Annotated in this window: 56 protein-coding genes and 1 pseudogene (2 of these 57 only partly in view); 21 read left to right on the top strand and 36 right to left on the bottom strand. The window is 72.8% G+C overall.

The window, feature by feature from the left end; all coding sequences use genetic code 11:
- A protein-coding gene (locus tag ACQEVM_RS06455; protein ID WP_433079841.1) for an ATP-dependent helicase crosses the window boundary here: on the bottom strand, window positions 1–1726 show its 5' portion. 1625 nt of this gene lie to the left of the window's left edge; the window shows 1726 of its 3351 coding nt (coding positions 1–1726); its start codon is at window positions 1724–1726; its stop codon lies off the left edge, out of view.
- 354 nt (window positions 1727–2080) lie between these two features.
- A complete protein-coding gene (locus tag ACQEVM_RS06450) occupies window positions 2081–2428 on the bottom strand; it encodes an MGMT family protein (RefSeq protein WP_053680505.1) in 348 nt (115 codons plus the stop codon).
- Between the two features lie 239 nt (window positions 2429–2667).
- On the opposite strand from ACQEVM_RS06450, the gene ACQEVM_RS06445 reads away from it, so the two are divergent.
- Window positions 2668–5472 (top strand): lysylphosphatidylglycerol synthase transmembrane domain-containing protein, encoded by a 2805-nt coding sequence (locus tag ACQEVM_RS06445; RefSeq protein ID WP_433079839.1) that lies wholly within the window; start codon window positions 2668–2670, stop codon window positions 5470–5472.
- Between the two features lie 268 nt (window positions 5473–5740).
- On the top strand, window positions 5741–7339 hold the full coding sequence (locus ACQEVM_RS06440; RefSeq protein WP_433075950.1) for an alpha/beta hydrolase: 1599 nt from the start codon (window positions 5741–5743) through the stop codon (window positions 7337–7339).
- 95 nt (window positions 7340–7434) lie between these two features.
- Here ACQEVM_RS06440 and moeZ read toward each other — a convergent pair whose 3' ends face one another.
- The 9 genes from moeZ to ACQEVM_RS06395 all read right to left on the bottom strand — a co-directional run bounded on the left by moeZ (window position 7435) and on the right by ACQEVM_RS06395 (window position 16223).
- Window positions 7435–8613, bottom strand: coding sequence for an adenylyltransferase/sulfurtransferase MoeZ (moeZ, locus tag ACQEVM_RS06435; RefSeq protein WP_433075947.1), 1179 nt, complete (start codon window positions 8611–8613; stop codon window positions 7435–7437).
- Window positions 8614–8691: 78 nt separating this feature from the next.
- Complete coding sequence (locus ACQEVM_RS06430) at window positions 8692–9441, bottom strand: spherulation-specific family 4 protein (RefSeq protein WP_433075945.1); 750 nt, start codon at window positions 9439–9441, stop codon at window positions 8692–8694.
- Window positions 9429–10424, bottom strand: a complete 996-nt coding sequence (locus ACQEVM_RS06425) for an NAD-dependent epimerase/dehydratase family protein (RefSeq protein ID WP_433075943.1) — start codon at window positions 10422–10424, stop codon at window positions 9429–9431. The genes ACQEVM_RS06430 and ACQEVM_RS06425 overlap by 13 nt, the downstream gene beginning before the upstream one ends.
- Window positions 10425–10525: 101 nt before the next feature.
- Entirely contained in the window at window positions 10526–11416 is an 891-nt protein-coding gene (locus ACQEVM_RS06420) for a hypothetical protein (RefSeq protein WP_433075941.1), read from the bottom strand.
- The gene (gene pelF / locus ACQEVM_RS06415) at window positions 11413–13062 is read right to left on the bottom strand and encodes a GT4 family glycosyltransferase PelF (RefSeq protein ID WP_433075939.1); all 1650 of its coding nucleotides are present in this window, start codon (window positions 13060–13062) and stop codon (window positions 11413–11415) included. The genes ACQEVM_RS06420 and pelF overlap by 4 nt, the downstream gene beginning before the upstream one ends.
- Before the next feature lie 246 nt (window positions 13063–13308).
- Complete coding sequence (locus tag ACQEVM_RS06410; protein WP_433075937.1) at window positions 13309–13548, bottom strand: hypothetical protein; 240 nt, start codon at window positions 13546–13548, stop codon at window positions 13309–13311.
- Window positions 13549–13630: 82 nt separating this feature from the next.
- Window positions 13631–13726 carry an Ms4533A family Cys-rich leader peptide gene (locus ACQEVM_RS06405; protein ID WP_433075935.1) on the bottom strand — a complete coding sequence of 32 codons (96 nt, stop codon included), beginning with the start codon at window positions 13724–13726 and terminating at the stop codon, window positions 13631–13633.
- Between the two features lie 47 nt (window positions 13727–13773).
- Window positions 13774–15228 (bottom strand): DUF3152 domain-containing protein, encoded by a 1455-nt coding sequence (locus tag ACQEVM_RS06400; protein WP_433075933.1) that lies wholly within the window; start codon window positions 15226–15228, stop codon window positions 13774–13776.
- 5 nt (window positions 15229–15233) lie between these two features.
- A complete protein-coding gene (locus ACQEVM_RS06395; protein ID WP_433075931.1) occupies window positions 15234–16223 on the bottom strand; it encodes an alpha/beta fold hydrolase in 990 nt (329 codons plus the stop codon).
- A gap of 119 nt (window positions 16224–16342) precedes the next feature.
- Here ACQEVM_RS06395 and ACQEVM_RS06390 point away from each other — a divergent pair, with 119 nt between their 5' ends.
- From ACQEVM_RS06390 to ACQEVM_RS06375, 4 genes are all read left to right on the top strand, one after another.
- Entirely contained in the window at window positions 16343–16558 is a 216-nt protein-coding gene (locus tag ACQEVM_RS06390) for a hypothetical protein (protein ID WP_351762200.1), read from the top strand.
- A 146-nt stretch (window positions 16559–16704) separates the two neighbouring features.
- On the top strand, window positions 16705–17343 hold the full coding sequence (locus ACQEVM_RS06385; protein WP_433075928.1) for a TetR/AcrR family transcriptional regulator: 639 nt from the start codon (window positions 16705–16707) through the stop codon (window positions 17341–17343).
- A gap of 138 nt (window positions 17344–17481) precedes the next feature.
- Window positions 17482–17709, top strand: a complete 228-nt coding sequence (locus tag ACQEVM_RS06380) for a DUF3107 domain-containing protein (RefSeq protein WP_053680445.1) — start codon at window positions 17482–17484, stop codon at window positions 17707–17709.
- A 139-nt stretch (window positions 17710–17848) separates the two neighbouring features.
- Window positions 17849–18151, top strand: coding sequence for a hypothetical protein (locus ACQEVM_RS06375; protein WP_199826568.1), 303 nt, complete (start codon window positions 17849–17851; stop codon window positions 18149–18151).
- Between the two features lie 115 nt (window positions 18152–18266).
- Here the strand turns inward: ACQEVM_RS06375 and ACQEVM_RS06370 are convergent, their stop codons facing one another.
- Complete coding sequence (locus tag ACQEVM_RS06370) at window positions 18267–19025, bottom strand: ferritin-like fold-containing protein (protein WP_433075926.1); 759 nt, start codon at window positions 19023–19025, stop codon at window positions 18267–18269.
- A 463-nt stretch (window positions 19026–19488) separates the two neighbouring features.
- Here ACQEVM_RS06370 and ACQEVM_RS06365 point away from each other — a divergent pair, with 463 nt between their 5' ends.
- From ACQEVM_RS06365 to ACQEVM_RS06355, 3 genes are all read left to right on the top strand, one after another.
- Entirely contained in the window at window positions 19489–21405 is a 1917-nt protein-coding gene (locus ACQEVM_RS06365; protein WP_433075924.1) for a DEAD/DEAH box helicase, read from the top strand.
- A gap of 91 nt (window positions 21406–21496) precedes the next feature.
- Window positions 21497–22378, top strand: coding sequence for an alpha/beta fold hydrolase (locus tag ACQEVM_RS06360; protein WP_433075922.1), 882 nt, complete (start codon window positions 21497–21499; stop codon window positions 22376–22378).
- 96 nt (window positions 22379–22474) lie between these two features.
- Window positions 22475–22627, top strand: a complete 153-nt coding sequence (locus ACQEVM_RS06355; protein ID WP_199826569.1) for a hypothetical protein — start codon at window positions 22475–22477, stop codon at window positions 22625–22627.
- Between the two features lie 129 nt (window positions 22628–22756).
- Here the strand turns inward: ACQEVM_RS06355 and ACQEVM_RS06350 are convergent, their stop codons facing one another.
- The 4 genes from ACQEVM_RS06350 to ACQEVM_RS06335 form a co-directional block, all read right to left on the bottom strand.
- Window positions 22757–23362 carry a MarC family protein gene (locus ACQEVM_RS06350; RefSeq protein ID WP_053680451.1) on the bottom strand — a complete coding sequence of 202 codons (606 nt, stop codon included), beginning with the start codon at window positions 23360–23362 and terminating at the stop codon, window positions 22757–22759.
- A gap of 69 nt (window positions 23363–23431) precedes the next feature.
- On the bottom strand, window positions 23432–24295 hold the full coding sequence (locus tag ACQEVM_RS06345; RefSeq protein WP_433075919.1) for a PHP domain-containing protein: 864 nt from the start codon (window positions 24293–24295) through the stop codon (window positions 23432–23434).
- A 91-nt stretch (window positions 24296–24386) separates the two neighbouring features.
- Window positions 24387–25031, bottom strand: a complete 645-nt coding sequence (locus tag ACQEVM_RS06340) for a DUF6758 family protein (RefSeq protein ID WP_053680454.1) — start codon at window positions 25029–25031, stop codon at window positions 24387–24389.
- Between the two features lie 84 nt (window positions 25032–25115).
- Entirely contained in the window at window positions 25116–25700 is a 585-nt protein-coding gene (locus ACQEVM_RS06335) for a suppressor of fused domain protein (RefSeq protein ID WP_433075917.1), read from the bottom strand.
- Between the two features lie 380 nt (window positions 25701–26080).
- Between ACQEVM_RS06335 and ACQEVM_RS06330 the strand changes: the two genes are divergently transcribed.
- Both ACQEVM_RS06330 and ACQEVM_RS06325 read left to right on the top strand, forming a co-directional pair.
- Entirely contained in the window at window positions 26081–27196 is a 1116-nt protein-coding gene (locus tag ACQEVM_RS06330; protein ID WP_433075915.1) for a magnesium and cobalt transport protein CorA, read from the top strand.
- 95 nt (window positions 27197–27291) lie between these two features.
- Window positions 27292–27804 carry a hypothetical protein gene (locus tag ACQEVM_RS06325; protein ID WP_433075913.1) on the top strand — a complete coding sequence of 171 codons (513 nt, stop codon included), beginning with the start codon at window positions 27292–27294 and terminating at the stop codon, window positions 27802–27804.
- A 55-nt stretch (window positions 27805–27859) separates the two neighbouring features.
- Here ACQEVM_RS06325 and ACQEVM_RS06320 read toward each other — a convergent pair whose 3' ends face one another.
- Complete coding sequence (locus ACQEVM_RS06320; protein ID WP_433075911.1) at window positions 27860–28657, bottom strand: hypothetical protein; 798 nt, start codon at window positions 28655–28657, stop codon at window positions 27860–27862.
- A gap of 244 nt (window positions 28658–28901) precedes the next feature.
- Here ACQEVM_RS06320 and ACQEVM_RS06315 point away from each other — a divergent pair, with 244 nt between their 5' ends.
- The 3 genes from ACQEVM_RS06315 (at window position 28902) to ACQEVM_RS06305 (ending at window position 32092) form a co-directional block, all read left to right on the top strand.
- Window positions 28902–30173 carry a magnesium transporter MgtE N-terminal domain-containing protein gene (locus tag ACQEVM_RS06315; RefSeq protein WP_433075909.1) on the top strand — a complete coding sequence of 424 codons (1272 nt, stop codon included), beginning with the start codon at window positions 28902–28904 and terminating at the stop codon, window positions 30171–30173.
- A gap of 130 nt (window positions 30174–30303) precedes the next feature.
- On the top strand, window positions 30304–30882 hold the full coding sequence (locus ACQEVM_RS06310) for a DUF1003 domain-containing protein (RefSeq protein WP_433079837.1): 579 nt from the start codon (window positions 30304–30306) through the stop codon (window positions 30880–30882).
- Between the two features lie 43 nt (window positions 30883–30925).
- Complete coding sequence (locus tag ACQEVM_RS06305; protein ID WP_433075907.1) at window positions 30926–32092, top strand: Mrp/NBP35 family ATP-binding protein; 1167 nt, start codon at window positions 30926–30928, stop codon at window positions 32090–32092.
- A 103-nt stretch (window positions 32093–32195) separates the two neighbouring features.
- Here the strand turns inward: ACQEVM_RS06305 and ACQEVM_RS06300 are convergent, their stop codons facing one another.
- The 5 genes and pseudogenes from ACQEVM_RS06300 to sigE all read right to left on the bottom strand — a co-directional run bounded on the left by ACQEVM_RS06300 (window position 32196) and on the right by sigE (window position 36564).
- Window positions 32196–32927, bottom strand: a complete 732-nt coding sequence (locus tag ACQEVM_RS06300; RefSeq protein WP_433075905.1) for a hypothetical protein — start codon at window positions 32925–32927, stop codon at window positions 32196–32198.
- Window positions 32928–33069: 142 nt separating this feature from the next.
- The gene (locus ACQEVM_RS06295; protein ID WP_433075903.1) at window positions 33070–33507 is read right to left on the bottom strand and encodes a sec-independent translocase; all 438 of its coding nucleotides are present in this window, start codon (window positions 33505–33507) and stop codon (window positions 33070–33072) included.
- A gap of 139 nt (window positions 33508–33646) precedes the next feature.
- Window positions 33647–35056: a S1C family serine protease gene (locus ACQEVM_RS06290; RefSeq protein WP_433075901.1), complete on the bottom strand. Its 1410-nt coding sequence runs from the start codon at window positions 35054–35056 to the stop codon at window positions 33647–33649.
- Between the two features lie 258 nt (window positions 35057–35314).
- Window positions 35315–35788, bottom strand: a pseudogene (locus tag ACQEVM_RS06285) (zf-HC2 domain-containing protein); the annotation flags it as partial.
- Window positions 35785–36564 carry an RNA polymerase sigma factor SigE gene (sigE, locus tag ACQEVM_RS06280; RefSeq protein ID WP_267800677.1) on the bottom strand — a complete coding sequence of 260 codons (780 nt, stop codon included), beginning with the start codon at window positions 36562–36564 and terminating at the stop codon, window positions 35785–35787. The gene sigE and the pseudogene ACQEVM_RS06285, both read right to left, overlap by 4 nt.
- A 189-nt stretch (window positions 36565–36753) precedes the next feature.
- On the opposite strand from sigE, the gene ACQEVM_RS06275 reads away from it, so the two are divergent.
- Window positions 36754–37416 carry an O-methyltransferase gene (locus ACQEVM_RS06275; protein ID WP_433075899.1) on the top strand — a complete coding sequence of 221 codons (663 nt, stop codon included), beginning with the start codon at window positions 36754–36756 and terminating at the stop codon, window positions 37414–37416.
- A 156-nt stretch (window positions 37417–37572) separates the two neighbouring features.
- On the opposite strand, the gene ACQEVM_RS06270 is transcribed toward ACQEVM_RS06275, so the two are convergent.
- Window positions 37573–37740: a DUF3117 domain-containing protein gene (locus ACQEVM_RS06270; RefSeq protein ID WP_003966491.1), complete on the bottom strand. Its 168-nt coding sequence runs from the start codon at window positions 37738–37740 to the stop codon at window positions 37573–37575.
- A gap of 330 nt (window positions 37741–38070) precedes the next feature.
- Here ACQEVM_RS06270 and ACQEVM_RS06265 point away from each other — a divergent pair, with 330 nt between their 5' ends.
- Window positions 38071–38874 (top strand): enoyl-CoA hydratase/isomerase family protein, encoded by an 804-nt coding sequence (locus ACQEVM_RS06265; protein WP_433075897.1) that lies wholly within the window; start codon window positions 38071–38073, stop codon window positions 38872–38874.
- Between the two features lie 73 nt (window positions 38875–38947).
- On the opposite strand, the gene ACQEVM_RS06260 is transcribed toward ACQEVM_RS06265, so the two are convergent.
- Together ACQEVM_RS06260 and ACQEVM_RS06255 are read right to left on the bottom strand one after the other, a co-directional pair.
- Window positions 38948–39529 carry a DNA-3-methyladenine glycosylase I gene (locus ACQEVM_RS06260; RefSeq protein ID WP_433075895.1) on the bottom strand — a complete coding sequence of 194 codons (582 nt, stop codon included), beginning with the start codon at window positions 39527–39529 and terminating at the stop codon, window positions 38948–38950.
- Entirely contained in the window at window positions 39526–39885 is a 360-nt protein-coding gene (locus ACQEVM_RS06255) for a DivIVA domain-containing protein (RefSeq protein WP_433075893.1), read from the bottom strand. The genes ACQEVM_RS06260 and ACQEVM_RS06255 overlap by 4 nt, the downstream gene beginning before the upstream one ends.
- Window positions 39886–39961: 76 nt before the next feature.
- Between ACQEVM_RS06255 and folP the strand changes: the two genes are divergently transcribed.
- Window positions 39962–40822, top strand: a complete 861-nt coding sequence (gene folP, locus ACQEVM_RS06250) for a dihydropteroate synthase (protein ID WP_053680480.1) — start codon at window positions 39962–39964, stop codon at window positions 40820–40822.
- Window positions 40823–40835: 13 nt separating this feature from the next.
- Here folP and ACQEVM_RS06245 read toward each other — a convergent pair whose 3' ends face one another.
- On the bottom strand, window positions 40836–41603 hold the full coding sequence (locus ACQEVM_RS06245) for a TIGR00730 family Rossman fold protein (RefSeq protein ID WP_433075891.1): 768 nt from the start codon (window positions 41601–41603) through the stop codon (window positions 40836–40838).
- A 64-nt stretch (window positions 41604–41667) separates the two neighbouring features.
- The gene (gene dapE / locus ACQEVM_RS06240; RefSeq protein WP_433075889.1) at window positions 41668–42747 is read right to left on the bottom strand and encodes a succinyl-diaminopimelate desuccinylase; all 1080 of its coding nucleotides are present in this window, start codon (window positions 42745–42747) and stop codon (window positions 41668–41670) included.
- 156 nt (window positions 42748–42903) lie between these two features.
- Here dapE and ACQEVM_RS06235 point away from each other — a divergent pair, with 156 nt between their 5' ends.
- Window positions 42904–43872 (top strand): hypothetical protein, encoded by a 969-nt coding sequence (locus ACQEVM_RS06235; RefSeq protein ID WP_433075887.1) that lies wholly within the window; start codon window positions 42904–42906, stop codon window positions 43870–43872.
- Between the two features lie 313 nt (window positions 43873–44185).
- Window positions 44186–44554: an ATP-binding protein gene (locus ACQEVM_RS06230; protein WP_433075885.1), complete on the top strand. Its 369-nt coding sequence runs from the start codon at window positions 44186–44188 to the stop codon at window positions 44552–44554.
- A 90-nt stretch (window positions 44555–44644) separates the two neighbouring features.
- Here the strand turns inward: ACQEVM_RS06230 and dapC are convergent, their stop codons facing one another.
- Together dapC and fdxA are read right to left on the bottom strand one after the other, a co-directional pair.
- The gene (gene dapC / locus ACQEVM_RS06225) at window positions 44645–45739 is read right to left on the bottom strand and encodes a succinyldiaminopimelate transaminase (RefSeq protein ID WP_433075883.1); all 1095 of its coding nucleotides are present in this window, start codon (window positions 45737–45739) and stop codon (window positions 44645–44647) included.
- A 168-nt stretch (window positions 45740–45907) separates the two neighbouring features.
- The gene (fdxA, locus tag ACQEVM_RS06220; RefSeq protein ID WP_008737202.1) at window positions 45908–46234 is read right to left on the bottom strand and encodes a ferredoxin; all 327 of its coding nucleotides are present in this window, start codon (window positions 46232–46234) and stop codon (window positions 45908–45910) included.
- Between the two features lie 117 nt (window positions 46235–46351).
- On the opposite strand from fdxA, the gene ACQEVM_RS06215 reads away from it, so the two are divergent.
- Both ACQEVM_RS06215 and ACQEVM_RS06210 read left to right on the top strand, forming a co-directional pair.
- The gene (locus tag ACQEVM_RS06215) at window positions 46352–47335 is read left to right on the top strand and encodes a GNAT family N-acetyltransferase (RefSeq protein WP_433075880.1); all 984 of its coding nucleotides are present in this window, start codon (window positions 46352–46354) and stop codon (window positions 47333–47335) included.
- A complete protein-coding gene (locus tag ACQEVM_RS06210) occupies window positions 47332–48123 on the top strand; it encodes a transglutaminase-like domain-containing protein (RefSeq protein WP_433075878.1) in 792 nt (263 codons plus the stop codon). The genes ACQEVM_RS06215 and ACQEVM_RS06210 overlap by 4 nt, the downstream gene beginning before the upstream one ends.
- A gap of 19 nt (window positions 48124–48142) precedes the next feature.
- Here the strand turns inward: ACQEVM_RS06210 and ACQEVM_RS06205 are convergent, their stop codons facing one another.
- The 7 genes from ACQEVM_RS06205 to mshB form a co-directional block, all read right to left on the bottom strand.
- Window positions 48143–48760, bottom strand: coding sequence for a response regulator transcription factor (locus tag ACQEVM_RS06205; protein WP_433075876.1), 618 nt, complete (start codon window positions 48758–48760; stop codon window positions 48143–48145).
- Window positions 48757–49875, bottom strand: a complete 1119-nt coding sequence (locus ACQEVM_RS06200) for a sensor histidine kinase (RefSeq protein WP_433079835.1) — start codon at window positions 49873–49875, stop codon at window positions 48757–48759. Before ACQEVM_RS06200 ends, ACQEVM_RS06205 begins: the two co-directional genes overlap by 4 nt.
- A gap of 77 nt (window positions 49876–49952) precedes the next feature.
- Window positions 49953–50708, bottom strand: a complete 756-nt coding sequence (locus ACQEVM_RS06195; RefSeq protein WP_433075874.1) for an ABC transporter permease — start codon at window positions 50706–50708, stop codon at window positions 49953–49955.
- On the bottom strand, window positions 50702–51658 hold the full coding sequence (locus ACQEVM_RS06190) for an ABC transporter ATP-binding protein (RefSeq protein ID WP_433075872.1): 957 nt from the start codon (window positions 51656–51658) through the stop codon (window positions 50702–50704). Before ACQEVM_RS06190 ends, ACQEVM_RS06195 begins: the two co-directional genes overlap by 7 nt.
- A gap of 160 nt (window positions 51659–51818) precedes the next feature.
- The gene (locus tag ACQEVM_RS06185; protein ID WP_433075870.1) at window positions 51819–52976 is read right to left on the bottom strand and encodes a peptidoglycan binding domain-containing protein; all 1158 of its coding nucleotides are present in this window, start codon (window positions 52974–52976) and stop codon (window positions 51819–51821) included.
- Between the two features lie 1134 nt (window positions 52977–54110).
- Window positions 54111–54494 carry a DUF6113 family protein gene (locus ACQEVM_RS06180; RefSeq protein ID WP_433075868.1) on the bottom strand — a complete coding sequence of 128 codons (384 nt, stop codon included), beginning with the start codon at window positions 54492–54494 and terminating at the stop codon, window positions 54111–54113.
- Window positions 54491–55142, bottom strand: the 3' portion of a protein-coding gene (gene mshB, locus ACQEVM_RS06175; protein WP_433075866.1) for an N-acetyl-1-D-myo-inositol-2-amino-2-deoxy-alpha-D-glucopyranoside deacetylase. 254 nt of this gene lie beyond the right edge of the window; the window shows 652 of its 906 coding nt (coding positions 255–906); its start codon lies off the right edge, out of view; its stop codon occupies window positions 54491–54493. The genes ACQEVM_RS06180 and mshB overlap by 4 nt, the downstream gene beginning before the upstream one ends.

The raw sequence follows: 55142 nt of genomic DNA, 5'->3' as shown, positions 1-55142 counted from the left end.
GTTCGCGCGTCTTGCGCAGGAGCAGGCCGAGGCGCTGCGCGCCGCGGGCGTGCGCGGGGTCGTGCGCGACGAGCCGCTCGGGTTCGGCGAGGGCGCGGGCCAGCAGGACGTCGGAGGGCGCGGGCACCTTGACGCCCGCGGCCCGTTCCTCGTCGCGCAGGGCCCGGCCGAGGCGGCGCAGGTCGGCGGCGTCCATCCCGCCGAGCGGGGACCCGAGCAGGGCGATGGCGGCCTCGACCCCGACCCAACCGTGGTCGGCGGTGTCGGTCTCGTCCCGGGCCGGGTCCGAGGGGGGCGCGGAGGCGGGGTCGTCCGACGCGGCGGCGTCCCCGGCGGCGCCCGCTTCGGCTTCGGCAAGGGGTTCGGCGTCGGCCTCGGCTCGTCCCTCCGGGCGCTCGTCGTCCGGATCCGCGGGATCCGCGGGATCCGCGGGTGCCTGCGGGCGGGCGGCGGCCGTGGCGGTGATGCGCAGGGCCGTGAGCAGGGGGGCCACGGCGGGTTCGTGGCGCAGGGGGGTGTCCGTGCCGTCCGTCTCGGCGGGCACGCCGGCCGAGACGAGGGCGCGGCGCATCGCGGGAAGGGTGCGGCCGCCCGCGCGGACCAGGACGGCCATTTCCTGCCACGGCACGCCGTCCTCCAGGTGGGCCCGGCGCAGGATGTCCGCGATGTTGTCCAGTTCCGCCCCGGCGGTGGGGTACGTGTACACCTCCACCCGGCCGCCCTCCCGCGTGGCGCGCAGGTCGCGGTGGGCCCGTACCGCCGCCGAGGGCAGCCGCGGGACGGGCATGCGGGTGGTGAGGAGGCGGGTCGCGGCGAGCAGTTCCGAGGAGGAGCGCCGGCCGACCGTGAGGGCCCGGACCCGGGCGCCGGGGAAGGAGGTCTCGAAGTCCAGGACGTTGTTGATGTCGGCGCCGCGGAACGCGTAGATCGACTGGTCCGGGTCGCCGAAGGCGATCAGTGTGCCGCCGGGTCCGGACAGGGCGCGCAGCAGTCGCAGCTGGGAGGCGTCCGTGTCCTGGTACTCGTCGACGAGGATCACGTCGTGGGACGAGGCCAGGGACGGGGTGCGTTCGGCCAGCAGGACGGCGCGGTGGAGGAGTTCCGCGTAGTCGAGGGTGCCCTGCATGTCGAGGACGTCCAGGTACTCGGAGAGGAACGCGGCGGCCGCCTTCCAGTCCGGGCGGCCGATGCGGTCGGCGAAGTCGGACAGGGCCCCGGGGCCCAGGCCCAGTTCGCGGGCGCGCGCCAGGACGGCGCGGACCTCGTCGGCGAACCCGCGCGTGGTCAGGGCGGCGCGCAGGTCGTCGGGCCAGCGGATGGAGCGGATCCGGCGCTGGCCCTCCAGGAGGGTGCGGACCATGACGTCCTGCTCCGGCCCGGACAGCAGCCGCAGCGGGTCGGCGAACAGGTCGGTGTCCTGGTGGGCGCGGACCAGGCCGTAACAGTGGGAGTGGAAGGTGGTGGCCTGCGGGGCCCGCGCGCCACCCAGGCGCAGGGCGGCCCGGTCGCGGAGTTCGACGGCGGCCTTGCGGCTGAAGGTGAGGATCAGGATGCGGGAGGGGTCCGTGCCGGCCTCGACCCGGGCGGCGGCCGCCTCGATCAGGGTGGTGGTCTTCCCGGTACCGGGTCCGGCCAGGACGAGCAGTGGTCCGGTGGTGTGGTCAACCACCGCCCGTTGCGCTGCGTCCAAGACAGGGGGAGCCACCCGTTCCGGCCCGGTGCGCACCAGGCGGTACGCGTCAGGAGTCCGCGTACGCCGCTCCGAGCGGTCGGAAGGAGAGGTGATCACGTGGTGTGCCGGTCCTGGTGGGTCTTTCGTCACCGCGGTTGCTGCGACGGCTGTGGTTGCCTCGGCGGCCTCGCCGACCGCGGTCCCGACCGTCGTGCCGAGCGTCGCGTCGGTGGCGACTGCGGCGAGGACGGCGAGGGCGGCGGCGACGGCCGAAGGGGCCACGCTACGCCACCCGCGCCGGCTCCCGCAGTCTCCCCGGGCGGCTCCCGGCGTCGCCTCGGGGGGTCGTCACGTCGTCCCCCGTACGAGCCTTCGACCGCCCGCGCCGGCTCCGCGTGCCGGAAGCTGTCAGATGTGACCCTCGTCGCCTTCGCCCGGTCCCTGCCGCCCGTCCCAGCGTGCCCGGCGCATCGCCAGCCGGGGTTCGCCGCCGGCCGTGTCGCGCAGTGGGGTGCCCTCGGCGCGGTAGTGCTCCAGGGCCCGGTGCTCGCTGCCGGGCAGGGGTCTGCCGTCGGCCCTGACCACGCGCCACCAGGGCACGGCTCCCCCGTACAGGGCCATGACACGGCCGACTTGGCGTGGTCCGCCCGCCCCGATCCACTCCGCGACGTCGCCGTACGTCATCACCCGGCCGGGCGGAATCCGCTCGGCCGCCTCCAGCACCCGCTCCGCGTACTCGGGAAGCTCTTCGCTCATTCGGGACATGGTGCCGCACGTCACCGACACCACGACGGAAGGTTTCCTTCCGCACCGGCGCGCACCCTGCTGCCCCGCACGGCAGCCGGTCCGTGCCACCATCTTGCGGGCGGTGACTGGTGATACGTGATCAAGAAGAGACGGATGTGACGGCGAAGGAGCAGGGTGTGAGCCCTCCGGACGGCGCGACGGCTGATGACGGCGCGCGCCCAGACGCGCACCCGGACGCGCCCCGCGAGATGCCCGACGACAGGTCCGACGTGCCGAACGCCGGCGCCGACGACACGGCCGGCGACCGGCCCGCCGACGGGCCCGGGGACCCCTCCCGCGACCACGCGGACGACCACTCGGACGAGGGTCCCCGCGACGAGCGGGACGCGGCCCGCCGCGGCGGACACCACGGTCTCGACCCCGACCACGGGCGGGTCGACGACTTCGACAACCCGGAGCGACCGCACGGTCACGCCCCCACCGCCGCCGACCAGGTCGAGGTGGACGAACCGCTGCTCGCGGCCCGCGTGCACCGCCCGTCCGACCTGGTGCGCCTGCTGGTCGGCATCCTCGGCATCGCCGTGGTCCTCGCCATCGCCGCCTTCGCCCACGGCACCACCGCGGGCCTCGAGGAGGACATCAGCAACGGCACCGGCCAGGCACCCGACCTGTTGATCAAGGTCGCGGGTCTGGTGTCGAGCATCGCCGTGCTGCTGGTGCCCGTCGCCTTCGCGATCGAGCGGCTCATCAAACGCGACGGCCTGCGCATCGCGGACGGCGTCCTCGCCGCCGTCCTCGCGCACGGCGTCACCCTCGCCACCGACCTGTGGGTCTCCCAGGCCGCCTCCGCCACCATCCAGGACTCGCTGACCCTGCCGACGGGGACCGCCGGCGCCCTGACCGACCCGGTGCACGGCTACCTCGCCCCGGTCATCGCCTACATGACGGCCGTCGGCATGACGCGCCGGCCGCGCTGGCGGGTCGCCCTGTGGGTGGTGCTGCTGCTCGACGCCTTCGCCATGCTGGTCAGCGGGTACACCACGCCCCTGTCGATCGTCCTGACCGTCCTCATCGGCTGGACCGTCGCCTACGGGACCCTGTACGCCGTCGGCTCCCCGAACGTCCGCCCCACCGGGCAGAACCTCCTCGCCGGTCTGCGCCGGGTCGGCTTCCAGCCGGTGAGCGCGATGCGCGCCGAGGCCCCGGACGGCCCGGAGGCCTCCGAGGTGAGCGACCGGGGCCGTCGGTACCACGTGACGCTGGAGAAGGGGCCGCCGCTCGACGTCACGGTCGTCGACCGCGAGCAGCAGGCACAGGGCTTCTTCTACCGGGTGTGGCGCCGACTCACGCTGCGCGGCATCACCACCCGGCGCAGTCTCCAGTCGCTGCGTCAGGCGCTGGAGCAGGAGGCCCTCCTCGCGTACGCCGCCATCGCGGCCGGGGCGAACGCGCCCAAGCTGATCGCGACCTCCGAACTCGGTCCGGACGCCGTGATGCTCGTGTACGAGCACCTGGGCGGCCGCACCCTCGACTCCCTGGCCGACGGGGAGATCACCGACGAGCTGACGCGCAACGCGTGGGAGCAGGTGAAGGCCCTCCAGTCGCGGCGGATCGCGCACCGGCGACTGACCGGTGACGCCCTCGTGGTGGATCGTTCCGGCAAGGTCATCCTCACCGACCTGCGCGGCGGCGAGATCGCGGCCGGTGACCTGGTGCTGCGCATGGACGTCGCCCAGTTGCTCGCCACCCTCGGCCTGCGGGTCGGCGCCGAGCGATCGGTGGCCTCGGCGGTGTCCGTGCTCGGCCCCGACGTGGTCGCGGACTGTCTGCCGCTGCTCCAGCCGATCGCGCTGAGCCGCTCCACCCGGGCGACGCTGCGCAAGCTCGCCCGTGAGCGGGCCGACCGGGAACGAGAAGCCGTACTGGAGTCCTCGCGGGCCGCGAAGGCGGCGCGCGAGGCCAACGCCTCGGCTCCCGCCGAGGCCACGGCCGCCGACCGCAAGGCCGAGAAGCGGGCCCTGGACGACGCGCTCGACGAGGCCCGCGAGGAGGATCTGCTGAGCCAGATCCGCCGGCAGGTGCTGCTGCTGCGCCCCCAGGCACCGGTGGAGCCGGCCCGCCTGGAGCGGATCAGGCCGCGCACCCTCGTGTCGTTCATCGCGGGCGCCTTCGGTGCGTACTTCCTGCTGACGCAGTTGGCCCACGTCGACTTCGGAACGATCATCTCGCAGGCCCAGTGGGGCTGGGTGGGGGCGGCGCTGGCCTTCTCCGCCCTGAGTTACCTCGCGGCGGCGATGAGCCTGTTGGGCTTCGTGCCCGAGCGGGTCTCCTTCCTGCGGACGGTACTGGCGCAGGTCGCCGGGTCCTTCGTGAAGCTCGTCGCCCCGGCGGCGGTGGGAGGTGTCGCGCTCAACACCCGGTTCCTCCAGCGGTCGGGCATCCGGCCCGGACTCGCGGTGGCGAGCGTGGGCGCGTCCCAACTGTTCGGGCTCGCGAGCCACGTCCTGCTGCTGCTGTCCTTCGGCTACCTGACCGGGACCGAGAAGACCACCGAGATGACCCCGTCCCGGACGGTCATCGCGGGCCTGCTGACGGTGGCGGTGCTGGTGCTGGTGGTGACGGCGGTCCCGTTCCTGCGGAAGTTCGTGGCGACCCGGCTGCGGGCACTGTTCGCGGGGGTGGTGCCGCGCATGCTGGACGTGCTCCAGCGGCCGAAGAAGCTGGTGACGGGCATCGGCGGCATGCTGCTGCTGACGGGCTGCTTCGTGATGTGTCTGGACGCGTCGATCCGGGCGTTCGGCGGCGGCCAGGCCATCAGCTACGCCAGCATCGCGGTCGTGTTCCTCGCCGGCAACGCGCTGGGCTCGGCGGCGCCGACCCCGGGCGGCATCGGGGCGGTGGAGACCACGCTGACGCTGGGTCTGATCGCGGCGGGGCTGGATCGGGAGATCGCCTTCTCCTCGGTGCTGCTGTTCCGGCTGATGACGTTCTGGCTGCCGGTGTTGCCGGGGTGGATCTCGTTCAACTTCCTGACCCGCAAGGAAGCCATCTAGCCGCTCGGGGCTCGGGGAGTACGGCTCGGGGAGTACGGCTCGGAAGGCGAGCAGAAGCGTGAGCAGCGGGGCCGCGGACCGCGGAGCCGACGATCCGGAAGGCGCCGACGACCGGGACCTTCACGCCGCGGCCCGGCGGCGCGACGGCGCGGGCCGGGCGGCCCGCGCAGGGCGGACACACCCGCGGCGGGAAGCGGCGCCGATCGGCGCCCCACCCGGTTGGCTCATCGCACGCGCGGACCGGCCCGTTCGCGCACAGGATGGGTGCATGCCGAGAAACGCCCTGCGGGTCACCGCTGCCGCCGCCCTCGCCGCCGCGCTGGTCAGCACCAGCGCCTGTTCCGACGACGGGAGCAAGGACAAGAAGACCGGGGGCGGCAGTGCCTCGGGCGCCACGTCCCTGAAGTGGGGTGACTGCGATCCCCCCACCGCCGCCGAGGGCGGTGGACAGGCTCCGGGCAAGGACTGGCAGTGCGCCACGCTCGATGTGCCCCTCGACTACGCCAAGCCCGAAGGAGAAACGATTCCTCTGGCGCTGATCCGGGCCAAGGCCCGCGATCAGGACAAGCGGATCGGTTCCCTCGTCTTCAACTTCGGCGGTCCCGGCGGATCGGGCATCACCACCCTCCCCGGCGCCGCCAAGGAGTACGACGGCCTGCGGCGGCGGTACGACCTGGTCAGCTTCGACCCTCGCGGGGTGGGCCGCAGCGCGCCCGTCCGCTGCGAGAACGACAAGCAGTTGGACGCGTACTACGCCTCCGACTCCAGCCCGACCACACCGGAGCAGGAGAAGGTCTTCCTCGACAACATCAAGAAGTACCAGCAGGCCTGCTCGACCAAGTCGGGCAAGCTGCTCCCCCACGTCGGAACCGAGAACGCCGCCCGCGACCTCGACCGCATCCGCCAGGCCCTCGGCGACGAGAAGCTGAACTACTTCGGCATCTCCTACGGCACCGAACTCGGCGGGGTCTACGCCCACCTCTTCCCGAAGAACGTCGGCCGGGCCGTCTTCGACGCCGTGGTCGACCCGACCAAGACCTCGGAGGAAGGCTCGCTGGGCCAGGCCAAGGGCTTCCAACTCGCCCTCGACAACTGGGCCCAGGACTGCGTGGACCGCGGCGACGCGTGCCGGCTCCAGGGCAGCAGCGTCAAGGAGATCGAGGACAACATCGTCAAGCTGCAGAAGCAGTTGGCGGCCAAGCCCATCCCCGGCATCGGCGACCGCGAGCTCACCGAGTCGGCCGCGACCAACGGCATCGCCCAGTCCCTGTACTCGACGGAACTGTGGCCGCTGCTCGAACAGGGCCTGGACGAGGCCGAGGGCGGCCAGGGCCAACTGCTGATGGCGTTGTCCGACGCGCTCAACGGTCGGGACCAACAGGGCCGGTACAGCAACATCGGCGCCGCGAACACGGCGATCAACTGCGCCGACTCCAAGGAGCGTTACTCGCTCGCGCAGACCAAGGCCAAGCTCGGCGAGTTCCGCGCGGCCTCGCCCGTCTTCGGGGACTTCCTCGGCTGGGCCCTGATGAGCTGCACCGGCTGGCCGGTGGCCGGCGCCTGGGACACCCCCGACGTCTCCGCCCCCGGGGCCGCCCCGATCGTGGTGATCGGCAACACCGGCGACCCGGCCACCCCGTACGAGGGCGCGCGCAAGATGGTCGAACGGCTCGGCCCGGGCGTCGGCGTGGAGCTGACGTACAAGGGGCAGGGCCACGGCGCGTACAACAGCGGCGACCCCTGCGTGCAGAAGGCGGTGGACACCTACCTGCTGGACGGGAAGGTGCCGGCCACCGGCACCGTCTGCACCCGGAGCGAGTCGGCCACGCCGACGCCGCAGCAGCCGGTGGCCCCCGAAGGCACCTGACTCCGACAAGCGGGCGCTCCCGCAGGCCGGCACGCCCCAGGGCCCCCACCGCGCTCGCGGTGGGGGCCCTGGGGCGTGGTGCGTTCGGGGTGGACCTAGTAGACCGGCTTGTCGGGCTCGATCTGGTGCACCCAGCCGATGACGCCGCCGCCGACGTGGACCGCGTCGGAGAAGCCCGCCGACTTCAGGACCGCGAGGACTTCCGCACTGCGGACACCCGTCTTGCAGTGCAGGACGATGCGCTTGTCCTGCGGCAGGTCCTGGAGGGCGGTGCCCATCAGGAACTCGCCCTTGGGGATCAGCTTCGCGCCGGGGATCGAGACGATCTCGTACTCGTTGACCTCGCGGACGTCGATGATCTCGATGGGCTCGTCGTTGTCGATCCACTCCTTGAGCTGCTTGGGAGTGATCGTCGAACCCGCGGCGGCCTCCTGGGCCTCCTCCGACACGACGCCGCAGAAGGCCTCGTAGTCGATGAGTTCCTTGACGGTCGCGTTCGGACCGCAGACCGCGCAGTCGGGGTCCTTGCGGACCTTGACCTGGCGGTACTGCATCTCCAGGGCGTCATAGATCATCAGACGGCCGACCAGCGACTCGCCGACGCCCGTGAGGACCTTGATGGCCTCGGTGACCTGGATGGACCCGATCGACGCGCAGAGCACGCCCAGCACGCCGCCCTCGGCGCAGCTCGGGACCATGCCCGGCGGCGGCGGCTCCGGGTACAGGCAGCGGTAGCACGGCCCGTGCTCGGACCAGAAGACCGAGGCCTGGCCGTCGAAGCGGTAGATCGAACCCCACACGTACGGCTTGTTCAGCAGCACGCAGGCGTCGTTGACCAGGTAGCGCGTGGCGAAGTTGTCCGTGCCGTCGACGATGAGGTCGTACTGGCTGAAGATCTCCATCACGTTCTCGGCTTCGAGCCGCTCCTCGTGAAGGACCACGTTGACGTACGGGTTGATGCCCAGCACGCTGTCGCGGGCCGACTCGGCCTTGGACCGGCCGATGTCCGCCTGACTGTGGATGATCTGGCGCTGGAGGTTCGACTCGTCGACCTCGTCGAACTCCACGATGCCCAGGGTGCCCACGCCGGCCGCGGCCAGGTACATGAGCGCGGGAGAGCCGAGGCCGCCGGCGCCCACCGCGAGCACCTTGGCGTTCTTCAGGCGCTTCTGCCCGTCCATCCCGACGTCCGGGATGATCAGGTGGCGGGAGTACCGACGGACCTCGTCAACGGTGAGCTCGGCAGCCGGCTCAACCAGGGGTGGCAGCGACACGGGGACTCCAGGGTCATCCCCGCAGCCGCGGGGAGCATCAAAGGTTTGTTCTGTTCCGTAACACTGCCACGCCCCACTTCATTCCGAGACACACGTCCCGATCCGCGAGACGATTTCGTCCCAGTACCCGGGCATCGAGGCCCAGGGGTCCCGCGCCGGGGTGCCGCGCCGATCCGTGAACCAGACCGTGCCGGCGCCCTGCCACCGGGCGATGCGCACGGCCTCGTCCAGGTGGGTGCGCGGAACCCCGTGCACCAGGTGGCAGAAGAGTTCCGGCGGGTACTCGGCCGTCCACTCCGCGACCTGCGACCAGCGGTAGTCGGCCCAGGTCCCGGAGAAGGTGACCAGCTGATCTGCGGTTTCGGCGTAGCCGGCGTACGGGTGCGTGCCGTGCCCGAGCACGACGCGCAGTCCGTCGCCGAGCCCGCGCAGGGTCTCCACGACCCGGCGGACACCCTCCAGGTCCGCCTTGTCGCAGGGGGTGTCGGCGAGGTAGAAGCCGCCCACCCCGTACCAGTCCCGGAAGCGGTGGGCGTCGGAGATCAGCTCCCCGAACGCGCGCGTTCCGTCTCGCATCGCGAGATGGCCCACGACGGTGCCGCCCGCGCCGCGGAGCTTCGCGGTGGCCTCCGTGCAGTGCGGATCGGGGCGCCCGCCCGGGCCGTCCGAGACGTTGAGGACGGCCCAGTGCAGGGGGGTGCCGGGCCGGGTCAGCTCGGCCCATTCCACCGGGGCGAGCAGCGGGTGCGCGTACCCGGGGATGCCCAGGCCCATCCGGCCGGCGCCGGTGGCCGCCGAGGTCGCCTCCGACGTGGTCAGATGCGGCACGCCGCCTCCATCCAGATGTCGGCCAGCGACTCCTCCAGGGCGATCCGGGGGCGCCAGCCGAGCCGGTCGCGGGCGGTGCGCACGTCGGCCTGCTGCCAGGCGCCGCAGCCGTCCGGGTACGGGGCCTGCGGGGCGGACGCGGCCAGTTGCTCGGCCGTGGCCTCGGAGCGCGGCGACCCGATGGCGGCGAGGCCCGGCGGCCGGCCCGGGTGGGCGTGCGGCTGTTGCGGCAGGTCGAGTTCGTGCAGGGCGCCCCCGTAGCCCGCGACCCGGGCGAGCACGCCGGCCGCCTCGCGCAGGCGGACCGCGCGACCGGTGCCGATGTTCACGACGCCCTGCGCGGCGGACAGCGAGGCCGCGTGGACGGCGCGCGCGACGTCGCGTACGTCCACGAAGTCCCGCTGCACCCCGAGCCCGCTGAGCTTGAGCTCGCCGTCGCCGGACTGCATGGCGCGCCGCATGGCCTCGGCGAGCCGGCCGAGCGGGGAACCGGCGGGGGTGCCGGGTCCGACGGGCGAGAAGATCCGCAGCACGACGGCGTCCAGCCCGGAGCCGAGCACCAGCTCGGTCGCGGCCAGCTTGCTGACGCCGTACGGTCCGCCGGGTCTCGGGACGGCGTCCTCGGCCGTGGACGATCCGGGCTGGCTGGGCCCGTACTCGGCGGCGCAGCCGAGCTGGACCAGTCGGGCCCCGCAGCCGCTGCGGCGCAGCGACTCGCAGATGGTGGCGACGGCGACGGTGTTGTGCCGGGTGAGTTCCCGGGCGCCGCCGCGGGTGGCGCCCGCGCAGTTGATGACGACGCCCGGGTGGACGGCGTCGAGGAAGCGGGTGAGCGCTCCGGGGCTGCCGGTGGCGAGGTCGAAGCGGACGTCCGCGTCGTCTCCGCGGCCGAGCGCGGTGAGCTGTACGGCGGGGTCGGCGAGCAGTCGGTCCGCGACGTAGCGGCCGAGGTATCCGTTGGCTCCGATCAGCAGCACCCTCATCGCGCGGCCCCTTGGTTGTTCGGCTGGCCGGTCATCCTGTTTCTCCTTGGGTGGTGGGGTCGACATGGGGGTACAACGCTTCGGCGTCGGCTCCGAAGGGCTCAGGGGCGCGCGTGTGCGGACGCACGGGTCAGCGCGCGGAAGGCGTGGACGAGGAGTCCCGCCGCGGCGGCGCACTGCACCGCCGGGATCGGGACGAGGGCGAGGGCGAGGGCCCCCGCCACGGGCACGCGGTGGGCGCCGTGCCCGAGCAGCAGCCGGGTGAGGAACAGCAGCGCCGCGAGCGGCAGGGCCGCCGCGAGCGGGGTTCCGGCGAGCACGGCCGCCCCCGTGGCGGCCGCGACGAAGCCGGTGACGGCCGCGGCCAGCAGGGGTCGGATGCCGTCGGCGAAGTCCTCCAGGGCCCGGCTCCCCGCGAGCCTGCGTCGGGCCCGTGCGGCGAAGCCGGCCCCGATCAGGTACCCGGGGGCGGCGGCGACCGCGAGGGCGACGCCGAGGGCGGGGCCGTGCCGGTGGACGGCCCAGCCGACGGTGGCCGCCGCGAGCAGGTGGATCAGGCCGGGGAACCGCCCCCCGGCGGTCCGCCCGGGCCACACCAGCACGGCGACGGTGGCCACCGCCGCGAGCGGTCCGGCGTAGGGGACCCCGGCGGCGGTCGCGGCGAGCGCCAGGGCCCCGGGGAGTAAGGAGTACCCGAAGCCGCGCAGGACGACCGGGGAGGTGTCGACGGCGTCGGGCGGGGTGGGCGGGGCGTCCCGGCGCGGGGTCCGCGCGTACAGCTCCTCGGCGAGCGAGAAGACGTCCCGGTGGCGGAAGCGGGCGGCGGTGCGGTCGGTGATGCCGTGGGCCTCCAGCCCTGCGGCGATCTCCAGGGGGTCGACGGCGCGTTCGCACAGGGCGCGGTGCCGGTGCAGCAGTGCCTTGACCGGATCGCCGGCGGGTCTGCGCCGCGGCGCGACCGGGGTGACGTGCTCGACGCTGGTGCCGGTCATACCGCTGCCTCCGTGTTCGCGGCGGGAGCCGACCCCGCGTTCGGCTCGACGGGCCCGGGGCCGGCCGCGGGCCCCGGGGCCGGCTCGGGTACCGACGCCCAGGTGGGTGTGGTCCAGTGCCCGGGGACGCGCGCCTCGGGCGGTCGGGAGAACGGGACCTCCCCGTCGGGCCGGGCGGAGCCCCGGGCGAGGAGCCGCAGGTAGCTCTCCCGGAAGGCCTCGACGTTCTGTTCGACGGTGAACAGCTCCAGGGCGCGGGCCCGGGCGGCGGAGCCGAGCCGCTGGGCCCGCTCGGGGTCCCGCAGCAGCGACAGGCAGGCGTCGGCGAGCGCGCGCGGGTTGCGGGGCGGTACGACGAGGCCGGTTCCGCCGATGACCTCGCAGACGGCACCGACGTCGGTGGAGACGGTGGCCCGGCCGCAGAACATCGCCTCGGCGAGGGTGATGGGGAACCCCTCGATGACGGAGGACAGCACGACGACCCGGCCGGTGCCGTACGCCTCGGCCGAGGAGGGGGCGTCGGGTCCGCCGATCTCCTCGAAGGTGACGGGGTTCTCGCCGACCGCGTGGGCGTCGGCCGCCTCGTCGGGGAAGAGCTGGGCCGCGAGCGAGCGGCAGTCGGCGAGGTAGTCCGGCGCCACGGCCGTGGCGAAGATCCGCAGCCGGGTCCCCGGCGCGACCTTGCGTACCTCCGCGAAGGCGTGCAGCAGGGCGATCAGGTCCTTGGCGGGCTCTATCCGGCCGACCCACACCAGCGTGTCCGGGTCCCCGCACTCCGGGTCCTCACCGACGGTGGCGAATCGGTCCGCCTCCATCCCGGGGTAGACGGTGCGCATCCGTTCGCGGACGGCTCCGCAGCGTTCCTGCCAGCGGCGGGCGTGGGCGTTTCCGGGGGTCAGGAGGTCGGCCCGGGCGTAGATCTCGGCGGCGAGCCGGGTGTGGAAGGCGGCCAGGAGGGCCCGTACCGCGGGGCGTTCCTCCTCGGAGTGGTCGAGGTAGTGCGCCCGGAGCCGGACCCCGTACTCGGTGACCAGGAGCGGCACCCCGAAGAAGCGTTTGGCCAGCAGTCCGGGGATCGCCGCCACCCCGCCCGCCGTCGCGTGGCAGACGTCGACCTGTCCGAGGTTCTCGTACCAGTCGAGGGACAACGGCCGCAGCGCACGCTCCAGTTCGTCCACGAACTCCAGCAGGTCCCGCACCTGGGCGTTCTGCACGGTGCGGCTCGCGCCCGTCGCCCGGCACGCCGACTCCACCGCCCGCACGGCGGTCTCGGACCGCAGGGCCGCGTACATCCCGCCCTGTTCCCGGGCCAGTTCGGCCAGCCCGTACAGCCCGGCGGCGAAGGGTTCGGACTCTCCGGCGCAGATGCCTCGGACCAGGTCCTTGAAGCAGGCGGCGAACCGTCGCCGCTCACGCCGGGAGTGCGTGCGACCGTCGTCACCGGGGGCCCACAGCGGGGCGGTCCGCACCCGCGTGACCTGGCGCGGGAGGGGCACCTTGCCGCGCTCCTCCTGCTCGGCGCTGCGACTCAGCGCGTACAGCTCGAACTCGTGCTGCGGCAGCCCGCGCACGAGCCGGTCGCACCACAAGCCGGCCTCTCCCGTGGCATACGGATAACCACCTTCCGTGAGCAGTCCGATCCGCACGAGTGGCACCCCCGATCTCCCGTCGCGAGCGGCCTCCGTCGGTCCGGGGACCCGCTGCGGAAGAAACTCAAGCGGATAAGCGGATGGCGCGACGGACGGTTGTCCGTCGCGCCACCAGAAGGGGTGAAGAGTCGTAACTTTCCCGTACGGTTCGCGTTCGAGCACGCTAAAAAGGGCCTGCGGCCCTTCTGCCGCAGGCGGCGGGGCACGAGCGCCGCGGCCCCGGCGCGATCCGGAAGAGACGACTCAGGCGTAGGCATCCTGTCGCGCGGAACGCCGGTCCCCGGCCCGCTCCGGTTCCAGGGCCGGGACGGCCGCCGGCGGGTGGCGGTCGTGGTGGGCGACCTCCAGCCGTGAGGCCTCGCGGGGGACGAGGGTCGTACGGACGGCGTCACCGCGGACGGTGGAGGCGAGCACGGTGACGAACGGCGTCCCGGCGGGCAGCGGGAGGTCCCGGCGCGGGGGATCGCGCCGAATCGGGGTCATGTCGAAAAGGGGGCCGCCTGTGGGCGGACGCACCCGGGGCGCGGCGAAGAACGGTGAAGGGCGTCGCGCGCTCAGTCAGGCGTCAGCGACAGAAGATGTCGGCCACGCTGTGCGCGGCCACACCGAGGAGCGCCGACGCCATGGCGGCGCTCGCGGCGGTGGCGTGGCGGTGCGACATGCGGAGAAGAGTCTGCCGACCATCGGACGGCCTGCCGTCGCCGGACATCAACTCCCGGGAAAGACCCACGGGTTGGCCTTGCACTGGATGTTGTCGATGTTGAGCGACTTGGTCTGCTGCTGCATGATCGGCGCGAGCTCGCCGGGCGTGCGGCAGTTCACGTGCCCGTGACCGAGCCGGTGTCCGACCTCGTGGTTGATGAGCATCTGGCGGTACGCGAACATCTGGTTCGCGCCGTAGGTGGGCGAGCCCTGCGCCCAGCGGAACGCGTTGATCATCACGCGCTCGGTGGAGGCGGAGTCGCAGGACACGTTGTCGACGGTGGTGTCCAGACCCGACTTCGCGCACCACACGCCGGTGGTGCCCGGACTGGCCAGGGTGATCACGAAGTCGGCCTCGCCGCCCGGCACCCGCTCGAACGTCATCGCACCGTTGTGGCTCCAGCTCCGCGGATCGTTGAGGGTGCGGTGCACCGCCTCCGCGAAGAGCTGGGCATCCAGCCCCAGCTTCTGCTCCACGTCCACCCGGTAGCGCACGAGCTTGCCCTTGCCCGGTGCCTTGGCCACGCCGGGCACGGTGTCGAAGGTGCCCGGGCCGGCCAGCTTCGCGTCGATCGGCAGTTGCAACGCCATCTTCTGGTCGTACGTCAGCTCCACCGGCGCCGGGGCCGGCGCGTCGGGCTTGAGGCGGTCGTCAGAGCGGGAGGCCGGCGACTGCCCGGGAACGGCCCGGCCCTGGCTGTCCTCGGGGCCGGCCCGCGTCTTCCCCTTGCCCGCTTCGCCCTCGGCGATGACCTGTGTGGCCACCACGACGGCCAGCACGGCCGTGACGGCCGCCGCGGCCACCCCGGTGTAGGCGCGGATCTTCCTGCCGCGACCGGCGACCGGCTTCTCGGGGGTGTCGCCGCCCGCTTCGGGGGCGGCCTCGGGCGTCCGGGGACCGGGGATCAGCCCCTGCGCGCCGGTGGCGACGCGAGCCTCGCCGGGATCGGCGGCCGGCGGCGCGGCCGGCGCGACGGTGACCTTCGGGAAGCCGACGGCGGGGGCGCCGAAGGCCGGGGTGTCGCTGTTCCGGGCCGGCGGAGCCGCCGTCCGGGCCCGCGGGACGCCGGGTCGGTCCACGAACCCGGAGCCGGTGTCGGTGACGGCGCTCGCGCCCCACGCCCCACCGGGCTCGCGCTGCTCGGGATGCCCGACGGGCCGCGCCCGGGGCGCCTGCGGGGCGGGGGACGCGAATCCCCGGTGGGTGACCGTGGGTTCGGGTACCCGAAGGCCGGCCTGGCCGGCGCCGGCCTGCGGGAGGTACGGCGGCGGCTCCCGGCGGGGCGCGGGCGCCTCGTACTGCCCGAAGACCCCCGGCTCGTCGAGGAGCGCCGGGGTCTCGGAGACCCGGTTTCCCGCGTCCGCGAAGACGCCGGGCGGATCGAACGCCTCGAAGGGCGTGGGCTCCGCGGGCGGCGCGAGCCGCTCCGGGACGGAGTCCTTGCGACTATGTCGTCCCACGCGCCTCAGCCTCTACCATCTTCTTCGGTGTGTGTCAGTTCTTGTGTGTCTTGCAACAACTCCCGGAAAGCGGCCGCGACCACCTCGGGGTACTCCATCATCGCCACGTGACCGGCCTCCGGCAGACACACCAGCCGCGAGCCGCGAAAAGCGGCGGCGGCCTTGCGCGCCATTCGGTACGAGACCAACTGGTCCCGGCCACCGTAGACCAACAGGGTGGGCGCGAGCACCCGTTGGGCCTGACGCCACAGCCCGTGCTGCCCACCGAGGGTGTAGGCGTCGACGATCCCGCGCGATGAAAGGGTCATCGCCTCCCAGAAGTAGGGGAGCGCCATGCGGCGCGCCATCTCCTCGACGGCCGCCTCGAATCCCTCCGGTGTCACCCGTGTGGGGTCGCCGTAACAGAGGCCCGTCACCCCCCGGGTGCGCTGCTCCGCGCTCAACCCCCTGGTGAGGCGCAGCAGCAGGGACGCCATGCCCGGCACGGCCAGCAGGGCGGTCGGCACCGCCGAGCGCTGCACGCGCAGTTCGGGGAGCGCGGGCGAGACGAGCGTCAGACTGCGCACCAGGTCGGGGCGGGCGGCCGCGACCCGGGTGGAGACGGCTCCGCCGAGCGAGTTGCCGAACAGGTGCACCGGTCCGCGGCCGGCCGCGTCGAGGTGTCGGATGACCGCGCGGGCGAAACCGGTGATCGAGTAGTCCCGGTTCGCGGGGGGCGGGGACCAGCCGAAGCCGGGCAGGTCGACGGCCTCGCCGTCCACCTCGTCGGCCAGACGCTCCATCAGCGCCGACCAGTTCTGCGAGGATCCGCCGAGCCCGTGCACGAACAGCGCGGGCGGCAACCCCTCCTTCGAGGAGGGCCGGAATCGCACGTTCAGCTCCAGGCCGGGGAGCCGCTCCGTACGCAGACGCTCTCCCTCGGCCACCCGGACGTCTCCCACCTGGGAGGACGCCTCGACGGTGGACCGCACACCCGGCAGCTCGGTCGAAGACATGGGGCAATGTTACGAGACGATCACGCTCGACCCCTTGTGTCGGCGGTCACAGGACCATCTGGCGTCGCGGTCGCGATCCTCCTAGGCTCGTAGGTACGAGCGAAGGCGAGGGGAGCGCGATGACTGTCGACCCAGCCGAACCGGACACCTTCCGGGAGCGGCTCCGGGAGGATCTCGACCCGGAGACGCCCGAGGCGGATGCCGCGGAGCAGCACATCGAACTCCAGCCCCTCGAAGACGACCCGCTCACGGGGGCCGACCTCGACGAGGCGACCGACGGGGACGCCGCCGAGCAGGCCCGGGTGGTCCCCCTGGACGAGGACGACTACCGCTGACCGCTGCGGAAAGGCGCTGACCAGCGGGTCAGGGTGGTCCGTACCGCGAGAAAACTCGGCTTGAACCCACCAGATCCGGTTACCGAAAAGTACGATGGCGGCGCGGCGCAGAGCGCACTGTGTTCTTAGAGAAAGTGGGAGGCGGCGTGACAGCCATCGAGCAGACGGAGGCAGCGCGTCCCCGGGGCACGCGACTGCCGCGCCGAGCCCGGCGCAACCAGCTCCTGGGCGCGGCCCAGGAGGTCTTCGTCGCGCAGGGTTACCACGCCGCGGCGATGGACGACATCGCGGAGCGCGCCGGGGTCAGCAAGCCGGTGCTCTACCAGCACTTCCCCGGGAAGCTCGACCTCTACCTGGCGCTGCTGGACCAGCACTGCGAGTCGCTGTTGTCGGCGGTCCGCACGGCGCTGGCCTCGACCACGGACAACAAGCTGCGCGTGGCCGCGACGATGGACGCGTACTTCGCGTACGTCCAGGACGAGGGCGGCGCCTTCCGCCTGGTCTTCGAGTCGGACCTGACGAACGAGCCCGCCGTGCGCGAGCGCGTCGACCGCGTGTCGCTCCAGTGCGCGGAGGCCATCTCGGAGGTCATCGCGGAGGACACCGGCCTGTCCAAGGACGAGTCGATGCTGCTGGCCGTGGGCCTGGGCGGCGTCTCGCAGGTCGTGGCCCGGTACTGGCTGTCGAGCGAGAGCCCGGTCGCCCGGGACACCGCGGTCGACCTGCTGACCTCGCTCGCCTGGCGTGGCATCGCGGGCTTCCCGCTGCACGGCACGGAGGGCTGACCCGCACCGTCGCGACGGTGCTCCACTGTTCGCTGCGAGCGTGTCCGCCACGGGCCGATCGCGTCCCCTCTCCGGGCTAATGTGGACCGGGTACGGCGCGGCTGATCGCGCGAACCGGATCGTCGGAGGGACAAAGCCGTGGAGGTCAAGATCGGCGTGCAGCACGCACCCCGGGAGATCGTGCTGGAGAGCGACCTGAGCGCGGAGGAGCTGGAGGGCGTCGTGGCCGCCGCCCTGTCCGGCACTGCGCCGCTGCTGAGCCTCACCGACATCAAGGGCCGCAAGGTCCTGGTGCCGTCCGACCGCCTGGCGTACGTGGACCTGGGTGAGCCGAGTGCGCGCAAGGTGGGCTTCGGAGCGCTCTGAGGCACGGAGAACTGAACCTCCCTCAAAGGAGGAAAACGACCCGGCGGTTGATTTCGCCGGGTCGTTTCTCTTTGTTCCGCTTCGGGTAGGAGCGCTGTACTGCAACCCGAATACGCCCCGACGTACGGAAAGGGACCTCATGCTGCTGATGGAAGCGCTCGGCTCCGCTCTGTTGGGCCTCGCCTTGTCCGGGGCCGCCGTGCGCAGATTCGCGAAGCGGCTGCCGTCACCGAGGGTGGTCCTGGTCAGCGGGGTCGTGGGGGCGCTGTTCGGCGCCTACCTCACGCACATGTCGCTCGGACCGGGTCACAACACCCTGGTGGCGACCCTGATCGGCGGGACCCTGGTGTCGGCGGTCGTGCTCTCGCTTCTGCTCCGCCCCGGCTCGGGCTCCGGGCGGACGCACCGACGCCCTCCCTTTTCGCTCCCCTCGCGGGGCTGAACGGGACGACGGCCGTCCGCCCCCGCCCGTCCCCTGACATGCGTCGGCCCCGGCACGGAGTGCTTCCGTGCCGGGGCCGACGCGTGTCCGCGTGGGCTCGATGCCCGCGTGGGGCTCAGGCCGCGAGGCCGAGGGCCGCCATCCGCTTGGTGTGCGCCTTGGTGATCCGGGTGAACATCTCGCCCACGGCCGCGAGGTCGAATCCGGCCGCCATCCCGTCGACGCCGCCGACGAGCATCGTGGAGAGCGCGTCGCGTTCCGCGACCACGCGCTGGGCCTGCGAGAGCGCCTCGCCCATCAGCCGGCGGGCCCACAGGGCGAGCCGGCCTCCGCAGCGGGGGTCGGCCTCGATCGCCGCGCGCACCTTCTCGACGGCGAAGCCTCCGTGGCCCGTGTCGTCGAGCACGCCGACGACGAGGGCGCGGGTGTCGGTGTCGAGGTGGGTGGCGACCTCGCGGTAGAAGTCGCTGGCGATGGAGTCGCCGACGTACGCCTTGACCAGGCCTTCCAGCCAGTCGGAGGGGGCGGTCTGGCGGTGGAAGTCGTCGACGCCCTTCGCGAAGGGCTCCATCGCCGCGGTGGGGTCGACGTCGATCGCCGCGAGCCGGTCGCGCAGCCGCTCGAAGTGGTGGAACTCGGCGGAGGCCATCTTCGCGAGCTCGGCCTTGTCGCCGAGGGTGGGCGCGAGCTTCGCGTCCTCGGCGAGGCGCTCGAACGCGGCGAGCTCTCCGTACGCCAGTGCGCCGAGGAGATCCTCGACGGCGGCCCGGTACTGCGGCGAGACGGAGGCCGTCGCCCAGTCCTGGGCGGCGATTCCGAGCGCCTCGACGGGCGCGCTGTCGTCGGCGGGAGATGCGTTTTCTACGGTCGACATGCTCCGCACAATAGCCCGCCCAATGCCCGGTCAAGGCACGACCTAGGGCCATCGACACTCCGCTTAAACGCGACTACCAGGTGAATTCACCCAACACACCTGCGCGAATCCGAGGTACAGTGGTAATGCGCCTGCCGAATCTCGGCGGGCCGTCCGAATGAGGATGCCCGGTCGGTGGCCCGATCGGCTCCAACCCGACCGCCCTCGATGTGGTGTGTGCGCTCATGCGTACCGCCCTGCACGAGGGGCCCCCTCAGCGGCAGAAGCGCTTGAGCGAAGGCTAGTGGTCCCGCGCAGCTTTGTACGGCTCGCCCGAACATGGGTGGGCGACTGCAAGCCCGGCACGGTACGACCCCCATCGCCGCCTCGCGCCGCGTCTCACAGAAGAGGCAGCACCCTGACTACGTTCCGAGACCTCGGGATCTTTCCCGAGACGGCCGAGGCCCTTGAGGCCGTCGGCATCGTGTCCCCCTTCCCGATCCAGGAGATGACCCTTCCCGTCGCCCTTTCCGGCACGGACGTCATCGGCCAGGCGAAGACCGGTACCGGCAAGACGCTCGGTTTCGGCCTGCCGCTGCTGGAGCGGGTCGTCGTCCCCGCGGACGTCGAGGCCGGCCGGGCGACGCCCGCGCAGCTCACCGACGCCCCCCAGGCCCTCGTGGTGGTTCCGACCCGCGAGCTGTGCACCCAGGTCACCAACGACCTGCTGACCGCGGGCAAGGTCCGCAACGTGCGCGTCCTCGCCATATACGGCGGGCGCGCGTACGAGCCCCAGGTCGAGGCGCTCAAGAAGGGCGTCGACGTGATCGTCGGCACCCCGGGCCGCCTGCTGGACCTGGCCGGGCAGAAGAAGCTCGACCTCTCCCACGTCAAGGCCCTCGTCCTCGACGAGGCCGACGAGATGCTCGACCTGGGCTTCCTGCCCGACGTCGAGAAGATCATCAACTACCTGCCGCCGAAGCGTCAGACCATGCTGTTCTCGGCGACCATGCCGGGCGCGGTCATCGGACTGGCCCGCCGGTACATGACGCAGCCGACGCACATCCGCGCCACCTCCCCCGAGGGCGAGGGCGTGACCGTCGCCAACATCAAGCAGCACGTCTTCCGTGCGCACAACATGGACAAGCCGGAGCTCGTCTCCCGCATCCTGCAGGCCGAGGGCCGTGGCCTGGCCATGATCTTCTGCCGGACGAAGCGCACGGCGGCCGACATCGCCGAGCAGCTGGAGAAGCGCGGATTCGCCTCCGGCGCCGTCCACGGCGACCTGGGCCAGGGCGCGCGCGAGCAGGCGCTGCGCGCGTTCCGCAACGGCAAGGTCGACGTGCTCGTGTGCACCGACGTCGCCGCGCGCGGCATCGACGTCGAGGGTGTGACGCACGTCATCAACTACCAGGCGCCGGAGGACGAGAAGACCTTCCTGCACCGCGTGGGCCGCACCGGCCGCGCGGGCAACAAGGGCATCGCCGTCACGCTGGTCGACTGGGACGACATCCCGCGCTGGCAGCTGATCAACAAGGCGCTGGAGCTGGACTTCCACGACCCGGTCGAGACGTACTCCACGTCTCCGCACCTGTTCGAGGAGATGAACATCCCGGCCGGGACCAAGGGCATCCTGCCGCGCGCCGAGCGCGTGCGGGCCGGCCTGAAGGCCGAGAACCTCGAAGACCTGGGCGAGACCGGCGGGCGCGGTGGCCGTGGCGGTCGCGGCGCTGCCGCCGCCGCCCCGGTGGCCGAGGAGCGTCCGGCCCGGACCCGTACCCCGCGTCAGCGTCGTCGGACCCGCGGCGGCAGCGAGCAGGCCGCCGAGGCCGTGGCCGTGGCCACCGCGGTGACCGCCGTGACCCCGGTCGCCGTGGCGCCCGAGGCCCCGGCCGTCGACGAGCCGCGCAGGCCGCGTCGTCGCCGGACCCGCGCGGCGGCCCCGGCCGCCCTGGTCGAGTCCGCCGTGGTGGCCGCCCCGGTCGAGGCGCCGGCCCCGGAGCCCGACTTCCAGATGGCTCCGCTCGTGGAGCCCCCGGTCAAGGCGCGCCGCACCCGGCAGCCGCGCAAGGTCGCGGCGGCCCCGGTCGTCGCCGAGGCCGTGGCCATCGCCGCCCAGGCCGCCGCCGTCGAGGCTCCGGTGGTCGTGGCCACCGCGGTCGAGGAGGCCCCGGTCAAGGTGCGTCGGACCCGCACGCGCAAGGTGGCGGAGCCCGCTCCGGTCGCCGAGGTCGCCGTCGAGGCCGAAGAGGCCCCGGTGAAGCCGAAGCGCACCCGTGCCCGCAAGGCCGTGGCGGTCGCCCCGGACGCCCCGGCGGCCGTGGTCGACGCCGAGGAGGCGCCGGTCAAGCCGAAGCGCACGCGTACCCGCAAGGCCGTGGCGCAGACCCCCGAGGCCTGAGCCACCCGCCGTACGAGGACGGCCCCGACCCCCTTCGAGGGGGTCGGGGCCGTCCTCGTGTCCGGGCGTACGGGCCGGTAGCCTCGGGCCCATGAGCAAGCCACCGCGCCTCACCCTGCCGCCTGCGGCCCGTGCGTACCGCCTGACGACCGCGCGCGGCGCGTTCGCCGTGCACGAGGCGGGCGAGCCGCTGCGCGGCACCGCCCTGCTGGTTCCCGGGTACACGGGCAGCAAGGAGGACTTCATCGGGCTGCTGGAGCCGCTGGCCGGCGCCGGCTTCCGGGTGGTGGCGGTCGACGGGCGCGGTCAGCACGAGAGCCCCGGCCCGGGCGAGGGGTCCGCGTACGCGCTGGAGGAGCTGGCCGGGGACGTGCTGGCCCAGGCGGCGGCCGTGTCCGGCGTCGGCGGGGGCCCGGTCCACCTGGTGGGTCACTCGCTGGGCGGTCTGATCGCCCGCGCCGCCGTACTGCGCGACCACGCCCCCTTCGCCTCCCTGACCCTGATGAGCAGCGGTCCGGCGGCGATCTCGGAGGCGCAGCAGGCGCGTACGAAGCTGCTGGTGGCGGCGCTGGAGTCGCTGCGGGGGGTCCCGCCCGCGGAATGCATGTCGGTGGTGTGGGCGGCGATGCGGGCCCAGGAGCCGGTGGACGCGCCGGTCGATGGCCCCGAGCTGACGGAGTTCCTGCGCGGGCGGTGGCTGGCGACCGAGCCGGAGCAGTTGATCGCCACCGGCCGGGTGCTGATGTCGGAGCCGGACCGGGTGGCCGAGTTGGCGGTGGTGCCGCTGCGCATGCTGGTGCTGTCGGGAGTGGTGGACGACGCGTGGCCGGTGCCGCTGCTGGACTCCATGGCGAAACGCCTTGGGGCGTCGCGGGTGATCGTGAAGGGCGCGGAGCACTCCCCCAACGCCGAGAACCCGCAGGTCACGGCCGATGCGCTGGCGGACTTCTGGAGCGCGGCGGCGGCCGGATAGTTAGCCAGTGAAAAAATTTCCTTAGCGTAGGGAATGTTTGCCGCTTACACCTCGTTGAACCCTGTGCAAGGAGAACACCGACGAAGGGAGAAGCCCGTGCGCTTCGAGATTCTGCGCCTGGACGATGTCGACGGATCCGCCGTGGACAGCACCGTCGTGGACGCGGCCTCCGTCAACCGGATCGTGCAGCAGGCCGCGTCTGTCGGCCAGCGCATTCTGATTCGACCGGCCGAGACGGCGTCCTCCTGACCCACCTGACGCGAGCCGCCTGACAGCCGCCGCGTGCATGGACACCGATGCCCCGCACCGATCCGGTGCGGGGCATTCGCATGTGTGCCGTCGGGACCGGCCCCCGTGGCGTCGGGGGCCGGTCCGCGATCAGGAGGTGTGCACGACCTGGAGGACGCCGTTGATGATCTGCTGGACCGCGATGGCGGAGAGCATCATGCCGGCGAGCCGCGTCACCAGGACGACGCCGCCGTCCTTGATGACCCGGATGATCACCAGCGAGTAGCGCATGGTGATCCACAGGACGACGTGCATGGCGACGATCGCCGCCCAGACGGAGACCTGACCGCTGAAACCGTCCGCCTTCTGCACGGCGAGGATGACCGACACGATCGCGCCCGGCCCGGCCAGCAGGGGCATGCCGAGCGGGACGAGGGCGACGTTCACGTCCTTGGTCTGCTTGGGCTCGTCGGTCTTGCCGGTGAGCAGGTCGAGGGCGATGAGCAGGAGCAGCAGACCGCCGGCGATCATCAGCGCCGGAACGGACACGTGCAGGTAGTCCAGGATCTGCTGGCCGCAGAGACCGAAGACGGCGATGACGCCGAAAGCCACGCAGACGGCCTGCCAGGCCATGCGGCGCTGCACCTTCGCGGGCCGCCCGGAGGTCAGGGCGAGGAAGATCGGCGTGATCCCGGGGGGATCCATAATGACAAAAAGGGTGAGAAAAAGGGATCCGAAGACGGCGAAATCAAACACAGTGATGCCTTGCAGGAGAGAGGGTTGAAGCAAGAGGAGAAAGCGGGGCGGGCGAGGAGCCGGTCCTCGTTACGCGAGCGGTCCGCCGGCGCCGGGCACGGGGAACGCCCCGGTGGAACGGCGCGTGATCTCGCCGTAGACCTCGGGGTCGGTGGTGTACTCGCCGAGGCGACAGGACTTGCGGGTGCCGTGGTAGTCGCTGGACCCCGTGGTCAGCAGGCCCAGGTCCGCGGCCAGGGCGCGCAGTCGGGCCCGGGTGTCCGCGTCGTGGTCCATGTGGTCCACCTCGATGCCGTCCAGCCCGGCGGTCGCCAGGGCCGCGAGGGCGGCCTCGGGGACGACCTGCCCGCGCTTGACCGCGGCGGGGTGCGCGAAGACGGTGACCCCGCCGGCCGCCTTGACGAGGCGGACGGCGTCGAAGGGGTCGAGTTCGTGCTTGTCGGCGTAGGCGCGGCCGCCGTCGGCGAGCCAGTCCGCGGTGAACGCGTCGGACACGGTCGGCACGACGCCCAGGTCCACCATGGCGGTGGCGATGTGCGGACGGCCCACGGAACCGTCGCCGGCGATACGGGCGACCCGCTCCCAGGTGATGTCCACGCCGAGGTCCCGCAGCTTGCCGATCATGGCCTGCGCTCGGGGGGTGCGGTCGTCGCGGACCAGCTCCCGCTCGCGGGCGAACTCGGGCTCCTCGGGATCGAAGAGGTACGCGAGCATGTGCATGCCGACGCCGTCGAGGCGGCAGCTGAGTTCGGCCCCGGTGACGAGGGTGAGGCCGGCCGGCACGTGGGCGACGGCTTCGGCGTATCCCCCGACGGTGTCGTGATCGGTCAGCGCGACCACGTCGAGCCCGGCGGCGGCCGCGTTGCGGACCAGCTCGGCGGGGGTGTCCGTGCCGTCGGATGCCGTGGAGTGGGCGTGCAGGTCGATGCGCACAGCCGTGCTCCATGGTTCTCGTACGGACGGGGGGACACTCCAGAATACCCAGCCCCGCGAGCCCCACGGCCCCACCGCACGGCGGGGACGGTCAGGACGGGCCGAGGATCCTGGGGCTCAGGGCGCCACAGGGAAGGAGTTCGACCTCGGCGCCCGCGTCGCGCAGATCCGTCAGGACCAGCTCGTCGTACATCAGCAGCCCCGACTGTTCGGGCCAGACGATCGCCCACAGCCACAGGCCGCGCGCCTCGCCCGCGAAGACGGCCCGGTCGTCCGGGGTGCCGGTGACGTGCCACAGCGGTGTCGGCCTGCCGGCGGCGACGACCTTGGCGTGCGGCGCACCCGAGACGTCCATGTGCGGGCCCGGGTCGGGCGCGTCGATCCCCGCGTACCGCGCGCCGAGCCCGACGCCCAGCTCCTCGGCGATCAGCAGCAGCTCTCCGATGCCGCCCAGGGGCCCGGGTCCCGAGCAGGCCACGGCCGTGGCACGGCCCCCGCTGCGGTCGTCACCGGCGGCCGCGACCCCGGTGAACAGCCACCCGACCGGCAACGGCCACGGCATCCAGACCGGAACCTGCGCCCGGTGGACGACCACGCCCAGGCCCTCGACGCTCGGCGGGATCACGGGCTGCAGGGGATGGACGGCGCCGTGCACCGCGCACTGCCAGGAGTCGGCGAAAAGACCGGGTGCGCGGACCCGGCCACCGCACTTCGGGCAACTCGGTTCGCCCCTCATAGGAAGCACGCTCCTCCCCGCCCGGCGCCCCGTCAAGACGCGATCACCCGTCCGGATCCCATCCGTACCCGCAACCGGCGGCGCTCAGTCCAGTACGACGGCGCTACGCAGAGGGTCCCGCAGATCCGTGCCGCGCGCGAGCCAGCGCTCCTGGAGCGCGGCGGCGCCGTGCACCCGCTTCCAGGCGGCCTCGTTCGCCGTCATCGGGAGCAGGGGCAGGAAGTGCACGGGGTCCATGGGCTCGTCCAGTTCCAGGTCGGGCACCAGCCCGCCCGGTTCCGCGACCAGCACCGAGGTGAACGGCGCCCCCTCCCAGAGCGGTTCGCCCACGTCCAGCGAGGCCCCGGGGGCGACGATCAGGCCCTCGACGACGGGGGACGCACCGAGTACGGCGAGCGGTCGCAACACCCGGTCGGTGGGGGCGAGGCCGCCGCGGACGGTCAGCACCAGCTCGGCGCGCGGACCGCGCACCGGGTCGGCGACCACGGCGGTGGGGTCGGTCATCGGGTGGGCGGACATCCCGAGGGTCGCGTACCGCAGGAGGTCGCCCTCCACGAAGCGGAGGACCTCGATGCGATCGGTGCCCAGGAAGGTGACGGCGGCGCGGGCGTCGGGTTCACCGAACGCGGTCCGCAGCCGGGCCTCCACAAGAGCCAGAATTTCTGCCATGGAGCGAGCATAGAACTCGTATCCCCCGGGTAAAGAGCGGGGCTTGACCATCCGTCGACTGCTAGTGTTGACAGCTGGTTCGGCCCGCATGCAGAAGCATCGTTTCAAGGGCCGGACGACAGGACGTCCCCCACGGGGGACCGGCCGGAGGAGGTGGGGCTGCAATGGATCGAAGTCGATCGTGCAGTACCAATCGCTCTTCCACTTTCAGGCCGGGCGTGTCCCGCCCCCTGTGATCTCGCGATCAGTAGAAGAGCGACGGCAGAAATTTGTCCTCTCCGTCCTTCTCCTTCCGCCTGCCGGGGCCTGCCCGCCCGCTCGCAGCCGCGGAGGGTCTCCCACCCGTACGGTCCGCAGCCGTGCGCGCGAAGGAGCCTGCCATGTCGATGCTGCCCTACCTCCGTGCCGCCGTCCGTCCGGCCCTGCGCCGGTCCGCCTCCGCGCAACCCGGCTACGACACCACCCGTGACCCGTCCGCGAGCAGCGCGGTGGTCGACTGCGCCGTGTACCGCGACGGCCGGCGCGCACCCGGACCGGGTTGCCTGACGCCCCGTGAGGCGATCCGTCGGGTCCGCGAGGACGGCGGGTTCGCCTGGATCGGGCTGCACGAGCCGACCGAGTCCGAGTTCGCGGGGATCGCCGCCACCTTCGGACTGCACCCGCTCGCCGTGGAGGACGCGGTGCACGCGCACCAGCGACCGAAGCTGGAGCGCTACGACGACACCCTCTTCACCGTCTTCAAGACGATCCACTACGTCGAGCACGCCCAACTCACCTCCACGAGCGAGGTGGTGGAGACGGGCGAGGTGATGTGCTTCACCGGCCCCGACTTCGTCATCACCGTCCGGCACGGCGGCCAGGGCTCCCTCAAGGGCCTGCGGCACCGCCTCCAGGACGACCCCGAACTGTTGGCCCGGGGACCCTCGGCCGTACTTCACTCCCTCGCCGACCACGTCGTCGACGGGTACATCGCGGTCGCGGCGGCCGTCCAGGACGACATCGACGAGGTGGAGAGCGAGGTCTTCGCCGCGCCCGCCAAGGGCGTCACGCGCGGCGGCGACGCGGGCCGCATCTACCAGCTCAAGCGCGAGGTGCTGGAGTTCAAGCGGGCGGTCGCCCCGTTGCTGCGCCCCATGGAGCTGTTGAGCGAGCGCCCGATGCGGCTGGTGGACCCGGACATCCAGAAGTACTTCCGCGACGTCGCGGACCACCTGGCGCGGGTGCACGAGCAGGTCGTCGGCTTCGACGAGCTGCTGAACTCGATCCTCCAGGCCAACCTCGCGCAGGCGACCGTCGCCCAGAACGAGGACATGCGCAAGATCACCTCCTGGGCGGCGATCATCGCCGTGCCCACGATGATCTGCGGGGTGTACGGGATGAACTTCGCGCACATGCCGGAACTCCAGTGGAAGTACGGCTACCCGATGGTGATGGTCACCATCGTGGGGACCTGCTTCACCATCCACCGGGCCCTCAGACGCCACGGTTGGCTGTAGGGGATGTCCTGTCGATCGGGCCCGGACACGACGAGCCCGGCCCGACCGACAGGACACCGCCCTGCGAACCGACCGCGGCCGGCTACGCTGTCCCCATGACTCTCAGCACGTTCGATCTGGCCCTCGTCGAGGAGGCCGGCAAGAAGTCCGGACTGATCTGGGTCCGCGGCTCCGGGGCGGATCGGGCCCTGTGGCACGCCTGGGTGGACGGCGCCGCGCACGTGCTCGGCGACGGGCCGGGGGAGCAGCCGTTCCCGGGGCTCGCGGACGGCTCCACGGCCGAGGTCACCGTGCGCAGCAAGGACAAGGGCGGCCGGCTCGTCGCGTGGACGGCGACCGTGCGGGAGCTCCCGCCGCGCGGCGAGGAGTGGCAGGCCGCGGTGGCCGAGCTGAAGGGCAAGCGGTTGAACGCCCCCGACTCCGAGCTGATGACGGAGCGGTGGGCGCGGGAGTGCCGGCTGCTGCGCCTGGAGCCCGAGGCCGTACGGGACGCGCTGCCGGGCGGGTCGCTGGCCGCGGCCCCGCTGCCCTCCCCCGCGACGACCCGCCGGGCCATCCCCGCGGGGCTGCCGAAGCTGCTGCTGAAGCGGCGCAGGGCCGCGCGCTGAACCCCGGGCCGTGACGGGACCGGCCCGCCGGGGGTGTGAGCCCCTGGTCCGCCGGTCAGCCGCCGGGGTTGGAACCCTGGCCCGAGCTGCCGCTCGGGCTCGGCTTGACGCCGCCCTGGTTCCTGGTCGTGGGCAACTGGGACCCGTAGTCGACCGTCTGGTCCTTCGCGGGGGGATCCAGCGGGAAGGTCTGGCCCCAGTCGGTGAGTTCCACCCGGCCGGCGCCGCCCGCGCGTTCCATGAGCAGCGGGTAGGGGGTGCCGTCGAGGGACACCGAGAGCCGGCCGCCCTTGCCCCCGTCGGCCAGGACCGGGACCACGCGGGCCTGCCCGACCTTGCCGTACGGGCTCTTGGTGAGCTTGCCGTCGAGGCCGAGCAGCCCGTCGAGCAGGACGCCCATGTCGGTGAAGCCGCGGAACTGCTTGTAGGTGGGGTCGCTCTCGGGCACCTTCACGAACTTGTCGCCGAGCTTGCCGGCCGAGTCGGACTCGCCCCAGAAGGCGGCGCTGGCCTTCAGGTAGAGCTGCTCCCCGACGCGCAGCACCTGGAAGGTGTCCTCCTGGGACTTCACCTCGCCGGTGCCGCCGTCGGACTTCAGGCGCATGTCGAGGGTGAAGGACTTGCCGCCGCTGACCAGGGTGCCGGACAGGTGCACCGAGGAGGCGGCGGTGGCCGCCGTCCGCGCCTGCGCCTCGATCTTGTCGGCGGAGAGCTTGCCGACCCCGTTGGTCCCCTTGTCGGGATCCTCGCCACTGCCGCCGCCGCAGCCCGTGACGGAGACGGCGAGGCCCGCGCACAGGACGCCGGCGACGGCGGCCCGGCGCAGCCGTGCGACAGGGAGGTTGGCGGTCACGGGCGGGTGCCTCTCGGTGGTTCCTCTGGGGGCGACAGGCAGCGTACCCGCCCGGGCCTCGCGGCCCTCGCCCGCGTCCGGAGAGCCGGGCGGGGGCTCCGTACGGCGGCCCCCGCACGGCTCGGACGGCCGCGCCGCCCCCGGCCGGACGGCCCCACCAGGACGCTGACCGGCGGCACGGGCTAGCCTGAGGCTCGGCACGACTCTTGATCGACGGTTGGTTCACGCTCTAGGAGGCGCTCGGATGGCTGCAGGCGCCCCGCGGATCTTCGTCTCGCATCTGTCGGGTGTGCCCGTCTTCGATCCCAACGGCGATCAGGTCGGCCGCGTCCGCGACATCGTCGCCATGCTGCGCGTCGGCGGTCGCCCACCGCGACTGCTGGGCCTGGTCGTCGAGGTGGTCAGCCGGCGCCGGATCTTCCTGCCGATGACCCGGGTGACGGGCGTGGAGTCCGGACAGGTCATCACCACCGGTGTCGTCAACATGCGGCGCTTCGAGCAGCGCCCCACCGAGCGGCTGGTCCTCGGCGAGCTCCTCGACCGGCGCGTGCGGCTGACCGCGACCGGCGAGGAGGTCACCGTCCTGGACGTGGCCATCCAGCAGTTGCCCGCCCGCCGGGACTGGGAGATCGACCGGATCTTCGTGCGCAAGGGCAAGGCGGGCGCGCTGCGCCGGCGCGGCGAGACCCTCACGGTGGAGTGGTCCGCGGTGAGCGGGTTCTCGCTGGAGGAGCACGGGCAGGGCGCCGAGAGCCTGGTGGCGACCTTCGAGCAGATGCGGCCGGCCGACCTGGCGAACGTACTGCACCACCTGACGCCGAAGCGTCGCGCCGAGGTCGCCAGCGCCCTCGACGACGACCGGCTCGCGGACGTCATGGAGGAGCTGCCCGAGGACGACCAGGTGGAGATCCTCGGCAAGCTGAAGGAGGAGCGCGCGGCCGACGTCCTGGAGGCGATGGACCCCGACGACGCGGCCGACCTGCTGTCCGAGCTGCCCGAGGACGACAAGGAGCGGCTGCTGACGCTGATGCAGCCGGACGACGCCGCGGACGTGCGCCGTCTGATGTCGTACGAGGAACGCACGGCGGGCGGTCTGATGACCACGGAGCCGATCGTGCTGCGCCCGGACGCCACGGTCGCCGACGCGCTGGCCCGTGTACGGCAGTCGGACCTGTCGCCGGCGCTGGCGGCGCAGGTGTACGTGTGCCGGCCGCCGGACGAGACGCCGACGGGCAAGTACCTGGGGACGGTGCACTTCCAGCGGCTGCTGCGGGATCCGCCGTTCACCCTGGTCAGCTCGATCGTGGACACCGACCTGCCGCCGCTGCGGCCGGAGGCCTCGCTGCCGGTGGTGACCAGCTACCTGGCCGCCTACAACATGGTCGCGGTGCCGGTGGTCGACGAGAGCGGCTCGCTGCTGGGCGCGGTGACCGTCGACGACGTGCTCGACCACCTGCTGCCGGACGACTGGCGGGAGACGGACTTCCATTCCGAGGAGGCCGTGAGTGGCCACTGAGCGGGGGCGTGGCGATCGGGGCCGGAGTTCGGGCACCCCGCGCGGCGACGCCGCGCGCAAGCAGCGGCGGGAGCGGCGCGACCATGCCCGCGAGGGGCTGTCGGACCGGCTGGAGGAGGCCGCGGAGCGGCTGCGGGCGGACCGCCCTGAACGCTCCTCGGAGCGTTCCAAGGGGAGCGGCCCGTCCGGGTCGAGCGCGCTGACGCGTTCGCGCGTCCGGCGGCTGGACCAGCCGCGGGCGGCGCGCCGCCGGCTGTTGCCCGAGTACGACCCGGAGGCCTTCGGGCGGCTCTCGGAGCGGGTCGCGCGGTTCCTGGGCACGGGCCGGTTCATCGTCTGGATGACGATCGTCGTCGTCGCCTGGGTGCTGTGGAACGTCTTCGCGCCCGAGCACCTGCGCTTCGATCAGTACCCGTTCATCTTCCTGACGCTGATGCTGTCGCTCCAGGCCTCCTACGCGGCCCCGTTGATCCTGCTCGCCCAGAACCGGCAGGACGACCGGGACCGGGTCAACCTGGAACAGGACCGCAAGCAGAACGAGCGGTCCATCGCCGACACCGAGTACCTGACGCGGGAGATCGCCTCACTGCGCATGGGCATGGGCGAGGTCGCGACGCGCGACTGGATCAGGTCGGAGTTCCAGGACCTGATCAAGGAGATGGACGAGCGGCGGCTGCTGGCCCCCGAACGTGACGAAGGCGACCGCTGACGGGCTTACCGACGGCGTGCCGGCGAGCCGTACCATCGGGTACATGGCTACCGACACAAGCTCCGCCGACGCCGCCGTGCCCGAGCAGGACGCGATCCTGGACGCGCTGGCGACGGTGAACGACCCCGAGATCCACCGGCCGATCACCGAACTCGGCATGGTGAAATCGGTGGAGATCGGCGACGGCGGCGCGGTCGCCGTCACCGTCTACCTGACGGTGTCGGGCTGCCCCATGCGCGAGACCATCACCAAGAACGTCACCGAGGCCGTCGAGCGCGTCGCCGGCGTCACCTCCGTCGCCGTCACCCTCGACGTGATGAGCGACGAGCAGCGCAAGGACCTGGCGAACACGCTGCGCGGCGGCACCGCCGAGCGCGAGGTGCCCTTCGCCAAGCCGGGCTCGCTGACCCGTGTGTACGCGGTCGCGTCCGGCAAGGGCGGCGTCGGCAAGTCCTCGGTGACGGTGAACCTCGCCGCCGCGATGGCCGCGGACGGTCTGAAGGTCGGCGTGGTCGACGCGGACATCTACGGCCACAGCGTGCCGCGCATGCTCGGCGTGGACGGGCGCCCCACCCAGGTCGAGAACATGATCATGCCGCCCTCCGCGCACGGCGTGAAGGTGATCTCCATCGGCATGTTCACCCCGGGCAACGCGCCGGTGGTCTGGCGCGGTCCGATGCTGCACCGCGCGCTCCAGCAGTTCCTGGCGGACGTGTTCTGGGGTGACCTGGACGTCCTGCTGCTCGACCTGCCGCCGGGCACCGGCGACATCGCGATCTCGGTGGCCCAGTTGGTGCCGAACGCCGAGATCCTCGTGGTGACCACCCCGCAGCAGGCCGCCGCCGAGGTGGCCGAGCGGGCCGGTTCGATCGCCGTGCAGACCCACCAGAAGATCGTCGGCGTCGTCGAGAACATGTCGGGCCTGCCGTGCCCGCACTGCGACGAGATGGTGGACGTCTTCGGCTCGGGCGGTGGGCAGAGGGTCGCCGACGGGCTGACGAAGACGGTCGGCGCCTCGGTGCCGGTGCTGGGCTCGATCCCGATCGACGTCCGTCTGCGCGAGGGCGGCGACGAGGGCAGGCCGGTCGTCCTGTCCGACCCCGACTCCCCCGCCGGCGCGGCCCTGCGCGCCATCGCCGGCAAGCTCGGCGGCCGGGCCCGCGGTCTCTCGGGCATGTCGCTGGGGATCACCCCGCGCAACAAGTTCTAGGAGCCCGAACGGGGGAGGGCACCGCCGATCGGCGGTGCCCTCCCCCGTTTCCGTGGCCCGCCCCGCCCCGCGTCTGCGTCGTGGGGGCGCGGGAGTACGGCGGCTACCGGTACGCGTCCAGGTCCCCGATCACCGAGAAGCCGAGCCCGTACGCGCTCATGCCGCGCCCGTACGCGCCCAGGTGCACCCCGCCCCGGGAGCCGGCGAGCACCCAGCCGAACTCCGACTCGCGGTAGTGGAACGGTGTCGGCTCCCCGTCCACCGGCAGGGACAGCGTCGACCAGTCCTCGCCGTCGAGGTCGTCGGCGAGTTCCCAGGCCGCCTCGGTCTGCTGGTCGAGCCAGTCGTCGCGGAGGCTGTGGTCCATCTGGCCGGGCCAGCTGTAGGCCAGCAGGCCCGAACCGGCCAGCCAGGCGGCCGAGGAGACCGAGGTGGCCTCCAGGACGCCGGTTCCGTCGGCGCTGCGGCGGAGCGGGTTGCTGGCGACGGTGATGACCACCGCGAAGCGTTCCTTCTCGCCGGTGGCGATCTCCCCGCGCACGGACGGCTCGTCCCCGTGGCCCGTGGAACCGTGCTCCACGCTCCCGTCCGCGGCGGTGCCCACCTGCATCAGCCGGCGGGGGCCGGTGAAGGCCCCGTCCAGGCCGTACCAGGGGAACTCCGCCCGCAGGTACTCCTGCGCCGCCCGACGGGCCGCAGGGGTGGGGCCGGGGCCCTCCTGGGCCCCCGCGGGGTTCTGTTGCGGGTCCTGCTGTGCCTGCGGGTCGTCCGCGGGCAGCTCTGCGGGGATTTCGGCAGGCTGCGCGCCCACCCGACTACTGCTCGTCGTCTCCATCTGGGCGGCCTCTCGTTCCCTGGGGTCCGGAACGGCCCTCCCCCTCGACTCGCTGGGGGGACCCCCTCCCTCGGGCGTCCTGCGTCCGGACGGACAGATGGAGGATAGCCATCCGACTCCGGATCACAGGGCAGGCGACGGCTCAGGTGGCGTCGGCGTCGAAGGGAGTGCGCTGCTCGGGGGACGGGGCGGCGGGCTTCTTCAGCAGGTCGGGGCCGGTGCTCGCGGCGGGCGCGGACGGGGTCGCGGGCGCCTCGGGCTCCTTGCCGTTCACGGCGTCGGTGACGTCGTTGAGCTCCTTGCGGAGGTCGAAGCTGCTGCGGATGTCCTTGAGGTCCTCGTTCTCCGTCAGCTGCTTGCGGATGAACGTCTTGGGATTGAGGTCCTCGAACTCGAAGTCTTTGAACTCCGGGCCCAGTTCGGAGCGGATGTCCTGTTTGGCACTGTCGGAGAACGACCGGATCTTGCGGATCACCCCGGTGACGTCCTGGATCATCTTCGGCAGTTTGTCCGGACCGAACACGAGAATGGCCAGCACGACGATCGTGACCAGCTCGAGTGCGCCTATGTCGTTGAACACCTTGCCGCTCCTCGGCTCTTTTCACGTCCGGCCGGCACAACGGTACCCGTCGATGCCTCGGGACCCATACGCCCGTACCGCACGGGCACCACTTTCGCCGCCGTCCGGCGCCCGGGGCGCGTCGGGCGCGCTCCTCGTGTCACGAGCCGTCGGCCGAACCCAGTGCCACGTCCAGCATGCGCTCCCTGCCCTCGCGCAGAACGGTCAGGTTGAGGGAATCGCCCGGTCGGTGGGCCCGGATCTTGATGATCAGCTCGTCCCCGCCGTGCACCCGCTGCCCGTCCACCTTGGTGATCACATCGCCCGCCTTGATCCCGGCGCGGGCTCCCGGCCCGTCGGCGACCACCGGGGGCTTGCCGTCCGCGGCCTTGGTCCCGACACGGGCTCCGTCGCCCTTGTACTGCATGTCGAGGGTGACTCCGATGACCGGATGGGTGGCGTGCCCGGTGCTGATGAGTTCCTCCGCGACCCGCTTGCCCTGGTTCACGGGGATGGCGAAGCCGAGGCCGATGCTGCCGCTCTGGCGGCCCTCCTCGTCTCCGTCGCCGCTCTTGTCGGCGCCCCGGATGGCGCTGTTGATGCCGATGACGTGGGCGCGGGCGTCGAGGAGCGGACCGCCGGAGTTGCCGGGGTTGATCGGCGCGTCGGTCTGGAGGGCGTCGACGTAGCTGATGTCACTGCCGTTGCCCTTGTCGCCGCCCGCGGTGATGGGGCGCCCGGTGGCACTGATGATGCCCGCGGTGACGGTGTTGGAGAGGTCGAAGGGGGCTCCGATGGCCACCACCGGGTCGCCGACCTTGACGTTCTCGGAGTTCCCGAGGGTCAGGGGCCGCAGTCCGCGCACCCCGTCGACCTTGACCACGGCCAGGTCGTATCCGCCGTCCCGGCCGACGAGTGTGGCGGGGACGCTCTCCCCCGTACTGAAGGTGACCGTTATGTCCTTGGCGTCGGCGACGACGTGGTTGTTGGTGAGGATGTGTCCCTGCGGGTCGAGCACGAAGCCCGTACCCGTGCCGCTGCCCCCGCCGCCGCTGACGTGGAGGGTGACCACACCGGGCAGCGCCGAGGCGGCGATCCCGGCGACGCTGTCGGGGGCCCGCCCCTTGGAGTCGACGGCGGCCTGCGGGAGTTCGAGGCGGGTGCTGCTGCGGCGCTCCGCGAGGACGCCCAGGAAGCCGCCGACGCCGCCGGCGAGGAGGGCGACGCCGACCGCCAGGGCCACCACCCGCCACATGCGGAACCCGCGCGGCTCCCGCCCCCGGTCCACCACGTGCAGCGGCCGGGCCGCCCAGGGGTCGTACCGCGGCGCGGCCTCGGGCCCCGCCTCGGGATCGACCCCCGCACCCACGCCGGCCTCGGCAGCGACCGCGGTCGCGGCGTCCGGGTCGGAAGCGTCGTCCGGGTCGGCCAGGAGCCCGTGCTCCGGGTCCGGGCCCTGCGGGTCGACGCGCTGCGAGGGCACCTCCGCCGGTCGCGCCTTCGCAGGGCCGTCGGGCCGGCTCCACCACTGTGGCGCCCGCGACGCGTCGGTCTGCTGGCTGTCGGACATGCGCGCTCCCCGCGTACCTGTCGCACCGCCGGGCGGCGCATCTGCCGCCGATTCAACCAGGTCCGGCCATCAGGGGGAGCCCCGCCCCCGAACCCGCGACGCGAACGACGGGGCACGGGGCGGCGGTCACCGGGACAGGGAGACCGCCGGGCGGGCCGACACGGTGGGGCCGGGCGGGGCGAGCGTGGGCAGGCCACCGGGGCTGGGCAACCGGTCACGGACCACGGCGTCGGTCAACGGCGCGTACGGCCCGGGCCTGGTCGCGGGCGCGTCTCCCCGGGCGTTGGGCTCGACGGCGTCCAGCGGCAGCGACCCGCCGAGCGCGATGGCGGCCAACGACACGGCTCCCGCGGCGACGAAAGCGAAGCGACGTCTGGGTCGCCCCATCTCATGGATCCTGAAACCCTCGCGCGAGGGAGCCGGGGCGGCGTACCCGAAGGGGGACAACGGATCGGCGCCCGGCGGGCCGGAGGGCGGCGGCGGACCGTCGGGATTGCCTGCGGGGAGACCTTGGAGGCGGGCCAGCAGTCCGGCGGACAGCGGCGGGGGCGCGCTCTCCACGAACATGCTCTTCACCCGACGCTGCGCGTCGGCTTCGGCCTTGCACTTGGGGCAGGTGGCCAGGTGGGCGAGCACCCGCTCGCGCACGTCATGGCTCAACTCGCCGTCCACGAGGGCGGCGAGACGGTCGCCCAGGTGCTGTTCGGCGGGGGACGGACGGGCTCCGCTCACTCGGCTCCGCCCTCTCCCCCGGCACCCGGCGCGCCCACCGCCACCCCGGCCAGCGCGCGCTGCTCCGCACGGGCCTCGGGAGACCGGTGCTTGAGCGCCTTGCGCAGGTGGGAGCGGCCGCGGTGGATGCGGCTGCGCACGGTGCCGAGCTTCACGCCGAGCGTGGCGGCGATCTCCTCGTACGACAGGCCCTCGATGTCACACAGCACCACGGCCGCGCGGAACTCGGGGGCGAGGGTGTCCAGCGCCTGCTGCACGTCCGCGTCGAAGTGCGTGTCGTGCAGGACCTGCTGGGGGGACGGCTCGCGACTGGGCAGCCGTTCGGCGGCGTCGTCGCCGAGCGCGTCGAAGCGGATCCGCTGCTTGCGGCGGACCATGTCCAGGAAGAGATTCGTCGTGATGCGGTGCAGCCAGCCCTCGAACGTGCCGGGCGTGTACGTGGACAGCGAGCGGAAGACGCGGACGAAGACTTCCTGCGTCAGGTCCTCGGCGTCGTGCTGGTTGCCCGTCAGGCGGTAGGCGAGACGGTAGACCCGCGCACTGTGCGTGCTGACGATCTCCTCCCACGAGGGAGGGGTCCACGCCTGCGAGCCCGCATCGGCGGCAAAGGTCGCGGTGGTAGCGGATGCGGCGGTGTGGAAGCGGTCAGCAATGTCGGTCACGGATTTCGGCTCGCCGGCCGACCAGAAGAGGCGCCTGAGCACGCCTCCACGATCCACAGGCGCAGCCGCACCTCCCCTGTCGGCTCTGGTGGTGTCCAGTGGAGTCCCTACCATAGCCACCCCTCCCGTCAGCTCCGGATAAAGATTTTTGCACTAACTTTGCACGGGTCGCGGGTCTTCCGACGCCCCCGCTCGCCCTCTCGTCCACGGGTGTTCGCCGACCTCCGGCGTCCGTCCCGCACACACCTCTTTCAACGCCCGGTCCCATCTGCGGGTTCCCGACGTCAACGGATACAGTCACCGTTGCGCCAACTATGGGGACAGGAGAGGGTCATTAGCGGCAACCGGCAGACGAGCTGGGCGTTCGCCGACGCGTTTGTCGCCGAGGACGACGCTCTGCGATGGGCCCGCGACCGGTCCAGGGAGGCGGGACTGCGTTCGGTCTCCCCCGGAACCGGGGCCGCACTGCGCCTGCTGGCCGCCACCGCGGACGCCAAGGCGGTCGCCGAGATCGGCACCGGCACCGGGGTCTCCGGCATCCACCTCCTCCACGGCATGCGCCCCGACGGGGTGCTGACCACGGTGGATCCCGAGGCCGACCGGCAGGCCTTCGCCCGCCAGGCGTTCCGCGCCGCCGGTTTCGCGGTCAATCGGGCCCGCTTCATCCCCGGCCGCGCGCTGGACGTACTGCCGCGGCTCGCCGACGGCGGGTACGACCTGGTCTTCTGCGACGGGGACCCCTCCGAGTCCCTCGACTACCTCGCGGAATCGTTGCGGCTGCTGCGGCCCGGCGGGCTGGTGTGCTTCGAGGGGGTCTTCTCGGACGGCCGCACGGTCGACTCCGCGGCCCAGCCGGTGGAGGTGCTCCGGGTCCGCGAACTGCTGCGCACCGTCCGCGAGACCCCCGCCCTGGAGGCCGCGCTGCTCCCCGTGGGCGACGGCCTGCTGTGCGCGGTCCGGCGCTGATCGCCCGCGCCCGTTCGCCCCGCGCGGCCCGGTGGCGACGTCGCGCACCCCGGGAACCGCGCGCCGGGCGACCCCACCCCGGGAACAACACTGCCCCGGCCGCGTGACGCGACCGGGGCAGTGCAGAGAATGCATGGTGAAAGTACTGCCGACCGCTTAGCCGACGACCTTCTTCAGGGCGTCACCCAGGGCGTCCGCTTCGTCCGGAGTCAGCTCGACGACGAGCCGACCGCCGCCCTCGAGCGGTACGCGCATGACGATGCCCCGCCCCTCCTTGGTGACCTCGAGCGGGCCGTCGCCCGTCCGCGGCTTCATGGCCGCCATGCTCGTTCCCCTTCCTGAAACCAGCTCATCGTCAGCCGACGGCCCCACATAGGCGCCTAGTACCCGGCATCGAACACATTGCTTCCCGGCCATTATCCCGCATGTCAGGACCCGATGACCAACATCGGTCGGGAACGCTTCTGCAACGCGCTTGACCAAAACCACTCATTTCGGGGACCCGCCTGCGATACTTCGCCGCTGCCTTGGCGCCTGCCCTCGGCTTTATTGACGCACATCACATGTCCGGCCGGGTCCGGGTCCGCCATGCTGGCCCTTGCACCGCCCGATACCGGCCGGTAGCCAAGCCCGCGACGAAGGGGGACCCCCGCCATGGCCGACAGCGTGCTCTACGAAGTGACCGACGGACTCGCGACCATCACGATCAACCGGCCCGACGCGATGAACGCCATGAACACCGAGACCAAGGTCGCCCTGCGCGACGCGGTCGAGGAGGCCGGCTCGGACACGGCGGTACGGGCGGTCCTGCTGACCGCGGCCGGCGACCGGGCCTTCTGCGTCGGTCAGGACCTCAAGGAGCACATCGGGAACCTGGCCGCCGACCGCGAGACCGGCTCGTCGCTGACGATGAGCACGGTCGCGGAGCACTACAACCCCATCGTGCGGGCGCTCACGCAGATGCCGAAGCCGGTGGTCGCGGGCGTCAACGGGGTCGCGGCCGGGGCCGGCTTCGGGTTCGCGCTGGCGGCCGACTTCCGGGTGGTGGCCGACACGGCGTCGTTCAACACCTCGTTCGCGGGGGTCGCGCTGACCGCCGACTCGGGGGTGTCCTGGACCCTGCCGCGTCTGATCGGTGCCTCGCGCGCCGCCGACCTGCTGTTCTTCCCGCGGTCCGTGAAGGCGAAGGAGGCGTTCGAGCTGGGCATCGCCAACCGTCTGGTGCCGTCCGAGTCGCTGGCCGCCGAGGCCGAGTCCGTGGCCCGCGCCCTCGCGGCGGGCCCCACGGTGGCCTACGCGGCCCTCAAGGAGTCCCTGGCGTACGGCGCCTCCCACGGCCTCCCGGAGGCGCTCACCCGCGAGGACGAGCTCCAGACGCGTGCCGGGGCGTCCGAGGACCACGGGATCGCGGTGCGGGCGTTCCTGGCGAAGGAGACCCCGAAGTACCTGGGTCGCTGATCGGCCGACCGGCGGTCGGCCGATCAGGCGCGCTCCGCGCCCCGGCCGCCGGCGCGTCGGCGGCCGGGGGCGGTCAGGATCCGTCGCGGGAGACGCAGGCGGCAAGGTGGTCGTTGACCAGACCGCAGGCCTGCATCAGGGCGTAGGCGGTGGTCGGGCCGACGAAGCGGATGCCGGCCTTCTTGAGGTCCTTGGCGAGGGCCGTGGACGCGTCGGTGGTCGCCGGGACGTCGGCGACGGTCCTCGGCGCCCGGCCCGGCCGCTTCGGGGCGTGGGACCAGATCAGCTCGTCCAGCCGCCCTTCCCTCCAGCCCGCCAGGACCCGCGCGTTCGCCAGCGTGGCCTCGATCTTCATCCGGTTGCGGATGATGCCCTCGTCCAGCAGCAGCCGTGCCGCGTCGCTCTCGTCGAACCGCGCCACCGCCGCGATCTCGAAGTCCGCGAACGCCTTCCGGAATCCCTCGCGGCGTCGCAGGATCGTGATCCAGGACAGGCCCGACTGGAACGCCTCCAGACAGAGCCGCTCGTAGAGCGCGTCGTCCCCGTGGACCGGGCGGCCCCATTCCGTGTCGTGGTAGGCGAGGTAGTCCTCGGTGGACACGGCCCACGGGCAGCGCGGGCCGCCGTCGGGGCCGGTGACCGCGGAGCCGGTCACCGGCCGTCCTTGCCGAGGTCCACCCGGCCCGCCGCGGCGGGGGGCGCGTCGTCCTCGGGCGCCGCCGCGAGCCGCGCCGTGAGTTCCGCGATCCGCGCGTCGCGCTCCGCCAGTTCGGCTCCCAGCCGGTCGAGTACGTCGTCGACCTCGGCCATCCGGTAGCCGCGCGCGGCGACGGGCAGGCGGAGCGCGTCGATGTCCGTCCGGGCGACCGGTCGGGCCCCGGGCAGCCCGTCGGCCACCCGGTCCGGCTCGGCCTCGGGCAGGACGGCCTCGGCACCTCCACCGACGACCGCGAGGGTGACCGCGGCGACGACCACGACCAGCGCGATCAGCAAGAACCAGAACACGATCATCTCCCTGAGAGGCTTCCGGGCACCAGGTTAAGGTCACAGACGAGGCGAGAGGGTCGCCGAAGGAGGAAAGAGCGGGATGCTGCGACTGGGCAGGCGCGAGTTCGACACCGACGAGCCGGTGATCATGGCCATCGTGAACCGGACTCCGGACTCCTTCTACGACCAGGGCGCGACGTTCCGCGACGAGCCCGCGTTGGACCGGGTCGAGCAGGCGGTCGCCGAGGGAGCCGCGATCATCGACATCGGTGGGGTCAAGGCCGGTCCGGGCGAGCACGTGGACGCGGTCGAGGAGGCCCGTCGTACCGTCGGGTTCGTGTCCGAGGTGCGCCGACGCCACCCGGACGTGGTGATCAGCGTGGACACCTGGCGGCACGAGGTCGGGGAGGCGGTGTGCGAGGCCGGCGCCGATCTGCTGAACGACGCGTGGGGCGGGGTGGATCCCCGCCTGGCGGAGGTCGCCGCCCGGTACGACGTCGGCATCGTCTGCACCCACGCCGGTGGGGTCGAGCCGCGCACCCGCCCGCACCGGACCTCCTACGAGGACGTGATGGCGGACATCCTGCGCGTCACGGTGGGCCTGGCCGAGCGGGCGGCCTCACTGGGCGTCCGGCGGGACGCGATCATGATCGATCCGGGCCACGACTTCGGGAAGAACACCCGCCACTCGCTGGAGGCCACCCGGCGCCTGGCGGAGATGACCGACACCGGCTGGCCGGTGCTGGTCTCCCTGTCCAACAAGGACTTCGTCGGCGAGACCCTCGACAAGCCGGTCAAGGAGCGCCTGCTGGGCACCCTGGCCACGACGGCCGTCTCGGCCTGGCTGGGCGCGCAGGTCTACCGGGTCCACGAGGTCGCGGAGACGCGGCAGGTCCTGGACATGGTGCGCTCGATCCAGGGGCTGCGGCCCCCGGCGGTCGCCCGCCGGGGACTCGCGTAGCGCGTCGACGGACCTACTTGCCGACTTCCTTGGTCACCAGCGCAATCGCCTCGTCCACGTCGTCGGTGACGTGGAAGAGGTACAGGTCGCGCTCGGAGGCCTTGCCCTGCGCGATCACCGTGTTCTTCAGCCAGTCGATCAGCCCGCTCCAGTACTCCGTGCCGAAGAGCACGATCGGGAAGCGGGTGATCTTCTGCGTCTGGACCAGGGTCAGCGCCTCGAACATCTCGTCCAGCGTGCCGAGTCCGCCCGGCAGGACCACGAAGCCCTGGCTGTACTTCACGAACATCGTCTTGCGGACGAAGAAGTAACGGAAGTTCAGACCCAGGTCGACGTGCTGGTTCAGGCCCTGTTCGAAGGGCAGCTCGATGCCCAGACCGACCGAGACCCCGTTGGCCTCGCGCGCCCCCTTGTTGGCGGCCTCCATGGCGCCGGGGCCGCCGCCCGTGATGACGGCGAAGCCGGCGTCGACGAGCGCGTGCCCGATCCGTACGCCCGCCTCGTACTCCGGCGAGTCCACCGGAGTACGGGCCGATCCGAACACGCTGATCGCCGGCGGCAACTCCGCCAGCGTGCCGAAGCCCTCGATGAACTCCGACTGGATGCGCAGGACCCGCCAGGGATCGGTGTGCACCCATTCGGAGGGTCCGGCCGAGTCCAGCAGCCGCTGGTCCGTCGTACTGCCCGCCTGGACCTGACTCCGCCTGCGCAGCACCGGACCGAGCTGCTGCTCCTCGGGCCGACGACGAGCGTTCCCGCCGAGATTGCCGGGGTTGCCCATGATGTGCTCCCTCCTGCTGATCGTTGGATCAGGGTAGGCGCACAAAGGTGACGAGAAGCGGAATTCAGGAGGTCAGCCAGGCACGGAGTCGTTCCTCGCAGTGCAGGATCGCCTTCGTCTCGACCCGCTCGTCGACCTTGTGGGCCAGCAGCGCGTCGCCCGGACCGTAGTTGACCGCGGGAACGCCGAGGGCGCTGAAGCGGGACACGTCCGTCCAGCCGAACTTGGGCATGGCCCGGCCGCCGACGGCCTCCATGAACGCCGCGGCCGCCGGGTGGGCGAGGCCGGGGAGGGCGCCGCCGGAGGAGTCGTCGACGACGAACTCGGCGATGTCGCAGTGCGCGAAGACCTCCTTGACGTGGGCCAGCGCCTCCGCCTCGTCCCGGTCGGGGGCGTAGCGGAAGTTGACCGTCACCGTGCAGGAGTCCGGGATGACGTTGTTGGCGACGCCGCCCTCGATGCGGACCGCGTTGAGGCCCTCGTGGTACTCCAGGCCGTCGATGACGGGCTTGCGCGGTTCGTACGCGGCCAGCGTGGCGAGGATCGGGCTCGCGCCGTGGATGGCGTTGGAACCCATCCAACTGCGCGCCGAGTGGGCGCGTTCGCCGCTGGTCCGCAGCAGTACCCGCAGGGTGCCCTGGCAGCCGCCCTCGACCTCGGCGTTCGAGGGTTCGAGGAGGACGGCGAAGTCGCCGACGAGCCAGTCGGGGTGGGCGCCCGCGACCTTGCCCAGGCCGTTGAGGTCGGCGGCGACCTCCTCCTGGTCGTAGAAGACGAAGGTGAGGTCCCGGTTCGGCTCGGGCACGGTGGCCGCGATGCGCAGTTGCACGGCGACGCCGGACTTCATGTCCGTCGTTCCGCAGCCCCACAGGACGTCGTTCTCGTCCAGTCGGGACGGGACGTTGTCGGCGATCGGCACGGTGTCGAGGTGCCCGGCGAGTACGACGCGTTCGGCGCGGCCGAGGTGCGTACGGGCGACGACGTTGTTGCCGAAGCGGTCGACGGTGAGGTGCGGGAGGCCGCGCAGCGCGTTTTCCACGAGATCGGCGAGTACCTTCTCGTCGCCGCTCACGGAAGGGATGTCGACGAGCCGGGCGGTCAGCTCGGCAGCGTCCAGGGTGAGGTCCAGCTCGGATTCGGGCATGGAACCGACCCTAACGCCCGGGTCGCCGGTGGGCCCGGTCCGTCCGTCGGGTGGACGCGTCACCCGGGCCCGTCCGAAGGCCCGTCCCGAGGCCCGTCCCGAAGTCGGGGGACTCGTCAGGGCGGCCCGTCATCCGCCTCAAGTACGGTGGGCCGCGTGTCCCGCACCGATCGTTCCCGCCCGCGTCGCCGTCGGCCTTTGCCCAAGGTCGCCGGTCTGCTCGTACTGCTCGCGCTCGGCGGGTACCTCGTCGTCCAGTACGAGTCGACCGGCGGTGACGGTCCCCCGTACTGCACGGCCCGGACCTCGGGGGCGGGCGAGGAGGACGGCTCGGCCCAGACCTACGAGTTGTCCCCGGAGCAGGCGGCGAACGCGTCGACGATAGCCGCCGTCGGCGTCTCGAAGGGGCTTCCGGAGCGGGCGGTGACGATCGCGCTGGCGACGGCGATGCAGGAGTCGGCGCTGCGCAATCTGGACCACGGCGACCGGGACTCGCTCGGGCTGTTCCAGCAGCGGCCCACGCAGGGGTGGGGCACCGCGGAGCAGATCATGGACCCCGTGTACTCGGCGGGCATCTTCTACGACCGGCTCGCCGAGGTGAAGGGGTACTCGCGGCTCCCCCTGACGGTGGCCGCGCAGAAGGTGCAGCTCAGTGGTTTCCCGCAGGCGTACGCGAAGCACGAGCCGGACGCGGTGGTGCTGACCGCGGCGTTCGGCGGCGAGGGTTCGGTGGACTGCGGCGGTCCCGCTCCGACCGCGCCGGGCGATCCGGAGCGGGTGCGCACGGAGCTGACGCGGATCTTCGGCAAGCAGATGCGGCTCGACGCCCGCGCCGAGCCGGCGACCGCCGGGGAGTCCGGACCGGGCGGGCGGAGCGAGCTCGCGGTCGCGCCGACGCGCGGCACCGACGAGGCCGAGCTGCGGCGCAATCGGCTGGTGGCGCAGTGGGCGGTGGCCCATGCGCGCGACATGGGCATCGCCCGGGTGTCGTACGCCCCGGGGAGCTGGGTCGCGGGCGAGTCGGACGGCCGGTGGCGGGCGAAGGGCGGGACGGGGGCCGCGGGCGGTGCCGGCGATGCGCCCGCGGCGGGGGCCGACGGGGTGCGGATCTTCCTGGCGCGCTGAGGCGTCCCGTCGCGCGCGGCGGCCCGGCGGGACGAAGACGGCGTGGCCGGGGGCTCGTTCACGGGCTCGTTCAGTGGTCCCGTTCACGGGCTCGTTCGGGCGTGCGGGACGTCCCTCGTACGGGGGTGACCGGTTCGGGGGACCCCGGGGGGTCGGGTCGGACGGAACGCCTGGTGGGCGCGCGTCCGGTGCGCTTTTCCCGGAAGCCGATTAAACGATGCGTTACCGATCCTTTACCCGACGGGTCCGCAACTTCGCCCGCCCTGCGAGCGGTTGTACACGGCGTACTCAGCCGCTACCGCTTAGGAGCAACATGTCCCTCCCCCTGACCCGTCGGATCGCCCGTGCCGCGCTGCTCCTCGCAGCCGGCGCAGCACCCGTGGTCGGTGCGGCCGGCGCGGCCAGTGCCGCGGGCCTGGAGTCCGTGCCGCAACTGGGCACGCTCACCGCGCCGGACGCCGCCGACGGCGCGGGCGACACCGCCGCGACGGCCACGAGCGCCGTGACGAAGGCCGCCCCGGCCGAACTGACCGGCGCGGCCGGCCCGCTGCTGGCCGGTCTGCCGACCTCGGGGCTGCCGACCTCGGGGCTGCCGACCGACGCGCTGCCCACCTCGGGGCTGCCCTCGGCGCAGACCCTCCCGCTGGGTGGCCTGCCGCTGGCCGGCGGCCTGGGCGGCTGACCACCGCGCGGACGAGGAACACCGAGGGGCCGGGAGCACGAACTCCCGGCCCCTCGGGCTGTCCACGGCGCCGCGCGGGCCGCTCCCGGCTCAGCCGAGGCGCTTGACCGCTGCCTCGACCCGCTCGTCGGTGGCGGTGACGGCGATGCGGACGAAGTTCGCGCCCGCCTCCCCGTAGAAGTCGCCCGGGGCGACCAGGATGCCCAGCTCGGCGAGGTGGGCCACGGTCTGCCGGCAGGGCTCGTCGCGGGTCGCCCACAGGTACAGGCCGGCCTCGCTGTGCTCGATGCGGAAGCCGTGGGCCTCCAGGGCGGTGCGCAGCGCGTCGCGGCGGGCCGCGTACCGGGCGCGCTGCGCGGCGACGTGGGCGTCGTCGCCGAGGGCCGCGACCACGGCGTTCTGGACGGGGGCCGCGGTCATCATGCCGCCGTGCTTGCGGATCTCCAGCAGTTCGCCCAGGACGTCGGGGTCACCGGCGATGAAGGCGGCCCGGTACCCGGCGAGGTTGGACCGCTTGGAGAGCGAGTGGACGGCGACGATGCCCTCGTACGAGCCGCCGCACACGTCGTCGTGGAGGACCGAGACGGGGTCGGTGTCCCAGCCCAGTTCCAGGTAGCACTCGTCGCTGAACAGCAGGACGCCGTGCTCGCGCGCCCAGGCCACGATCCGGATCAGGTCTTCCTTGGGGATGACCTTGCCGGTGGGGTTGGACGGGGAGTTGAGCCACAGCAGCTTCACGCCGGCCGGGTCGAGTTCGGTCGGGTCGTCGTACACGACGGCCTCGGCGCCGCACAGGCGCGCGCCGACCTCGTACGTCGGGTAGGCGAGTCGGGGGTAGGCCACCTTGTCGCCCGCGCCGAGACCGAGTTGGGTCGGCAGCCAGGCCACCAGTTCCTTGGAGCCGACCACGGGCAGTACGTTGCGGTGCCCGGCGGCGCTCGCGCCGAGGCGTCCGCGCAACCATCCGGTGATCGCGTCGCGCAGCGCGACCGTGCCCCACACCGTCGGGTAGCCCGGGGAGTCCGCGGCCTCGATCAGGGCGCGCCGGATGACCTCGGGGACCGGGTCGACGGGCGTGCCGACCGACAGGTCGACGATCCCGTCCGCGTGGGCGACCGCCGTCGCCTTGTACGGCTCCAGCTCGTCCCAGGGGAAGGCGGGAAGACGGTCGGATACTGCGGCCACGGTGGTCTCTGCTCTCTCTGGGTGCTGGACAGGGGCGGTGCGGCCGGGTCACTGCGCTCGCACCGCCGCGGAAACGGGTCGGTCCCGCCGGCGTGGAAGCCGTACGGGACCGAAGCACGCGTTCGTCCCCCGGACACCGTCCGGGGGGCCGCCGGGAGGCGGTGGCCGTCAGTGGCCCTCGCCCATGGGCGGCAACGCGGCGACGAAGGGGTGATCGCGCTCGATCAGGCCCAGCTTCGAGGCACCACCGGGCGAACCGAGCTCGTCGAAGAACTCGACGTTCGCCTTGTAGTAGTCCTTCCACTCCTCCGGAGTGTCGTCCTCGTAGAAGATGGCCTCGACCGGGCAGACCGGCTCACACGCACCACAGTCGACGCACTCGTCCGGGTGGATGTACAAGGACCTTTGGCCCTCGTAGATGCAGTCGACGGGGCACTCTTCGATGCATGCCTTGTCCTTGACGTCGACACAAGGCTCCGCGATGACGTAGGTCACGCTCTCGTTCCTCCTCGGTAGGGCTTTCCATATCGCGCGGGAGCGCGGCGTCGTCGATGCCCGCACCTAGTATCTCCGTTCCCGGGCACGATCCGAACAGGAGGGGCGGACAGAGCTGTGGAAATCACTGCCGGTGGGCTGCTGGAGATCCGTATCACCGCTGCTGACGTGGGTAAACGAGTCTCTGTACGACGGGTGGAGGCCGGGCGGAGCGACTCCCCCTCGTTCACGGACACCGTCGGTGTTCTCACATCCTGGAACGACGGTGTGCTCACGATCACACGCAAGGACGGCACGTCCGTCCGGATCGCGGAATCCTCGCTGGTGGCGGGCAAGACGGTGCCCGCCGCGCCCGCCCGCCGCAGGGGTCCCGCGGCCTCCTTCGAGGAGCTCTCGCGGGTGACGGCGCGGGCCTGGCAGCCGCTGGAGAGCGAGCCGCTGGGCGCGTGGACGCTGCGCGCGGCGGGGGGCTTCACCCGGCGGGCCAACTCTGCGCTTGCGCTGGGTGACCCCGGGATGCCCGTTCCGGAGGCACTCGCGCGGGTGACGTCCTGGTACGCGGAACGCGGACTTCCGGCGTACGTGCAGGCCGCGACGGGCGCCGCGGGCACCCAGGAGCTGTTGTGCGCGGAGCTGGAGCGGCTGGGGTGGGTCAACGAGGTCTCGGCGCAGGTGCGGATCGGGGCGCTCGCGCCGGTCGCGGACGTGGACGCGGACGTGTCGGACGTGCGGCTGCTGCGCGCCCCGGACGAGCGGTGGCTGTCCCGCTACGGGAAGGTCCGCGATCCCGACCTGGCGCGGCGGATGCTGGTCGAGGGGCCCTCGGTGTGGTTCGCCGTGCTGGGCGGCGGCCGGGCGATCGGGCGGATGGTGGTGGACGGGCGCTGGGCCGGTTTCGGCGCGGTGGACGTCGATCCGGGGCACCGGCGCCAGGGCCTGGCCACGGCGGTGATGGCGGCGTTGTCGCGGCGGGCCCTGGAGGAGGGCGCCTCGGCGGCCTGGCTCCAGGTGGAGGCGGAGAACCCCGGCGCGCGGGCCCTGTACGACGGTCTGGGCTTCGCGACGCACCACGCGTACCACCACTTCCGGGCGGCGGCGTGAGTTCGGCCTCGCGGGCCCGGTTCGCTGAGGAGGCCCGCTCGGAGCGGCCGGACCTGGCCCTGCTGTGCCTGCTGCTGGCGGCCGAGGGCGACCCCGACCTCGACGAACGCGGCATCGACTGGGCGCAGATCGAACTCGACCGGCTGGCGGGCATGCTGCCGTACGGCCTGCGCGGCGGGCGGGCCTGGGCCTCGGCCGTGACGGAGCTGCTGGGTGGCCGGCTGGGCTTCCACGGCACGCCGGCGGACTACGAACGCTTGTCGTCCTCCCTGCTGCACCAGGTGCTGCGGCGGCGCCGTGGCCTGCCGATCCTGCTGTCGGTGGTCTGGCTGGAGGTGGCGCGGCGGGCGGGCGCGCCGGTGTACGGGCTGGGCCTGCCGGGGCACTTCGTGGTGGGTTTCGGCGACCCGGAGGAGGGAGTGGTCGTGGACCCGTTCGCGGGGGGCGCCTCGCTGGGTGCCGGTCCCGCCGAGTCGGCCGCGGAGCCCCGGACGCCGGCGCGCACGTTGGACGTCGTGCTGCGGATCCTGAACAACATCCGGGCGTGGGCCGCGACGCGCCCGGAGCATTCGGCGGTCGCGCTGTGGGCGCTGGACCTGTCACTGCTGTTGCCGTCGCACCCGGCGTCGCTGCGCTACGAGCGGGGGCGGCTGCTGGTGGAGCGGGGCGAGTTCGTGACGGGTGCGGTGGAGCTGGAGGCGTACGCGGAGGTGGTGGACGCGGTGGACGCGGGGGCGGCGGCCCGGATCCGCTCGGAGGCCGTGTCGGCCCGGGCCCTCCTGAACTGAGGTCCGGACCGGGGGCCGATCAGAGCCAGCCCTTCTCGCGGGCCGTGCGGATGGCCTCGGCGCGGTTGCGGGCCGCGAGTTTCTGGATCGCCGTCGAGAGGTAGTTCCGCACGGTGCCCGGGGACAGGTGCAGGCGTTCGGCGAGTTCCGCGTTGGTCGCGCCGCGTTCCGCCGCCCGCAGGACCTCCCGCTCCCGGTCCGTCAGCGGGTTCGCGCCCTCCGCGAGGGCCGCCGCGGCCAGGGTGGGGTCGATGACGCGCTCCCCCGCCAGGACCCTGCGTACCGCGTCCGCCAACTGCGCGGCCGGCGCGTCCTTGACGAGGAACGCGGAGGCTCCCGCCTCCATCGCGCCGCGCAGGTAGCCGGGGCGGCCGAAGGTGGTGAGGACGACGATGCGCAGCCCGGGCAGGGCCGCCCGCAGCGCGGCTGCGGCCTCGATGCCCGTCATGCCGGGCATCTCGATGTCCAGCAGGGCGACGTTCACGTCGTGGGCGCGGGCAGCGGGCACCACCTCGTCGCCGCGCGCGACCTGGACGAGGACTTCGATGTCGGGTTCGAGGCCGAGCAGTGCGGCCAACGCCTCCCGGACCATGGACTGGTCCTCGGCGAGGAGGATCCTGATGGGCCGTGAGGTCATGGGGTCGATCCTAGGGGGACGCGGGCGAGCAGGCGGAAGCCGGTCTTGCCGGCGGAGCCGGCCGTGAGGCTGCCGCCGACCGCCTCCAGGCGTTCCGTCAGTCCGGTCAGTCCGTTGCCGGCCTCGGCGGGGCCGCCCGATCCGTCGTCGCGGACGCTCAGTTCGGCCACCGGTCCCGCCAGCGTCTGTCGGATGTCGAGGGTGACGACGCACCGGCGCGCTCCGCTGTGCCGAACCACGTTGGTCACGGCCTCGCGCAGCGACCAGGCGAGGGCCGACTCGACGTCTTCCGGGAGTTCCCGCGTCCACTCGACGGGCATGTCCGCCCGCACGCCGGCCGCGGCCAGCGCGGTACGGGCGCCGGCCAGTTCGCCGGGCAGGGTGGGGCGTCGGTAGCCGTTCACGGCTTCCCGCACGTCGACCAGCGCCTGTCGGCTGACCTGTTCGATGTCCGCGACCTGTTGTGCGGCCGCGTCGGGCCGGTCCGGCAGCATCCGGCCCGCCAGCTCGCTCTTGAGCGTGATCAACGACAGCGAGTGCCCCAGCAGGTCGTGCAGGTCGCGGGCCATCCGCAGCCGTTCCTCGTTGGCGGCGAGTTGGGCGACCGTGGCCCGGGCCTGTCGCAGCTCCATCGTCGTACGGACCATGGCGCGGACGCCGATCATCGCGAACCCGCCCATCAGGGCCGGGATGAGCAGGCCGGCCAGGTACTGGTCCCCGCCCGGGACCGCCAGCGCCGTCACGGCCAGCAGGGCGGTCGCGCCGGGGACGGTCCAGCGGGCGATCTCCCCGGGCAGGGCGGCCCCGGAGGCGATGGCCACGTAGACGAAGAGCACGAGCCATTCGCGGCCCAGGGACAGGGACAGGATCGTGGCCTGGGCGGCCAGGACCGTCAGCGAGATCAGGACGTGGCGGACCGGTATCCGCCGGGCGCTGCGCAGGACCAGGACCAGGTACCAGGCGACGAAGGCCGCGAGGCCCAGGCCGCCGAGCAGTCGGGCCCCGAGGCTGTGCCCGCCGCGGATCAGGTCGATGACGGGGGCGCTGAGGTAGAAGAGCCACAGGCCCGTCCACAGCAGCTTCACGGTCCGCTGCCGGCGGTTCTCCGGCCGCATTCCGATCCGGGGGCCGCCGACCGCCAGGTCGTCTCCCCCGGCGGCCGTGTACCGGGCGTCCGTCTCGCTGGTCACCGTCACGCCTTCAGTGAGTCCTTGCGGTACAGCCAGGCGGCGGCACCAGTGAACAGTACGAAGTACACCGCGAGGATCGCCACGTCCTTGGCGTGCGGCGCGCCGCCGAGTTCGATGGCCTGGCCGAGGCCGGCGTAGGCGTGGGTGGGCAGCCACTCGCAGATGTTCCGGAGCCACTGCGGGAAGTTCGCGGTGGGCATCCACAGGCCGCCGAGGATCGACAGGCCGAAGTAGAAGAGCATCGTGATGGGTCGGACCGTGTCCCCACTGGCCAGGTAGCCGATGGCCACGCCGAGCGCGGCGAAGACCAGGCTGCCGGCCCAGATGGAGCCGGTCAGCGCCAGCCACTGCCACAGCTCGAACCGTACGCCCTTGACTCCGGCCGCGACCGCGAAGACGACCAGGATCGCGGGCAGCGAGAGGACGCCGGCACTGGCGGTCTTGGCGAGGACGTAGCCGCGGCCGGGCAGGGCGGTCAGCCGCAGTTGGCGGACCCAGCCCTTCTCGCGTTCCTTGGCGATGCGTTCGCTGTTGCCCATCAGGACGGCGGTCAGCGCGCCGAAGGAGGCCATGGCGACCATGTAGAAGGCGGGCATGGTCAGTTCGGTGCCCATGACCTTCGTCGTGCCGTTCAGGGTGCCGCCGAGCATCAGGAAGAGGGCGGCCGGATAGAGGACGGTGAAGAACAGGTACTTCTTGTTGCGCAGCGCGCGGGAGATTTCGAGCGTGACGAGCTTCGTCGTTCCGTTGTTCAGCATGACGCGTCGGCCTCCTCGGCCTCGGTGAGGGCGATGAAGGCCTGTTCGAGACCCAGCCCGGCGACTTCCAGGTTCCGGGGGAAGAGCCCCAGGGCGTAGACGGCGTGCACGGTCGCGTCGGCGTCGCGGGACTGGAGCCGGACGGTGTCGCCGTGGCGCTCGTAGGCGGTCAGGTGCGGGAGGGCGCGCAGCGTCGCCTCGTCGACCGGGTCGCCGGTGAGGTCGAAGGAGATCTTGCGGGCGCCCGCCTTGGCCTTGATCTCGGCGGCGGTGCCGTCGGCGAGCAGTCGGCCCTTGTTGAGGACCAGCACCCGGTCGGCTATCGCGTCCGCCTCTTCCAGGTAGTGGGTGGCGAACAGGACCGTGCGGCCCTGTGCGGCCTGCTCGCGCATCGTGGCCCAGAAGGCCTGGCGGGAGGTGACGTCCATGCCGGTGGTCGGTTCGTCGAGGACGATCAGGTCGTTGTGGCCGGCGGTGGCGAGGGCGAAGCGGACCCGCTGTTCCTGGCCGCCGGAGAGCTTGTTGACGAGCCGGTCGGCGATGGAGTCGACCCCGGCGCGGGTGAGCACCTCGTCGACGGGGAGCGGGCGGGGGTGCAGCGCGCAGCCCAGTGCGACGACCTCGCGCACGGTGACGTCCTCCATCAGGCCGCCGCTCTGGAGCATCGCGCCGACCCGGCCTGCGGCGATGGCCTCGCGGGGGGTGGTGCCGAAGAGCCGTACGGTGCCGGAGTCCGCGGGGCGCAGGCCGAGCAGCAGGTCGAGGGTGGAGGACTTGCCGGCTCCGTTGGGGCCGAGGAGCGCGACGGTCTCACCGGGGTGGAGCACGAGGGAGAGCCCGTCGACCGCGCGGACGGCGCCGTAGCTCTTGGTCACGTCCTCGAAGCTCACCACCGGGCCGCCGGCGGATGTCGTGGCGGCGGCTGATTGCGTCGCGGTTGTCGTCGTCATGGCTCAAGGTTCGCCGGGCAGAGGGGTCGCGCGGCAGTGTCGCCGGTCGTGATCCCGACATGACGGTTGTCATGTCGGGGGCATGACGGAGCCCCCGCGCGATGCTCCGGCGGGGGCTCCGACCTGCGATGTTCTCGGTGGTCCGGCGTTCCTCGGTGGGTCAGCTCGGGTTGGTGTCGATGACCACGGTCCGCTCGGCGGGGGTCTTGCCGCGCAGGCCCTTGATGAGGGCGCCCGCGACGTCCTTCGGGGTGACGGCGGTCTTCGCGCCGGTGCCCCGGGTGATCAGGACGCCGTCGAACGTGTTCGTGTAGGCCGCCTGCAGGGCTTCGAGGTCGTACTTCTCCACGAGGTGGCCGTCCACGGGCTGCATGCTGAGGATCTTGGGCAGCGACCGCTGGCCGAAGGCGATGGACTTGGTGCCCGCCTTGACGGTGACGATGCCGGACATCGCCGGTTCGGCGAACTCCTTCATCGCCTTGTCCAGTTCGGCCTTGCCGATGACCGGCTCCTTGGCGACGGAGGGCAGTTCGACGGGCGTGGCCTCGCCGGTGGCCACCAGTTCGCGGAAGGCCTTCGTGACCTGTTCCACGGAGCTGTCCACGTCGAGGGTGGTGCCGGCCTTGCCGGGGACGGCGACGGCCTTGCCGGTGTCGAACGTGATGGTGCCCTCGGTGGCCGAGTCGGCGGTGCCGGCCAGCTCCGCGAGGGCGACCCGCAGCTTCTCCTCGTCCACCGGCATGACGGCGTCGGCCCTGCGCTCGTTGCCGAGGAGGGAGCCGATGACCGTGATCGGGTTGTAGTCGCTGCCCGACGCGTTGCGGACGGTCGTCTGGCTGTCGAGGGTCAGGCCGGCCTTGTCGGGCTTGAGCTCGACCTGCTTGCCGCCGACGGTGAGCCGCAGCGGGGCGCTCGCGCGGCTGCCGAAGGCCGTCTCGACCTTGTTGACGGCGTCGTCGCGGGTGCCGCCGATGTCCACGCCGAGGACGGTGGTGCCCTTGGGTACGTCCGAGTGGTTCAGCAGCAGACCCGCGCCGTAGGCCACGCCGACGAGGGCGATGATGCCGCCGGCGATGATGACCAGCTTGGAGCGGGGCTTCTTCCCGGACGCCGCCGGGGCCTTGGGGGCGGGTCGGTTCTGGTTCGGCGGCTGCGTGGCCGCGGGGGTCGGGACGACCGGCCCGGCCCCGGGACCGCCTCCCGGACCGCCGGGGCGGGGGCCCCCGGGCATCGGGGCGCCGGACATCGGACCGCCGACCGGGCCACCGGGCCCGGGGGCGCCGGGGCGCGGGCCGCCCGACATGGGAGCACCGGGCATGGGAGCACCGGGCATCGGCGAGCCGGGCATGGGAGCACCGGGGCGCGGGCCGCCGGACATGGGGGCTCCGTGCATGGGAGCACCCGGCATCGGCCCGCCGGGGCGCGGCCCGCCGGGCATCGGGGCCCCCGGCATCGGGCCACCGGCCGGCGGGGCCTCCGGTCCGGGCCAGCGCGGAGCCTCGCCGCCGCGCACGGGCGCGGAGCCCATGGCGGGACCGCCGGTGGGTCCGGCGGGACCGGTGGGCTCGGAGAAGGCGGGGAAGGCCTCGGTGACGGGGCCGTTGTCGTACTCCTGGTAGCCCTGCGGGGCTGCACCGCCGGCGCCGGGCGGGAAGCCGCCGCCCTGACCGGGCGCGGGGACGTTGCCGCGCGGGCCCGGGGGCGGTGGGGCGAAGCCGCCGCCCCCGGGGGCGGGGTGGGGCCGGCCGGCGCGGCGCCGTGGCCGGCGCTCGGCGGGCCCGCGGGGGCGCCGCCGTCGCCGGGCGGGGCCGACTTGCGCGGTGCGAACCAGTTGCTGGGCGGCTCCTCCGAACCCCCCGAGGAGGGCGGGGCCGATTGCGCGGGGCGCACGGGCAGGGGCGCCGGGGCAGGGGCCTGCGCGGGCGGCGGGGCGGACTCGCCCGCGCCCGGCGCGACATGCTCGGCGTCGCCCTCGGCGTCCTTGACGGGCTTGCGCACCACGACGGGCGGAATCGGACGCGAACCCGGGATGTTGATCCGGATCCGGGTCGTCAGGGTGGTTTCGGTCTTCGGCCCGTCGGAGTCGGGCGTGGACGGCTTCGAAGTCACAGAGTTCTCCTCCGGGGTGGTCGCCGCAGCGTCCGTGGACGGATACTGGCCGGTTCCATACGGCGGCGTACCCGAGGGGTAGGCGGCTCCACCGCGCCCTTGGGGCCCGGGGGACGGACTGTCGGTTTCACGGCTCAAGGCAGGTTCTCCCGGTTGGCTCCGCCGCCCGTCATACCGTGCGCGGGCAGCTCGGCGGCCCGTCCACCATACTGGCCGTCGCCCGGGCGCAACTGTTCGCCGGGAATCGGGGATTCCCCTTGACCCGCTCCGAGAGGGTACTCAACGATCCGTCAAACCCGCTCAAGCCGTCCCCGATCGGATCGCGTCCACGCTCAACGGCACGTCACGGGCGGGGCTTCACGGCCGAAACCGGCCGGTCGACCGGGCCGCGCATCGTGGCACAGATCACAGCGATCACCGTCCCGCCCAATAGGTACGCGTACATGCCGATTCCGGACGAACCGAGCAGGAAGTCCCCTTCGGGGCGCGGCAGGCTGAGGAGTACGTAGGCCAGGAACCAGCCGATCGCGGCGGCGCCCACGCCGAGGCCGGTCCCGGTGGTGATCCGGCCCGCGAGGAACACGCCGAAGAGCGCCGCCAGCGCGAGCAGCACTCCGCCCGGGAACCACAGGCCCACCACGAGCCAGCCCGCCGCGCCGGCCACGGCGCCGGCGACGAGCAGGCCGAGCAGGGCGGCGATCCGGCCGGGGGTCCAGGTGGCGATCATGCCGACACCCCCGCGAAGAGGTCCCGCTCGCGTTCGCCGGCCGCTGCCCCCGGCTCGCCCGCGACGAGTTCGTAGTACTCGCGGGCGAAGAGCGGCTGGGCCAGGTCGTTCGACAGGGCGAAGAAGGGCCCGTCCACGGCGATCTGGGTGGCGTGCGCGCGCATGGCGGCGGCCTTGGCCGCGGCGAACGTCTCACCTTCGGCCCCGTCGCCGATCTCGGCGGTGATGCGCTCGTCGGCGACGACTCCGGGCACGTCGTCCGGTGCGGCGAGCCCGGGGAAGGGCGCCTTGCCGCCGGCGGCGCGCAGTCGGGCGAAGCCTTCCTCGACCACCGAGCGCGGCACCCGGTTCCAGTAGATCTTCCCGATCGTGTGCGCCGCGCCGAGATCGCGCCGGTACGCGCCCTCCGCGGCGAGTTCCGCCGCGCGCGTGGCGACGCGGTGGGCCTGGATGTGGTCGGGGTGTCCGTAGCCGCCGTCGGGGTCGTAGGTGACGAGGACCTGCGGGCGCAGCTCCCGGATCACCTCGACGAGGTACGCGGCGGCCTCGTCCACGTCGGCGGACCAGAAGGCGCCGGGGCGGTGGTTCTGCTCGGCGCCCATCATCCCGGAGTCGCGGAAGCGACCGGGACCGCCGAGGAACCGGTGG

The sequence above is a fragment of the Streptomyces sp. CA-243310 genome (assembly GCF_050936775.1).
Lineage (GTDB): Bacteria > Actinomycetota > Actinomycetes > Streptomycetales > Streptomycetaceae > Streptomyces.
This window is presented reverse-complemented; position numbering and strand designations above follow the sequence as displayed.

Excerpts from the sequence above, each read along its gene's own strand:
- ACQEVM_RS06195 (WP_433075874.1), bottom strand. The coding sequence starts at position 50,708 with ATGCTGAACAACGGAACGACGAAGCTCGTCACGCTCGAAATCTCCCGC.
- ACQEVM_RS06245 (WP_433075891.1), bottom strand. The coding sequence starts at position 41,603 with ATGGGCAACCCCGGCAATCTCGGCGGGAACGCTCGTCGTCGGCCCGAG.
- ACQEVM_RS06395 (WP_433075931.1), bottom strand. The coding sequence starts at position 16,223 with ATGTCTTCGACCGAGCTGCCGGGTGTGCGGTCCACCGTCGAGGCGTCC.
- ACQEVM_RS06315 (WP_433075909.1), top strand. The coding sequence starts at position 28,902 with ATGGCTGCAGGCGCCCCGCGGATCTTCGTCTCGCATCTGTCGGGTGTG.
- ACQEVM_RS06425 (WP_433075943.1), bottom strand. The coding sequence starts at position 10,424 with ATGAGGGTGCTGCTGATCGGAGCCAACGGATACCTCGGCCGCTACGTC.
- ACQEVM_RS06200 (WP_433079835.1), bottom strand. The coding sequence starts at position 49,875 with ATGCGGCCGGAGAACCGCCGGCAGCGGACCGTGAAGCTGCTGTGGACG.
- sigE (WP_267800677.1), bottom strand. The coding sequence starts at position 36,564 with ATGGTAGGGACTCCACTGGACACCACCAGAGCCGACAGGGGAGGTGCG.
- ACQEVM_RS06230 (WP_433075885.1), top strand. The coding sequence starts at position 44,186 with ATGTCCCTCCCCCTGACCCGTCGGATCGCCCGTGCCGCGCTGCTCCTC.
- ACQEVM_RS06405 (WP_433075935.1), bottom strand. The coding sequence starts at position 13,726 with ATGTCGCACCGCCACGCCACCGCCGCGAGCGCCGCCATGGCGTCGGCG.
- ACQEVM_RS06390 (WP_351762200.1), top strand. The coding sequence starts at position 16,343 with ATGACTGTCGACCCAGCCGAACCGGACACCTTCCGGGAGCGGCTCCGG.
- ACQEVM_RS06255 (WP_433075893.1), bottom strand. The coding sequence starts at position 39,885 with ATGATCGTGTTCTGGTTCTTGCTGATCGCGCTGGTCGTGGTCGTCGCC.
- ACQEVM_RS06445 (WP_433079839.1), top strand. The coding sequence starts at position 2,668 with ATGCCCGACGACAGGTCCGACGTGCCGAACGCCGGCGCCGACGACACG.
- ACQEVM_RS06440 (WP_433075950.1), top strand. The coding sequence starts at position 5,741 with ATGCCGAGAAACGCCCTGCGGGTCACCGCTGCCGCCGCCCTCGCCGCC.
- ACQEVM_RS06290 (WP_433075901.1), bottom strand. The coding sequence starts at position 35,056 with ATGTCCGACAGCCAGCAGACCGACGCGTCGCGGGCGCCACAGTGGTGG.
- ACQEVM_RS06375 (WP_199826568.1), top strand. The coding sequence starts at position 17,849 with ATGCTGCTGATGGAAGCGCTCGGCTCCGCTCTGTTGGGCCTCGCCTTG.
- ACQEVM_RS06420 (WP_433075941.1), bottom strand. The coding sequence starts at position 11,416 with ATGACCGGCACCAGCGTCGAGCACGTCACCCCGGTCGCGCCGCGGCGC.
- ACQEVM_RS06325 (WP_433075913.1), top strand. The coding sequence starts at position 27,292 with ATGACTCTCAGCACGTTCGATCTGGCCCTCGTCGAGGAGGCCGGCAAG.
- ACQEVM_RS06180 (WP_433075868.1), bottom strand. The coding sequence starts at position 54,494 with ATGATCGCCACCTGGACCCCCGGCCGGATCGCCGCCCTGCTCGGCCTG.
- ACQEVM_RS06410 (WP_433075937.1), bottom strand. The coding sequence starts at position 13,548 with ATGACCCCGATTCGGCGCGATCCCCCGCGCCGGGACCTCCCGCTGCCC.
- ACQEVM_RS06190 (WP_433075872.1), bottom strand. The coding sequence starts at position 51,658 with ATGACGACGACAACCGCGACGCAATCAGCCGCCGCCACGACATCCGCC.
- ACQEVM_RS06270 (WP_003966491.1), bottom strand. The coding sequence starts at position 37,740 with ATGGCGGCCATGAAGCCGCGGACGGGCGACGGCCCGCTCGAGGTCACC.
- ACQEVM_RS06450 (WP_053680505.1), bottom strand. The coding sequence starts at position 2,428 with ATGAGCGAAGAGCTTCCCGAGTACGCGGAGCGGGTGCTGGAGGCGGCC.
- ACQEVM_RS06330 (WP_433075915.1), top strand. The coding sequence starts at position 26,081 with ATGTCGATGCTGCCCTACCTCCGTGCCGCCGTCCGTCCGGCCCTGCGC.
- ACQEVM_RS06360 (WP_433075922.1), top strand. The coding sequence starts at position 21,497 with ATGAGCAAGCCACCGCGCCTCACCCTGCCGCCTGCGGCCCGTGCGTAC.
- ACQEVM_RS06340 (WP_053680454.1), bottom strand. The coding sequence starts at position 25,031 with ATGAGGGGCGAACCGAGTTGCCCGAAGTGCGGTGGCCGGGTCCGCGCA.
- ACQEVM_RS06185 (WP_433075870.1), bottom strand. The coding sequence starts at position 52,976 with ATGCCCGGTGCTCCCATGTCGGGCGGCCCGCGCCCCGGCGCCCCCGGG.
- ACQEVM_RS06370 (WP_433075926.1), bottom strand. The coding sequence starts at position 19,025 with ATGTCGACCGTAGAAAACGCATCTCCCGCCGACGACAGCGCGCCCGTC.
- ACQEVM_RS06335 (WP_433075917.1), bottom strand. The coding sequence starts at position 25,700 with ATGGCAGAAATTCTGGCTCTTGTGGAGGCCCGGCTGCGGACCGCGTTC.
- ACQEVM_RS06265 (WP_433075897.1), top strand. The coding sequence starts at position 38,071 with ATGGCCGACAGCGTGCTCTACGAAGTGACCGACGGACTCGCGACCATC.
- ACQEVM_RS06300 (WP_433075905.1), bottom strand. The coding sequence starts at position 32,927 with ATGGAGACGACGAGCAGTAGTCGGGTGGGCGCGCAGCCTGCCGAAATC.
- ACQEVM_RS06205 (WP_433075876.1), bottom strand. The coding sequence starts at position 48,760 with ATGACCTCACGGCCCATCAGGATCCTCCTCGCCGAGGACCAGTCCATG.
- dapE (WP_433075889.1), bottom strand. The coding sequence starts at position 42,747 with ATGCCCGAATCCGAGCTGGACCTCACCCTGGACGCTGCCGAGCTGACC.
- ACQEVM_RS06305 (WP_433075907.1), top strand. The coding sequence starts at position 30,926 with ATGGCTACCGACACAAGCTCCGCCGACGCCGCCGTGCCCGAGCAGGAC.
- folP (WP_053680480.1), top strand. The coding sequence starts at position 39,962 with ATGCTGCGACTGGGCAGGCGCGAGTTCGACACCGACGAGCCGGTGATC.